Annotated in this window: 54 protein-coding genes (2 of these 54 only partly in view); 33 read left to right on the top strand and 21 right to left on the bottom strand. The window is 68.2% G+C overall.

All coding sequences use genetic code 11. The features are described from left to right. Positions 1-699: the 3' end of a penicillin-binding protein 1A gene (locus ABSY19_RS13955; protein ID WP_382163609.1), read on the top strand. Its footprint begins 1590 nt before the window's first position; only the last 699 of its 2289 coding nucleotides appear in the window; its start codon lies beyond the left edge, outside the window; its stop codon occupies positions 697-699. A gap of 294 nt (positions 700-993) precedes the next feature. On the opposite strand, the gene minE is transcribed toward ABSY19_RS13955, so the two are convergent. The 6 genes from minE to ABSY19_RS13925 form a co-directional block, all read right to left on the bottom strand. After that, positions 994-1254, bottom strand: a complete 261-nt coding sequence (minE, locus tag ABSY19_RS13950) for a cell division topological specificity factor MinE (RefSeq protein WP_204735402.1) — start codon at positions 1252-1254, stop codon at positions 994-996. A gap of 3 nt (positions 1255-1257) precedes the next feature. After that, entirely contained in the window at positions 1258-2073 is an 816-nt protein-coding gene (gene minD, locus ABSY19_RS13945; RefSeq protein WP_291116397.1) for a septum site-determining protein MinD, read from the bottom strand. Positions 2074-2108: 35 nt separating this feature from the next. Then, positions 2109-2876, bottom strand: coding sequence for a septum site-determining protein MinC (gene minC, locus ABSY19_RS13940; RefSeq protein WP_382163607.1), 768 nt, complete (start codon positions 2874-2876; stop codon positions 2109-2111). Between the two features lie 410 nt (positions 2877-3286). Then, complete coding sequence (locus tag ABSY19_RS13935) at positions 3287-3898, bottom strand: Spy/CpxP family protein refolding chaperone (RefSeq protein WP_382163605.1); 612 nt, start codon at positions 3896-3898, stop codon at positions 3287-3289. Between the two features lie 64 nt (positions 3899-3962). Then, complete coding sequence (locus tag ABSY19_RS13930; protein ID WP_382163800.1) at positions 3963-4394, bottom strand: MerR family DNA-binding protein; 432 nt, start codon at positions 4392-4394, stop codon at positions 3963-3965. 127 nt (positions 4395-4521) lie between these two features. After that, positions 4522-4719 (bottom strand): heavy-metal-associated domain-containing protein, encoded by a 198-nt coding sequence (locus tag ABSY19_RS13925; RefSeq protein ID WP_382163603.1) that lies wholly within the window; start codon positions 4717-4719, stop codon positions 4522-4524. A 141-nt stretch (positions 4720-4860) separates the two neighbouring features. Between ABSY19_RS13925 and ABSY19_RS13920 the strand changes: the two genes are divergently transcribed. Then, positions 4861-7185 carry a heavy metal translocating P-type ATPase gene (locus tag ABSY19_RS13920; RefSeq protein ID WP_382163601.1) on the top strand — a complete coding sequence of 775 codons (2325 nt, stop codon included), beginning with the start codon at positions 4861-4863 and terminating at the stop codon, positions 7183-7185. A gap of 87 nt (positions 7186-7272) precedes the next feature. After that, positions 7273-7875: a hemerythrin domain-containing protein gene (locus ABSY19_RS13915; RefSeq protein ID WP_382163599.1), complete on the top strand. Its 603-nt coding sequence runs from the start codon at positions 7273-7275 to the stop codon at positions 7873-7875. Here the strand turns inward: ABSY19_RS13915 and ABSY19_RS13910 are convergent. Next, positions 7872-9224, bottom strand: a complete 1353-nt coding sequence (locus ABSY19_RS13910) for a transaminase (protein ID WP_382163598.1) — start codon at positions 9222-9224, stop codon at positions 7872-7874. The two genes, ABSY19_RS13915 and ABSY19_RS13910, sit on opposite strands and share 4 nt — an antisense overlap. Before the next feature lie 118 nt (positions 9225-9342). Between ABSY19_RS13910 and ABSY19_RS13905 the strand changes: the two genes are divergently transcribed. Then, positions 9343-10566: a YbfB/YjiJ family MFS transporter gene (locus ABSY19_RS13905; RefSeq protein WP_382163596.1), complete on the top strand. Its 1224-nt coding sequence runs from the start codon at positions 9343-9345 to the stop codon at positions 10564-10566. A gap of 98 nt (positions 10567-10664) precedes the next feature. Here the strand turns inward: ABSY19_RS13905 and gstA are convergent, their stop codons facing one another. The 4 genes from gstA to ABSY19_RS13885 form a co-directional block, all read right to left on the bottom strand. Then, complete coding sequence (gstA, locus tag ABSY19_RS13900) at positions 10665-11270, bottom strand: glutathione transferase GstA (RefSeq protein ID WP_382163594.1); 606 nt, start codon at positions 11268-11270, stop codon at positions 10665-10667. 86 nt (positions 11271-11356) lie between these two features. Further along, a complete protein-coding gene (locus ABSY19_RS13895; RefSeq protein WP_382163592.1) occupies positions 11357-13834 on the bottom strand; it encodes a hypothetical protein in 2478 nt (825 codons plus the stop codon). 76 nt (positions 13835-13910) lie between these two features. Then, a complete protein-coding gene (locus ABSY19_RS13890; RefSeq protein WP_382163590.1) occupies positions 13911-15695 on the bottom strand; it encodes a hybrid sensor histidine kinase/response regulator in 1785 nt (594 codons plus the stop codon). Beyond that, on the bottom strand, positions 15692-16384 hold the full coding sequence (locus tag ABSY19_RS13885; protein WP_382163588.1) for a DNA-binding response regulator: 693 nt from the start codon (positions 16382-16384) through the stop codon (positions 15692-15694). Before ABSY19_RS13885 ends, ABSY19_RS13890 begins: the two co-directional genes overlap by 4 nt. Positions 16385-16532: 148 nt before the next feature. Here ABSY19_RS13885 and speB point away from each other — a divergent pair, with 148 nt between their 5' ends. Together speB and ABSY19_RS13875 are read left to right on the top strand one after the other, a co-directional pair. Continuing rightward, a complete protein-coding gene (gene speB / locus ABSY19_RS13880) occupies positions 16533-17465 on the top strand; it encodes an agmatinase (protein WP_382163586.1) in 933 nt (310 codons plus the stop codon). After that, positions 17465-18766: an NAD(P)/FAD-dependent oxidoreductase gene (locus tag ABSY19_RS13875; protein WP_382163584.1), complete on the top strand. Its 1302-nt coding sequence runs from the start codon at positions 17465-17467 to the stop codon at positions 18764-18766. The genes speB and ABSY19_RS13875 overlap by 1 nt, the downstream gene beginning before the upstream one ends. A 1-nt stretch (position 18767) precedes the next feature. On the opposite strand, the gene ABSY19_RS13870 is transcribed toward ABSY19_RS13875, so the two are convergent. After that, the gene (locus ABSY19_RS13870) at positions 18768-20264 is read right to left on the bottom strand and encodes a PLP-dependent aminotransferase family protein (RefSeq protein ID WP_382163582.1); all 1497 of its coding nucleotides are present in this window, start codon (positions 20262-20264) and stop codon (positions 18768-18770) included. A gap of 213 nt (positions 20265-20477) precedes the next feature. On the opposite strand from ABSY19_RS13870, the gene ABSY19_RS13865 reads away from it, so the two are divergent. From ABSY19_RS13865 to ABSY19_RS13805, 13 genes are all read left to right on the top strand, one after another. Beyond that, positions 20478-21287 (top strand): gamma-glutamyl-gamma-aminobutyrate hydrolase family protein, encoded by an 810-nt coding sequence (locus ABSY19_RS13865; RefSeq protein ID WP_382163580.1) that lies wholly within the window; start codon positions 20478-20480, stop codon positions 21285-21287. Positions 21288-21435: 148 nt separating this feature from the next. After that, entirely contained in the window at positions 21436-22803 is a 1368-nt protein-coding gene (locus ABSY19_RS13860; RefSeq protein ID WP_382163578.1) for a glutamine synthetase family protein, read from the top strand. Between the two features lie 20 nt (positions 22804-22823). After that, complete coding sequence (locus ABSY19_RS13855) at positions 22824-24263, top strand: aspartate aminotransferase family protein (RefSeq protein ID WP_382163576.1); 1440 nt, start codon at positions 22824-22826, stop codon at positions 24261-24263. Positions 24264-24450: 187 nt separating this feature from the next. Beyond that, positions 24451-25620, top strand: a complete 1170-nt coding sequence (locus ABSY19_RS13850; protein WP_382163574.1) for an extracellular solute-binding protein — start codon at positions 24451-24453, stop codon at positions 25618-25620. 97 nt (positions 25621-25717) lie between these two features. Further along, entirely contained in the window at positions 25718-26812 is a 1095-nt protein-coding gene (locus tag ABSY19_RS13845) for an ABC transporter ATP-binding protein (RefSeq protein ID WP_382163572.1), read from the top strand. Positions 26813-26938: 126 nt separating this feature from the next. Next, positions 26939-27847 (top strand): ABC transporter permease, encoded by a 909-nt coding sequence (locus tag ABSY19_RS13840; protein WP_382163570.1) that lies wholly within the window; start codon positions 26939-26941, stop codon positions 27845-27847. Between the two features lie 11 nt (positions 27848-27858). Beyond that, positions 27859-28695 carry an ABC transporter permease gene (locus tag ABSY19_RS13835; protein WP_382163568.1) on the top strand — a complete coding sequence of 279 codons (837 nt, stop codon included), beginning with the start codon at positions 27859-27861 and terminating at the stop codon, positions 28693-28695. Positions 28696-28744: 49 nt separating this feature from the next. Continuing rightward, positions 28745-29281 carry a CesT family type III secretion system chaperone gene (locus ABSY19_RS13830; protein ID WP_382163566.1) on the top strand — a complete coding sequence of 179 codons (537 nt, stop codon included), beginning with the start codon at positions 28745-28747 and terminating at the stop codon, positions 29279-29281. Positions 29282-29325: 44 nt separating this feature from the next. After that, positions 29326-29958, top strand: a complete 633-nt coding sequence (locus ABSY19_RS13825) for a hypothetical protein (RefSeq protein ID WP_382163564.1) — start codon at positions 29326-29328, stop codon at positions 29956-29958. A gap of 107 nt (positions 29959-30065) precedes the next feature. Beyond that, entirely contained in the window at positions 30066-31535 is a 1470-nt protein-coding gene (locus ABSY19_RS13820) for an aldehyde dehydrogenase (RefSeq protein WP_382163563.1), read from the top strand. A gap of 11 nt (positions 31536-31546) precedes the next feature. Then, positions 31547-32857: a 4-aminobutyrate--2-oxoglutarate transaminase gene (gabT, locus tag ABSY19_RS13815; protein WP_382163561.1), complete on the top strand. Its 1311-nt coding sequence runs from the start codon at positions 31547-31549 to the stop codon at positions 32855-32857. A gap of 5 nt (positions 32858-32862) precedes the next feature. Continuing rightward, positions 32863-34197 carry a type III glutamate--ammonia ligase gene (locus ABSY19_RS13810; RefSeq protein ID WP_382163798.1) on the top strand — a complete coding sequence of 445 codons (1335 nt, stop codon included), beginning with the start codon at positions 32863-32865 and terminating at the stop codon, positions 34195-34197. Positions 34198-34231: 34 nt separating this feature from the next. After that, complete coding sequence (locus tag ABSY19_RS13805; RefSeq protein WP_382163560.1) at positions 34232-34987, top strand: hypothetical protein; 756 nt, start codon at positions 34232-34234, stop codon at positions 34985-34987. Here ABSY19_RS13805 and ABSY19_RS13800 read toward each other — a convergent pair. From ABSY19_RS13800 to ABSY19_RS13765, 8 genes are all read right to left on the bottom strand, one after another. Further along, positions 34968-35579 (bottom strand): hypothetical protein, encoded by a 612-nt coding sequence (locus ABSY19_RS13800; protein WP_382163558.1) that lies wholly within the window; start codon positions 35577-35579, stop codon positions 34968-34970. The two genes, ABSY19_RS13805 and ABSY19_RS13800, sit on opposite strands and share 20 nt — an antisense overlap. A gap of 81 nt (positions 35580-35660) precedes the next feature. After that, positions 35661-35918 (bottom strand): NYN domain-containing protein, encoded by a 258-nt coding sequence (locus tag ABSY19_RS13795; RefSeq protein ID WP_382163556.1) that lies wholly within the window; start codon positions 35916-35918, stop codon positions 35661-35663. 15 nt (positions 35919-35933) lie between these two features. Further along, the gene (locus ABSY19_RS13790; RefSeq protein ID WP_382163554.1) at positions 35934-36107 is read right to left on the bottom strand and encodes a hypothetical protein; all 174 of its coding nucleotides are present in this window, start codon (positions 36105-36107) and stop codon (positions 35934-35936) included. Positions 36108-36376: 269 nt separating this feature from the next. Next, positions 36377-37147, bottom strand: coding sequence for a class II aldolase/adducin family protein (locus tag ABSY19_RS13785; protein WP_382163552.1), 771 nt, complete (start codon positions 37145-37147; stop codon positions 36377-36379). Between the two features lie 97 nt (positions 37148-37244). Continuing rightward, on the bottom strand, positions 37245-39116 hold the full coding sequence (locus ABSY19_RS13780) for a hypothetical protein (RefSeq protein ID WP_382163550.1): 1872 nt from the start codon (positions 39114-39116) through the stop codon (positions 37245-37247). Continuing rightward, the gene (locus ABSY19_RS13775) at positions 39109-39558 is read right to left on the bottom strand and encodes a CesT family type III secretion system chaperone (protein WP_382163549.1); all 450 of its coding nucleotides are present in this window, start codon (positions 39556-39558) and stop codon (positions 39109-39111) included. The genes ABSY19_RS13780 and ABSY19_RS13775 overlap by 8 nt, the downstream gene beginning before the upstream one ends. Before the next feature lie 175 nt (positions 39559-39733). Next, a complete protein-coding gene (locus tag ABSY19_RS13770) occupies positions 39734-40015 on the bottom strand; it encodes a YkgJ family cysteine cluster protein (protein ID WP_382163547.1) in 282 nt (93 codons plus the stop codon). Positions 40016-40065: 50 nt separating this feature from the next. Continuing rightward, positions 40066-41286, bottom strand: a complete 1221-nt coding sequence (locus ABSY19_RS13765; protein WP_382163545.1) for a hypothetical protein — start codon at positions 41284-41286, stop codon at positions 40066-40068. A gap of 166 nt (positions 41287-41452) precedes the next feature. On the opposite strand from ABSY19_RS13765, the gene mprF reads away from it, so the two are divergent. The 4 genes from mprF to ABSY19_RS13745 all read left to right on the top strand — a co-directional run bounded on the left by mprF (position 41453) and on the right by ABSY19_RS13745 (position 46612). Beyond that, positions 41453-44044 (top strand): bifunctional lysylphosphatidylglycerol flippase/synthetase MprF, encoded by a 2592-nt coding sequence (gene mprF / locus ABSY19_RS13760; protein WP_382163543.1) that lies wholly within the window; start codon positions 41453-41455, stop codon positions 44042-44044. Then, on the top strand, positions 44041-45429 hold the full coding sequence (locus ABSY19_RS13755; protein ID WP_382163541.1) for a virulence factor family protein: 1389 nt from the start codon (positions 44041-44043) through the stop codon (positions 45427-45429). Before mprF ends, ABSY19_RS13755 begins: the two co-directional genes overlap by 4 nt. A gap of 143 nt (positions 45430-45572) precedes the next feature. Beyond that, positions 45573-45905, top strand: a complete 333-nt coding sequence (locus tag ABSY19_RS13750; RefSeq protein WP_382163540.1) for a hypothetical protein — start codon at positions 45573-45575, stop codon at positions 45903-45905. After that, positions 45902-46612: a hypothetical protein gene (locus tag ABSY19_RS13745; protein ID WP_382163538.1), complete on the top strand. Its 711-nt coding sequence runs from the start codon at positions 45902-45904 to the stop codon at positions 46610-46612. The genes ABSY19_RS13750 and ABSY19_RS13745 overlap by 4 nt, the downstream gene beginning before the upstream one ends. Positions 46613-46636: 24 nt before the next feature. Here the strand turns inward: ABSY19_RS13745 and ABSY19_RS13740 are convergent, their stop codons facing one another. Further along, on the bottom strand, positions 46637-47224 hold the full coding sequence (locus ABSY19_RS13740) for an NADPH-dependent FMN reductase (RefSeq protein WP_382163537.1): 588 nt from the start codon (positions 47222-47224) through the stop codon (positions 46637-46639). A 137-nt stretch (positions 47225-47361) separates the two neighbouring features. On the opposite strand from ABSY19_RS13740, the gene mnmG reads away from it, so the two are divergent. The 10 genes from mnmG to ABSY19_RS13690 all read left to right on the top strand — a co-directional run. Then, entirely contained in the window at positions 47362-49329 is a 1968-nt protein-coding gene (mnmG, locus tag ABSY19_RS13735) for a tRNA uridine-5-carboxymethylaminomethyl(34) synthesis enzyme MnmG (RefSeq protein ID WP_382163535.1), read from the top strand. Continuing rightward, positions 49326-50000, top strand: a complete 675-nt coding sequence (gene rsmG / locus ABSY19_RS13730) for a 16S rRNA (guanine(527)-N(7))-methyltransferase RsmG (RefSeq protein WP_382163534.1) — start codon at positions 49326-49328, stop codon at positions 49998-50000. The genes mnmG and rsmG overlap by 4 nt, the downstream gene beginning before the upstream one ends. A gap of 61 nt (positions 50001-50061) precedes the next feature. Continuing rightward, positions 50062-50676, top strand: coding sequence for a LysE family transporter (locus ABSY19_RS13725; protein ID WP_382163532.1), 615 nt, complete (start codon positions 50062-50064; stop codon positions 50674-50676). Between the two features lie 11 nt (positions 50677-50687). Further along, positions 50688-51458, top strand: a complete 771-nt coding sequence (locus ABSY19_RS13720) for a ParA family protein (protein WP_297399002.1) — start codon at positions 50688-50690, stop codon at positions 51456-51458. A 16-nt stretch (positions 51459-51474) separates the two neighbouring features. After that, positions 51475-52014, top strand: coding sequence for an RBBP9/YdeN family alpha/beta hydrolase (locus ABSY19_RS13715; RefSeq protein WP_382163530.1), 540 nt, complete (start codon positions 51475-51477; stop codon positions 52012-52014). A gap of 20 nt (positions 52015-52034) precedes the next feature. Next, on the top strand, positions 52035-52961 hold the full coding sequence (locus tag ABSY19_RS13710) for a ParB/RepB/Spo0J family partition protein (RefSeq protein ID WP_382163528.1): 927 nt from the start codon (positions 52035-52037) through the stop codon (positions 52959-52961). 156 nt (positions 52962-53117) lie between these two features. Further along, complete coding sequence (locus ABSY19_RS13705; protein ID WP_382163526.1) at positions 53118-54674, top strand: methyl-accepting chemotaxis protein; 1557 nt, start codon at positions 53118-53120, stop codon at positions 54672-54674. A 93-nt stretch (positions 54675-54767) separates the two neighbouring features. Next, positions 54768-55577, top strand: a complete 810-nt coding sequence (locus tag ABSY19_RS13700) for a YbaY family lipoprotein (protein WP_382163524.1) — start codon at positions 54768-54770, stop codon at positions 55575-55577. A gap of 256 nt (positions 55578-55833) precedes the next feature. Then, positions 55834-56496 (top strand): response regulator, encoded by a 663-nt coding sequence (locus ABSY19_RS13695; RefSeq protein ID WP_382163522.1) that lies wholly within the window; start codon positions 55834-55836, stop codon positions 56494-56496. After that, positions 56480-56594, top strand: the beginning of a protein-coding gene (locus tag ABSY19_RS13690) for an ATP-binding protein (RefSeq protein ID WP_382163520.1). Its footprint extends 1760 nt past the window's final position; only the first 115 of its 1875 coding nucleotides appear in the window; its start codon is at positions 56480-56482; its stop codon lies off the right edge, out of view. The genes ABSY19_RS13695 and ABSY19_RS13690 overlap by 17 nt, the downstream gene beginning before the upstream one ends.

Genomic DNA, 56594 nt, shown 5'->3' with positions numbered 1-56594 from the left:
GTGGCGGTCAACCTCATGGACGCCGCCGGCACGGAATATGTGCAGCAGTTCGCCACCCGTTTCGGTTTCGCGGCCGAGCTCAATCCCCCGATCCTGCCGCTGGCGCTGGGCGCGGGTGCGGTGACCCCGCTGCAGCTCACCGAGGCCTACGCGGTGTTCGCCAACGAAGGAGAGCGGGTCGAGTCCCGCCTGGTGCTCAAGGTCAGCGAGCGCGGCGGTGCGGTGCTCTACGAAGCGCCGCTGGTGTCGCCCCGCGGCCAGGTGATCTCCCCACGCAATGCCTACGTGATGGACAGCATGCTGCGCGACGTGGTGCGGCACGGCACGGGGCGGCGCGCGAGCGCACTCGGGCGCGAAGACACGGCCGGCAAGACCGGCACGTCCAACGACGCGCGCGATGCCTGGTTCGCCGGTTATTCATCGGGCGTCGCTTCGGTGGTGTGGATCGGGTACGACCAGTCGCGCAGCCTGGGCAACGCGACCGGGGGAAGCCTGGCATTGCCCGTCTGGACGGATTACATGAAGGTCGCCGTCGCCCAGCGGCCCGAGCAGGAGCGCCGCATGCCGGCGGACCTGGTGCCATGGGGCAACGACTACGTCTACCCGGAATCCCTGGAAGGACCCTGCACCGTCGAGCCCCACACCTTCATCCAGGGCCCGTTCGAATGCCGCAGCGGCATCCCGGCCCCGGGGGAATGAAAAAGCGGCGTTGCTCGGCCCCGATTTGCCCCACAAACAGGCCCAGAGGAGAAGCCAGACAAGCTGGAAACCGCGTCCTTGCACCCTTCCAGCAAGAACATAGCAGCGCCGCGAAACCCGGGATGGGTGCGGCTCTTCCACCGCATCACGCCGACAAGCCGGCGCCACCCCCAAGACTTGGAGTCTAGGAACCGGTGGATGTTCCACACACCGGCGGCATAGAGCAGGTGAAAAACGGCCCGAGATGAGGCATCGAAGGCACGAACTGCAGAGGCGGGCCCAGCCCGCCACCGATCACTTGCGGTCGGGCAACTCGATCTTGACCTCGAGCACGTCCAGGTTGTCCTGGCGGTCGAGCTGGACCTTGATGTCGTCCGGGTTGATCTTGATGTACTTGCCGATCACCGCGACCAGCTCACGCTGCAGCGCGGGCAGGTAGTCGGGCTCGGAAGCGCTGCGCCCGCTGCGCTCGTGCGCCAGGATGATCTGCAGGCGCTCCTTGGCGACGCTGGCGGTTTTCTTCTTTTCACCCAGCAGGAAAGACAGGATCGACATGCCTTACTTCCCTCCGAACAGGCGCTTGAAGAAGCCCACTTTTTCGGCCTCGATGAAGCGCAGCGGTTTGTCGGCACCGAGGAAACGGTCGATCACGTCGCTGTAGGCCTCGGCCACGTCCGTGCCCTTGAGGTGGATGGCCGGCATGCCCTGGTTGGAGGCGGTCAGCACGCTTTCGCTTTCCGGAATCACGCCGATCAGCTTGATGCGCAGGATGTCCTGGATGTCGCTGAGCGAGAGCATCTGGCCATCGGCCACGCGGCCCGGGTTATAGCGCGTGATCAGCAGGTGTTCCTTGATCGGTTCCTTGCCCTCGATGGCGCGCTGCGTCTTGCTGCCCAGCATGCCCAGGATGCGGTCGGAGTCGCGCACGCTGGAGACCTCGGGGTTGGTCACCACCAGCGCCTCATCGGCGTAGTGCATGGCCATGAGCGCACCGGTCTCGATGCCGGCGGGCGAGTCGCAAATGATGTACTCGAAGCCCATGGCCGACAGGTCGGTCAGCACCTTGTGCACGCCTTCCTGGCTCAGGGCGTCCTTGTCGCGTGTCTGGCTGGCGGCCAGCACGAACAGGTTGTCGCACTGCTTGTCCTTGATGAGGGCCTGGTTCAGGTTGGCCTCGCCCTGGATGACATTGATCAGGTCGTACACCACGCGGCGTTCGCAGCCCATGATCAGGTCCAGGTTGCGCAGGCCCACGTCGAAATCGATGACGGCGGTCTTGTGGCCGCGCAGGGCCAGGCCCGAGGCGAAGCTGGCGCTGGTGGTGGTCTTGCCCACGCCGCCCTTGCCGGAGGTGACGACAACAATCTTGGTCATGGTGAAAGTCCTTCGATTCGAATAAGGGGTGAGACTCAGACGCCGATGGCGTCGATCACGAGTTTGTCGCCATCGGGACCGGGCACCAGGCGCACCTGCGCGGTCTTGCCCTGGACCGATTCGGGCAGGGCCACTTCGCTGGTGCGGTAGATGCCGGCGATGGAAATGAGTTCGGGCGCCATGGACAGCGCGAAGATGCGCGCCTCCCCGTAGCCGCGCGCACCGGCGATGGCCTTGCCACGCAGCGGCGCGTACACGTGGATGTTGCCGTCGGCGATCACCTCGGCACCCGGGTTGACCATGGCCATGACCACCAGGTCACGGCCGCGCGCATAAACCTGCTGGCCCGAGCGCAGGGGCTTGTCGATCACCAGCGCACCGGGCATGGGCATCGGCTGGGGCGCGGCCACGGGCTCCGGCGAGGTGGTCTCGGTCGGTGCCGCCGACGGGGCGGCCCGTTGCACGGTGGCATCGGGCGCGGGCGTGAGGCCGGCGGCCACGGCCAGCGCGGTCTGTTCGATGGTGCCGCCGCGCACGGCCAGGGGCGTGAGGCGGTGCTGGCGCAGCAAGGTCTGGAGCGCGCCGAAGTCGGGCAGGGCATGGGCCTCGGCCACGTTCAACGGGTGCAGGTCGATGACCACCGGATCGTGGTCGAAGAAATCGGGCATGTCGCCAAAACGCTGGGCGAACTCCTGCGCCAGGAGATCCAGGTTGGACGACTTGAGCATCAGAGCCACCAAAGGCAGGTGGGCGCTCTTGATTTCGAAGGTGGCGGGCGCGTTTCCTGCGAGGGCGACAGACATGGGCGAAACAGATCCAAAAACGGGCCAGCCGCAGGAACGCCGGGTCGGCAGGTCTGGCTGTGAAGCGGCGCATCTTACCAGCCGGGTTGACGGGTTTTGGCTCGGGAAGGTGTGCAGGTGTCAGGGCATGTTTCAGCAACCGACGAGCGGGTTTTGCACAAACCTGTGAATAATTTTTTAACAACGCATGAGTTATCCACAGAAAAGTGGGTGACTGCCTTGTTATCCCCGTTTCGAGCGCCAAGGAACCGCGCCCTTCACACAGGCTTCTGAGCGAGCCAAGTCCTTGATCCAGCAAGAAAAAGGGCGCTTGTCCACACCGGACAGCGCCCTCTACTACTACTGCTATTTTGTATTTAAAGATTTAGAAGAATAGTGAAACGGGAACCTGGCGCGGTCCGGGCGCTTGTTCAGGCCGGCTTTTTCACGCCCGGTTGCTCGCCGTGGTGCCGGTGTTCACCCCGGTGGCCGCGGTGCATGCCGGCGCGCTGGAAGCCACCCAGGTGTTTTGAATCAAAGACTTTTTGTTGATCGGCGTTCAACACCGCGTAGAAGCTCTTGATCGCGTCGACGCGTTTGGCCATCGCGGCATCGCGCTCGGCTTTCAGGGCCTGCATCTTGTCCAGGCGCTGCGGCGTGGTCAGCTTGGACCAGTCTTCCCGGGTGCTCTGGCGCGGCATGGCGCCGGCTTGAGGCTGGGTGCGGGCAATAAAAGCGTTCCATGCCGGTTCCTGTTCAGGGGTGAGCTTGAGTTCGGCCTTGAAGGCCGCCTGGCGCTCGGCCATGCGCTTCTGCATCTGGGCGTGGCGTTCGGCGCGTTTCTGGTCGCGCTGCTCGGCGGTGGGGGTGGCGGGTTTGACGGCCGGCTTGGCCGCCGTGTCGGCCTGGGCCACGACGGTGACGGTGTCGGCCGTGCCGGCGGCCAGGGCCGTGGGATGCAGGGCCGAGGCCTGCACCAGGGCGGTGGCGAAGGTGCCCACCAGGGCGGTGGCGATCAGCGCGCGTTTCGGAAGCGATTTCATGAGGACTCCTGGTGTCTGTTGAGGATGGATCTCCACAGGACAGGTGTCGGGCTGCGGAGTGGTTTCAGTGTCTGGCTCGCGTGTTTCCACCCCGTGCCGCCGACGTGGCGGGTTTGTAAAGTTTTGTGCTGCTTTTTGCAGCAACTGTGCAAGCGGGGTGGCTCAGGTCGTCGAGGATGGGGCAGTCGGGTCGGTCGTCGCCGGGGCACAGGTGCAGCAGCTGGTCCAGGGTGCGCTGCATGGCCTGCAGGGCTTCGATGCGCTGGGCCAGTTCGTCCAGGTGTTTCTGCGTGATGCGCTTGACGCTGGCGCTGCTGCGCCGGCGGTTGTGCCAGAGGCTCACGAGTTCGGTGATGGCGTCCAGGCCGAAACCCATGTCGCGCGCACGGCGGATGAAGCGCAGCGTGTGCACGTCGGCCAGGCTGTACTGGCGGTAGTTGCTGTCGGTGCGGGGCACGGGCGTGAGCAGGCCCAGGCTTTCGTAGTGGCGCAGCATCTTGGGCGAGATGCCGCTGAGCTGCGCCGCCTTGCCGATGCTGACCGGCCAGTGGATCAGCGCGTCGCCCGGGTCTTGCTCGCCGGTGGGGGCCAGCGCATGCAGAAGGCGGTCGGTGGCCATGGGGTCAGGCCGCCACTTGGTAGCCTTCTTCGCGGATCGCTTCGACCAGGGCTTCGCGCGTCTGCGTGCTGTTCACCTCGACGCGGTTCTGGCCGCGGTCGATGCGGACTTCGGCCTGGGGATCGAGCAGCTTGATGGCGGTGGTCACGGACTTTTCGCAGTGGCCGCAGGTCATGCCGTGCACATCGAGGACTTGTTTCATGGTGTCTTTCTTCAAAGGTGGATGGAACATGAAGCCATTGTGATCCTTGACATGGTGTCAAGGTCAAGCGGTGGCCGCGCTGTCACAGTTCGCTACAAGCGCGTTTGACCTTCCCATGGTGGTAAAGCTTATGCTGACCCCATGAACACGATCGCTGCCTCTTCCGACGCCGGTGCCACCTTCTCGACCTATCCACTGACCCAGATCGATCTGGGTGTGGGCGGCATGACCTGCGCCTCGTGTGTGACGCGGGTCGAGAAGGCCTTGCGCAAGCAACCGGGCGTGAGCGACGCCACCGTGAACCTGGCCACCGAGTCGGCGCGCGTCACGCTCAGTGGCGTGGACGAGGCCGAATCGCTGGCGCGCATCAAGCGCGCGGTGCGCGACGCGGGTTACGAGCCGCGCACGCTGGAAGCCCTGGACGAGGAGGACACCGAGCGCGTGATGGGCGTGCCGCGCGACCTGCTGCCGGTGCTGATCGGTGTGCTGCTCTCGGCGCCGCTGGTGCTGCCCATGGTGGGGGACCTGTTTGGCCAGCACTGGATGCTGCCGGCCTGGATCCAGTTCCTGCTGGCCACGCCGGTGCAGTTCGTGTTGGGCGCGCGTTTCTACCGAACCGGCTGGCACGCGCTCAAGGCGCGCACCGGCAACATGGAACTGCTGGTGGCGATCGGCACCACGGCCGGTTGGGCGCTGTCGACCTGGCTGTGGTGGCGCGCCGAAGCGGGCGAGGTGCCGCACCTGTACTACGAGGCCTCGGCGGTGGTGATCACGCTGGTGCTGCTGGGCAAGTGGCTGGAGGCGCGTGCCAAGCGCCAGACCACCACGGCCATCCGCGCTCTGCATGCGCTGCGGCCCGAGCGGGCCCACCTGTTGCCCGATGGCATCCGCCGCACGGACACGACGGATGTAGCGGTGGACGAGCTGCTGCCGGGCGATGTGATCCGCGTGTTGCCGGGTGAGCGCTTCGCGGCCGACGGCATGGTGGTGCAGGGGCACACCCAGGCCGACGAGTCCATGCTGACCGGCGAATCCCTGCCGGTGTCCAAGGACGTGGGCGATGGCGTGACCGGGGGCTCGCTCAACGGCGAGGGCGCGGTGGACGTGCGGGTGCGCGCGGTCGGCGCGCAAAGCGTGCTGGCCCAGATCATCGGCCTGGTGCAGGACGCGCAGGCCGGCAAGGCACCGGTGCAGCGCATGGTGGACCAGGTGGCGGCCGTGTTCGTGCCGGTGGTGCTGGTGATCGCGCTGGTCACGCTGCTGGGCTGGCTGGGGACCGGCGCACCGATGGAAGAGGCCTTGCTGCACGCGGTGGCGGTGCTGGTGATCGCCTGCCCCTGTGCCTTGGGCCTGGCCACACCCGCGGCCATCATGGCTGGCACCGGCGTGGCGGCGCAGCACGGCATCCTGATCAAGGACGCGCAGGCGCTGGAGATCGCGCACAAGGTCGACACGGTGGCCTTCGACAAGACGGGCACGCTGACCGAGGGCCACCCGCGCCTGACGGTGATCGAGGCCGCACCGGGCGTGGACGAGATCGCCGTGCTGCAGGTGGCGGCGGCGCTGCAGGCGCAGAGCGCGCACCCGCTGGCGCGCGCGGTGCTGGAGGCCGCGGCCTCCAGGTCCATCGAGGTGGCGCCGGACGCCGCGCAGGACGTGCAGGCGGTCTCGGGCCGGGGCAGCCAGGGGCGCGTCAACGGCGCGCTGCTGGCCCTGGGCAGCCTGCGCTGGATGGGTGAGCTCGGCGCGAAGCTGGGCCCGCTGGACGAGCGCGCCAAGGCCTTGCAGGCCGAGGGTGCGACGGTGTCGGTGCTGGCCAGCCAGACGCCGGGTGATGCGGCCTCGGCCGCCACCTGGGCGCCCCTGGCCCTGCTGGCCTTCGGCGACGAGCCCAAGGCCGGCGCGGCCGAGGCCATCGCCGGCCTGCGGGCGCAGGGCATGCGGCTGTTCATGGTCTCGGGGGACAACCGCGGTGCGGCCTTGGCCATGGGCTCGCGGCTGGGCCTGCGCGCGGACCACGACGAGGTGATCGCCGAAGTGCTGCCGGGCGACAAGGCGACCGTGGTGCGCAAGCTGCGCGCGGCCGTGGTGGGTGATCGCCTGCACACCGTGGCCATGGTGGGCGATGGCGTGAACGACGCACCCGCGCTGGCCGCCGCCGACGTGGGCATGGCCATGAGCCACAGCCAGGGCGCGAGCGCCGACGTGGCCATGCACGCCGCCGGCATCACGCTCATGCGCGGCGACCCGCTGCTGGTGGCGGCCGCGCTGGACATCTCGCGCCGCACAGTGCGCAAGATCCGGCAGAACCTGTTCTGGGCCTTTGCCTACAACGTGGCCGGCATCCCGCTGGCGGCACTGGGCTTTCTCAGCCCGGTGGTGGCGGGCGCGGCCATGGCCCTGAGCTCGGTGAGCGTGGTCGGCAACGCGCTGCTGCTCAAGCGCTGGAAGCCGCCGCAGCGCTGAGCCCGCGCTCAAGGCTTGATGCACGTCAAGGCGCGCGCGCGGCCGCCGCGCGATGCTCGGGGCTCCTGCAGGAGGAGGAGACTTCCCATGACGACGACACACGACGCCGTGCGCGTGATCCTTGACGAGCACGCCAGCCTGAGCGCGATGCTGACCACGCTGTCGCAGATGGTGCGGATCGGCCCCGATGCGTCCGGCGAGGGCGGCCCCGAGCGTTACTTCGACGTGCTGCGCGCGATGCTGTTCTACATCGACGCCTTCCCCGAGAAGAACCACCATCCCAAGGAATCCAACCTGCTGTTCCCGCGCCTGGCGCGCGCGGCGCCGCAGCTGATGCCCACCATCGAACAGCTCGAGCGCGACCACATGAGCGGCGAGATGCGGGTGCGCGAACTGATGCACCTGCTGATGGCCTGGGAGTACATGGGCGACCTGCACCGCCCGGCCTTCGTGGCCGAGGCGCAGCGCTACGTGGCGTTTTATCTGGACCACATGCGGCTGGAAGAAACCGCCCTGCTGCCGGTGGCCGAGAAGGTGCTGACCGAGGCGGACTGGGCCGTGCTGGACGAGGCCTTCACCCGGCACACCGACCCCTTGAACCCGCGCAGGCCGCGCGACCCGCAGTTCGACCGGCTGTTCACCCGCATCGTGCTGCGCGCGCCCGCGCCGCTGGGACTGGGCGAGGCCTAGGCCGCGAGCGCGGTCAGCAGCGCGTCGAAGACCTGCAGCAACTGCGCCACGTCCTGCGCGGTGGTGGTGGGCGAGACCAGCATCATGCTGTGGAAAGGCGTGAGCAGCACGCCCCGGTTGAGCATGAAGAGGTGGGTGAGGGCTTCGAGTCCGGCCTGGGCGTGGTCGCGCACGTCCTGCGCGTCGCGCGGGGTGTGCGGCATGAACTGCAGCTCCAGGCGCGCGCCCAGGCGCGTCACCGTCCAGGGTTTGGCGGCGCGGGCGATGCGCTCGCGCAAACCGGTTTCGAGCCGCTCGGCCAGCGCCAGCATGGGGGTGTAGCTGGCGTCGGTGTGCAGGTGGGTGAGCGCGGCCTGCAGCGCGGCGAGCGTGAGCGGATTGCCCGAGAGCGTGGTGCCGATGCCGCTGTGGCCTTCGGGCGCGGCGTCCTTGGCGCGGGCCATGCGGTCGGCCATCTCGGCGGTGAAGCCATAGACCGCGCAGGGCAGGCCGCCGGCCACCGCCTTGCCGACCACCAGGAAATCGGGCTCCAGCGCGTGGGCCCGCGCGTAGCCGCCCAGCGCGGTGGAGATGGTGTGGGTTTCGTCGCACACGAACAGCGCGCCGTGCCGGCGGCACAGGTCGCGCGCCGCGTCCCAGAAGCCGGGCGCGGGTGGCACTAGGCCGAAGTTGGTGAGCGCGGGCTCGGCCAGCAGGCAGGCCACATCGCCCTGCGCCAGCGCGGCCTCGAGCGCGGGCAGGTCGTTGAAGGGCACGACGCGCGTGAAGGCCGCGTGGTTGTGGACCTGGCCGAGCACCGAGGGGCGCGGCAGCGTGCGGCCGGTCGCGGGGTCCAGGTCCACCAGGGTGTCGTCCACCGCGCCGTGGTAACAGCCGTCGAACACCAGCAGTTGCGGCCGCCGGGTGATCGCGCGCGCCCAGCGCAGCACGAAGCGGTTGGCGTCGCTGGCGGTCAGCGCCAGCTGCCACATCGGCAGGCCGAACACGCGCGCGAGCCCTTCGCCCACCGCCACCGCGTTGGCCGCCGGCAGCATGCAGGTGAGGCCTTGCGCGGCCTGCAGCGCGATGGCCTGGGCCAGCGGTGCCGGGCTGTGGCCGAACATGGCGCCGGTGTCGCCGAGGCAGAAGTCGGTGTGCCGCAGGCCGTCCACGCAGGTGAGCGAGGCGCCCTGCGCTTCGCGCACGAACAGCGCGGCGGGGCTGGGCCAGTCGCGCATCCAGTGCAGGGGCACGCCGAACAGGTAGTGGACCTGCGCGGCCTGGGCGAGTGCCAGGGATTGCGGGTGCGTGGCGATGAAACGTTCGCGCTCGGCTTGCTGGAGCGCGGCGATGTGTCGAGGGTCGGGCATGGCGCCAGCTTAAGCGCGGTGGTGCGGTGTGGGGCCGCTGCGTGGCAGTGGACATTTCGTTGCGCGCCGAATTGGCACCGGTACCGTGGGGCACCGCTTGAACCACAATGGCCCAGCCATGAACCCACGCACCGAACCCGCCCCCCTCACCGATGTGCCCGATACCACGCCCTACGTGCGGCTCGCGCTGGCGCTCTCGCTCGGCGCGGCGGTGTCGCTGGGCATCACGCGCTTCGCCTACGGCCTGCTGCTGCCGCCGATGCGCGAGGACCTGGGCTGGAGCTACACGCTGGCGGGCGCGATGAACACCTTCAACGCGCTGGGCTACCTGATCGGCGCGCTGGCCACGCCCTGGCTGATGCGGCGTTTTTCGCCCACCGGCCTGCTGCTGTCGGGCTCGCTGCTGGCCTCGCTGTTCATGGGCCTGAGCGGTTTCTTCACGGCCGCCGCGCCGCTGCTCGCGCAGCGCCTGCTGGCGGGCGTGGCGAGTGCGGTGGTGTTCATCGTGGGCGGTCTGCTGGCCGCGCGGCTGGGCGCGCGCCAGTCGCGGCGCAGTGGCTTCCTGCTGGGCCTGTACTACGGCGGCACGGGGCTGGGCATCGTGGTCTCGGCGCTGGGCGTGCCACCGGTGCTGGCGGCGGCGGCGTCCCAGCCGCACGGATGGGCCTGGGCCTGGTGGGGGCTGGCGCTGGTCTGCCTGCTGGCCACCGCGCTCATGGCCTGGCCGGCGCGCGTGCTGGCCGCTCACGCCGCGCCATCGGCCAGCGCACAGGCGGGCGGCGGGCGTGTGTTCCAGGTGCGCGACTTCGTGTTCTCGCTCGCGGGTTACGCGGGCTTTGGCGTGGGCTACATCGGCTACATGACCTTCGTGATCGCGCTGCTGCGCGAGCAGGGCGGTTCGTCCGGCTCGATCACGCTGTTCTATGCCCTGCTCGGGGTGGCGGTGGTGGCCTCGTCGCGCATCTGGGCCGGCCTGCTGGACCGGCACCGCGACGGCCGGGCGCTGGCGCGGCTCAACGCCTTGCTGGGCGTGGCGGCCATCGTGCCGGCGCTCACCAGCAGCTGGCCGCTGGTGCTGGCCTCGGGCCTGGTGTTCGGGGGGGTGTTCCTGTCGGTGGTGGCCTCGACCACCGCGCTGGTGCGGCACAACCTGCCGCCCGCGCAGTGGGCCGCGGGCATCAGCGCCTTCACCATCGTGTTCGCGGCCGGCCAGATCGTCGGCCCCACGGTGGTGGGCTTCATCGCCGACGGCCCGGGCGGCCTGGCGCGGGGCCTGGTGTTCTCGGCCGTCGCGCTCTGGGTGGGCGCGGTGTTCGCGATGAAGCAAAAGGCGCTGGTGTGAGACAACGCCCTCCAGAGTGCCCTCGGAACCGGCTTTGCCGGGCCGCCAGGCACGCCCCCTGGAGGGGGTGACGCCGCAGGCGGCGCGGGGGTGCTTCTCTAGATCAGGCCTTCGGCTTTCATCGCCGCCTGCACGGCGGGGCGGGCCGCGATGCGGGCGCGGTAGGCGTTCAGGTTGGCCAGGTCGGTGATGTCCACGCCCACGCGCGGCGCCCAGTTGGTGACGGTGAAGAGGTAACCGTCGGCGACGCTGAAGTCGTTGCCCATGAGGTACTGCTTGCCGGCGAGTTCACCGTCGACCCACTTCAGGCGCTGGGCCAGCCGGGCCTTGGTGGCGGTCTTCACCTCGTCGGGCGTGGCCGGGTTGAACAGGGGCGAGAAGCCCTTGTGCACCTCGGTGCCGATGAAGTTCAGCCAGGATTGCATCTGGTAGCGCGCCAGCGTGCCGTTGGCCGGGGCCAGGTTCTTCTGCGGCACCTGGTCGGCGATGTATTGCACGATGGCCGGGCCTTCGCGCAGGCGCTCGCCGCCTGCGAGTTCGAGCAGGGGCACGTAGCCCAGCGGGTTGATGGTGTAGTAGTCGGTGCCGTCGGGCAGCTGGTGTGTCTTGGTCGGCGCAGGAATCGCCTCGAAGGCCAGACCGGCTTCGTGCAGGGCGATGTGCGGGGAGAGCGAGCAGGCGCCCGGCGAGTAGTAGAGCTTCATGTGTGGTCGTCCTCAGGAAGGCGACGCCGGATGGCGGCGCCGGGCCCGATGCTATACCGGCGCCCGGTTCCGCCTGCTGCGAGGGTTTACCGGAACACGTTGGCCCAGATGTCCAGGCGCGCGTTGACGGTGTCCTGGTCCCAGACCACGATGGCGTTGCCGTTGGCGTCCATGGCCACCGAGCAGCGGTTGACGCCCCCGGTGTTCACCGCGTCGAGCAGCGCGGGCGCGCTCCAGCTGCCGGTGGCCACGCGGTGATGGCTGCCGTAGAGGTCGCGGTGGTTGCCGCCGGCGAGGGTGTGGCTCCAGACCACGGTGGCGTTGCCAGCGGGGTCCATGGCCACCTGGGGCTCGCCTTCGCTGTCGCTCGCGCCCAGCGGGGTGTCCAGCCGCACCGCCGCGCCCCAGGCGCCCGCGCCCACGCGGCGGCGCGCCCAGGTCTGCAGGCCGTCGGCCAACGATTCCTGCCAGACCGCCGTGGCCGTGCCATTGGCGTTCATCGCGACCCGTGCCCGGGCGCTGTTGTCCGTGCCGCCGCCCGACAAGACCTCGGCCGCGCCCCAGGTGCCGCCAGCGTAGCGCCGTGCGTACACGGTGGACGAGGTGGTGGCCGTGCCCTGCGACCAGACGGCGAGGGTGTTGCCGGTGGCGTCGGCCGCGAGAGCCGGTGCGCCCAGGCTGAAGCTGGTGTTGTTGTCGTCCAGCAGGTCGGCGGTGGACCAGCCGACGCCGTTGAACCGGTTGTGCCAGACCCGCGGAACCCCGGCGCTGATCTGCGTCCAGACCGCCAGGGCGCTGCCGTTGGCGAACACCTGGATCTGCGCGTCGGAGGCGTCGCCCGTGCCGCCGTCGATGGACGAGCCCGTCGAGTCCCAGGAGCCGCCTTGCAGGCGGGCGCTGCGCACGCGCTCGAAGTTGCCGTCGTGCTGGATCCAGATCGCGCGGGCCGCGCCGCTGGCGTCCATGCCGATCTGCGGCGCGCGCGCGTGGCCGGCATTGCCTTCCACGTCCTGCGGCGCGCCCCAGGTGCCGGCGGTGTAGCTCGCCGCGACCAGGCCCCGGCGGGAGACGATGTTCTCGCGCACCCAGATGGCGACGGCGTTGCCCGCGCTGTCCACCGCGATCTGGGGCTCGGTCGCGTTGCCCGAGTGGTCGTCGATGACCTGCGGGGCGCCCCAGCCGCCACCGGGCGTGTAGCGCGCGGCCCAGATGTTGTCGAAGCTGCCGTTGCCCTGCGCCCAGACCGCGAAGGCGTTGCCCTGGCTGTCGGTGGCGACCACGGGGTTGAAAGCGCGGGCGAGGTCGTTCGTCTCGATCAATGTCGCGCCCTGCCAGGCCTGGGCCGAGCCGGCCGAGCAGTTCACGGCGACGTTGTTCACGTCGGCGTTGGCCGTGCCGCTGCCGTTTTGCACGGTGCAGGTCTGGCCGGCGGGCTGGGTGCCGACGGTGACGTTGAAGGGCACGCCGGTGGCCAGGGGCGTGGGGAAGGTGAACGGGCCGTCGGCGCTCACGGCGAGGTCGTCCGCGCCGTTGTTGCGCAGCACCACCGTGCCGGCGAGGCCGCTGACGTTGCCGCCGATGGTCTGCGTGGTGGTGGGCACCGGGACGGCCACGTTGATGACCGTGGCGTCGTAGTAGCGCGCCTGGAAGCCATCGCCGCGCTGGCAGGCGACGTAGGTGGCGACCACGTGGCGGCCCTGGTCGAGGTGGCTGAGCGAGAGCACCGGCAGCACGGTGGTGCCACCCGCGCCGCGCCCGCCGTGGGCGCCCTGGGTCAGGCCGATGTTCGCCTGGTCGTACAGCGTTTCCACCACCTGCGGGTGGCGGTCGAGCTGGCGGCGGACCATGGTCACGCGCACGCTCGCGCAGCTGGGCCAGAGGTTGTAGACCGCGGTGAAGGTCAGCGTGGCGGCGGCGTCGAGCCGGTAGGAGCCGCCCGAGCTGGTGTGGGCGTTGGAGTAGCCGGTGAGCGTCAGGGCGTTGCCGGGGTTGGCCACCACGCTGGTGTGCCCGCGTGGGGAGAAGCAGCGGTCCGGGTTGGGTGGCGCGTTGGCGGGGGTCGAACAGGCCCCGATCACCATGCCCCACGAGAAGGTGTTGCGCCGCACGCTGGCGAAACCGCCGGCGAGGGTGGCCTCGCTCTCCTGCCAGTCGGCGTCGGTGGAGGCCATCCACGCCGTCGGGCCGGTGGTGCCGGCGGGCACCGGCAGGCGGATCGTGACCGGGGTTTCGAAAGCGATGCCGTGCGGCGTGAATTCGTAGGTGGCGGCGGGCGCGGGCCAGAAGGCGTCGCGCACCGGCGCGCCCGCGCTGGAGCGCGCGATGCCGATGGTGGTGTTGCCGCGCAGCGCGCCGGGCGGGATGACCACCTGCGCGCCATCGGGTCCGGTGACGGTGCCGCCGGCCGGGCCGATCACCGCCGTCACGCGCTCGGGCTCGGCCGGCGCCTCGGGCGGGTTGCTGCTGCCGCCGCAGGCGCCGAGCAGCGCGGGCAGCAGCACACAGGCGATGAGCCACAGCGGCAGGGACAGGCGTGGGCGCGGGGATGGTGTGACAGCGAACATGAAGACCTCCGGGCGGTGGGGCTGCCCTTGGGTCCGCACGATAGGCAAAGCCCGGTGCGCGCGACAGTGCCGAAAGTCACGACGTGAAGGCGGCGGGGGCGGTGCCCGGCGGGGCGAGGCGGGCCAGGGCCTGCAGCAGGCGGTCGGGATCGACCGGCTTGAACAGCACCGGCACGCCCGAGTCGCGCACGCGCTGCAGGCGATCGGGCGCGGTCTCGCCGGTGATCAGCAGCACCGGCAGCGCCAGGCCGAAGCGCGCGCGCAGGCGCTGCGAGGCGGCCAGGCCGTCGGCACCCTCGGCCAGGCGGTAGTCGCAGAGCATCGCGTCGAAGGGCTCTTGCCGCGCGGCGGCGGCCTGCAGGGCGAGTGCCGCGCCGTCTTCGTCGCGCGCGGTCTCCGAGTCCACGCCCCAGGTCTGGAGGAAGGCACTCAGCGCATCGGTGATGTCGGCCTCATCGTCGACCAGCAGCACGCGGCGCGGCAGCGCCTGGCTGGCTGCCAGGGTGGCCGGCCGGCTGTAGAGGGCGGGCTCCGGCGTGGGCTTGGCGCGGGGCACCGTGACGCGAAAGCGCGTGCCATGGCCGGGCCAGGAGCGCAGGCGCACCGGGTGGTTCAACAGCAGGGAGAGCCGGCGCACGATGGACAGGCCGATGCCCAGGCCGCGCGTGCGGTCGCGGCCCGGGTTGTCAACCTGGTAGAACTCGTCGAACACGCGGTCGGCGTGCTCGGGCGCGATGCCGATGCCGGTGTCCACCACGTCGATCCAGACCTGCGCGCCGCGCGGCCGCGCCACCACCAGCACGCCGCCGCGCGCGGTGTACTTGATGGCGTTCTCGATCAGGTTGCCCAGCAGGCGCTGCAGCAGGTGCGGGTCGGTGCGCACCCACACCGGCGTGGCGCGCAGGCGCAGCTGCAGTTCGCGCTCTTCCGCGCGGGAGGCGAACGAGGGGTGCAGGGCCTGCAGCACGGTGTTGAGCGGCACGTCCCGCACATCGGCTTCGATCACGCCGGCGTCGAGCCGCGAGACGTCGAGCATGGTGTCCAGCGAGGTGCCCAGCGAATGCACCGCGCCCATGAGGCGCTGTGCGTGGGCGTGCGTGGGCTGGCCTTGCAGTTCCTTGTCGAGCACGGCGCCGAAGAGCGCGATGGCGTGCAGCGGCTGGCGCAGGTCGTGGCTGGCGGCGGCGAAGAAGCGCGTCTTCTCCTCGCTGGCGCGCTGGGTGGCGGCCATCTGCCCGGCGAGCTGCTCGGCCAGCGCCTCTTTCTCGAAGCGCATCTGCAGCGAGGCGGTGAGCAGCAGGTGCTGGCGGCGCGCGAAGTGCAGCATGGCGCCGGTGTAGATGCCGACGCAGGCGGCCAGGAAGAGGTGCGTGGTGTCGCCGCGCCAGAGCAGGGCGGAGATCAGGCCGGCCATCATGGGCAGCACGAAGGCCAGCACCGAGGCCCAGCGCGGCGCCACCGACGGCACGCCGCCGCTGATGAGGCCGAGCATGATGAGCATGAGCAGCGTGGTCATGGGCAGGTCGTCGGCTGGCATGAACAGCCAGGGCGCCAGGCCCCAGGTGGCGCTGTAGTACAGCAGCTCGCGCCACTGTCGCCGGGCCCAGAACGCGCTGCGCGCGGCGGCCTGGCGGTCGCGGAAGTAGGCGTGGATGAGCGGGTAGCGCAGCACCTGGATGGTGTGCAGGCCCAGCCACACGAAGACCAGGGGGTCGCGCAGCTGCCACCAGAACAGCGCGCACAGGGCCCAGGCCAGCACCGCGTCGGCGATGGTGGAACTCAGCGAAGTGGCGTACAGCGCGGCGACCTGCTCGCGCAGCACGCGCTGCTGGGTCAGGTCGCCGGTGTCGGCTTCGCTCACCGCAACAGGCTGATGAGTTGCGCGCGCGACCTCACGCCAAAGAGCAGCAGCAGCGCCGAGACATGGTTCTTCACCGTGCCTTCGCTGAGGTGGGCGCGTTCGGCGATGTCGCGGTTGGACTGCCCGGCCAGCACCCATTCCAGCACCTGCACCTGGCGGTCGGTGAGCTGCAGCGATTCGCCGTTGGCGTTGTTGCGCACGCTGCGCAGCACCGGCTCGGCGGGCGCGGCGGGCGCGGCGGGTGCGGGCACGGGCCCGAACAGGCCCAGCGAGCGGATGTAGCCGATGACCTCCTTGAGGTCGCCCGACTTGGCGAGGTAGGCGCGCGCGCCGCGCGAGAGGGCGTGGCGCATCAGGCCGGGGTCGTTCACGCCCGAGAGCACCACCACCGGCGCCTCGGGGAAGGCCTTGACGAAGGCGGTCAGGCCCGAGAGGCCGTGGGCGTCGGGCAGGTGCAGGTCCAGCAGCACCAGGCCGATGCGCTGCCGGTAGCGGCCGTACAGCTCCATCGCCTCCTGCAGGGTGCGCGATTCCAGCACCTTGATCTGGCGCCCGCTGTCGGTGGCGTGGGCCTGCACCAGGGTGAGCAGGCCCAGGCGCAGCAGGTCGTGGTCGTCCACCACCAGCAAGCCGGTGGCGCCGTGCGGGTCGGGCGCGGCGTGGGCGGGTGGGGCAACCAGGGCATGCATGGTGCGGGCATGTTAGGTGCTGGGGGCGCATCGCGGAAGTGACGAAAGTCATCCCGGCCGGTGGACACCGGCGCCGCCGGTCAATTGGACTCATGGGCGGTACCGGCGGGGGGTATCTTCTGGCACCCTGTTCACCGAGGACGTTTTCATGGCCATGGGTCAGTTCGCCTACGCCAGCAACACCAACCGCTTTCTCGCCTGCGCACCGCTGGCCGACCAGCCTTTTGCCGTCGCGGGCGTGCCTTTCGACGGCGTGGTGACCAACCGGCCGGGCGCGCGCTTCGGCCCGCAGGCGATCCGCGCGGCCAGCCTGATGCTGTGCGACGGCATCCACCCGGTGTTCGACGTCTCGCCCCTGGCGCACCTGGGCGACGCGCTCGACCTGCGCCTGCCCAACGCCTCGCCGCTGCCCGAGGTGCGCCGCCACATCGAGGAACAGGCGGCGGCGCTGATGGCGAAGCACCATTGTGTGTTCCTGGGCGGTGACCACTCCGTGACGCTCTCGCTGCTGCGCGCCGCAAAGGCCCGGCACGGCGGCGAGCCGCTGGCGCTGGTGCACTTCGACGCGCATTGCGACACCTGGGCCGACCACTTCGGCGAACCGGCCGGCCACGGCACCTGGACCTATGAGGCCCTGCAGGAAGGGCTGGCGAGCCCGGCGCACACGGTGCAGATCGGCATCCGCTCCAGCGGCGAGCGCGCGGCGCGCGAGTACGTGACCGACCAGGGTGGCCAGATCTTCACGGCGCGCGCGCTGCGCGGGCTGGACGGCGCGGGCCTGCAACCCGCCATCGAGGCGATCCGCGCGCGCATCGGCCAACGCCCCTGTTACCTCACGCTGGACATCGACTGCCTGGACCCGGCCTTCGCGCCCGGCACCGGCACGCCCGAGCCCGGCGGCATGACGAGCTCGCAGGTGCTCACCTTCCTGGAAGCCTTGGCCGACCTGAACTGGATCGGCATGGACTGCGTGGAGGTGGCCCCGGCCTACGACCACGCCGAGCTCACCACCAACGCGGCGGCCACCTTCGTCTGGACCTACCTCAGTGGCCAGGTGGCCAAGCGGCAGAGGGGTCTCTGATGTCCCTCATCGGTTCGGACACCCAGCTCAACCAGAAGAGCTACTACGAAGCCAGCGTGCAGCGATCCGAGGCGCTGCCGCCGCTGGAAGGAGCCGTCGAGGCCGACGTGGTGGTGGTCGGCGCCGGTTTCTCGGGCCTGAGCGCGGCGCTGGAACTCGCGCAGCGTGGCCTTTCGGTGGTGGTGCTGGAGGCCGATCGCATCGGCAGCGGCGCGAGCGGGCGCAACGGCGGTCAGGCCATCGTGGGTTACGCGAGCGGGCAGGGCCCGTTCGAGCAGCAGCTCGGCGCCGAGGACGCCAGGCGCGCCTGGGACATGTCGCTGGAGGCGCTGGACCTGATCGACGCGCGCATCGCCGAACACGGCATCGAGTGCGACCGCGTGAATGGTTATGTGTACGTGGCCGACTCGGCGCGCAAGGCGCAGGAGCTGCACGAGGAGATGGAGGGCCTCAAGCGGCGCGGCCTCGCGGTGGACTGGGCCGAGGGCGCCGACCTGCCGCGCCTGATCAACAGCCCGCGCTACGTGGCGGCCGCGCGCGAGCAGCGCTCGGGCCACCTGCACCCGCTGAAGTACGCGCTGGGCCTGGCGCGTGCCGCGCAGGCCGCGGGCGCGCGCCTGTTCGAGCACTCGCCGGTGACCGGCCTGCAGCGCGGCGCCACGCTGGTGGCGAGCACCGCGCGCGGCCAGGTGAAGGCGCGTTTCGGCGTGCTCGCGGGCAACTGCATGCTGCCCGAGTACGGCCCGCGCGTGGCGCCCGAGATCGCGCCGCGCATCATGCCGGTGGGCACCTACATCCTGGCCACGGCGCCGCTGGACCCCGAGCTGTGCGCGCGCCTGATCCCGCGCAACGCGGCCGTGTGCGACAACAACTTCGTGCTCGACTACTTCCGCTTCAGCGCCGATCACCGCATGCTGTTCGGCGGGCGCGTGAGCTACACCACCCGCACGCCGGTGAACCTCGAGGCCCTGATGCGCCAGCGCATGGGCGAGGTGTTTCCCGCGCTGCGCGAGGTGCCGATCGAGCACCTGTGGGGTGGCTTCGTGGACATCAGCATGAACCGCGCGCCCGACTTCGGCCGCCTGGGCGACAACCTGTATTACCTGCAGGGCTTCAGCGGCCACGGTGTGGCGCTCACCGGTCTGGCCGGCCGCCTGGTGGCCGAGGCCGTGGCCGGGCAGGCGGCGCGTTTCGACGTGTACGCGCGCCTCAAGCACCGCCGCTTCCCCGGCGGCGCGCTGCTGCGCACCCCCAGCCTGGCGCTGGGCATGTTGTGGCACCGCCTGCGCGACGTGATCTGAGTCAGCCGGCGAGGACCTGCCGCACGGCGTTGGCCAGCAGCGGCCCGCAGCGCTCGATCTCGGCCAGCGGCGCGTAACCGTACCCGATCACCAGGCCGCGCAGGTCCTTGCGCTGCAGGCAGTAGGCCGAGAGCGGGCGCACCGTGAGGCCGTGCTGCGCGATGCGCTGCGCCAGCGCCCGGTCGTCCACCTCGGGTGGCAGGCGCAGGCACAGGTGCAGGCCCTGCTCGGCGCCGCTGATGCTGGGGCCGTCGGGCAGGTCGTCGCGCAGCACCGGTTTCAGGGCTTCGAGCAGGCACTGGCGGCGCTCGCCGTAGTTCTGGCGCGCGCGGCGCAGCGCGCTGGCGAAGTGGCCCATCTCGATGAACTCGGCCAGCGCGGCCTGCACCGGCATCTGGCCCGGGCGGTTGAGGTCGTAGTGGGCCTGCTTGAAGGCCGCCACCAGCGGCTTGGGCACCACCAGGTAGCCGATCTTCAGGCCCGGGTAGAGCACCTTGGAGAAGGTGCCCATGTAGAACACGCGGCCATCCGTGTCCAGGCCTTCCAGGCTGGAGATCGGCGGGCCGCTGAAGCGGTATTCGCTGTCGTAGTCGTCTTCCAGCACCCAGGCGTCGTGCGCGCGCGCGGTGGCCAGCAGCTGGTGGCGCCGGGGCAGCGACATCACCGCGCCGGTGGGGTACTGGTGCGAGGGCGTGACGTAGATCAGGCGCGGCGGGCGCGCGTTGTCGGCCGTGCTGGGGTTGATGCCCTGCTCGTCCACCGCCACCGGGTGCAGGGCGAGGCCGGTGGCCATGAAGGCCTTCACCGCGCCCCAGTAGGCCGGGTCTTCCACCCACACCGTGTCGCCGTGGTCGGCCAGCAGGCGGGCGCAGAGCTCGAGCGACTGCTGGGTGCCGCTGGTGATGACGACCTGGTCGGCCTCCAGGTGCACGCTGCGGAACACGCGCAGGTAATCGGCCACGGCGCGGCGCAGCGGCGCGTAGCCGCCCGAGTCGTTGTAGTCCAGCATGTCCGGGTAGGTCATGCGCCAGTGCTTGTTCTGCAGGCGCTGCCAGAGCGTGAGCGGAAAAGCGCTGAAGTCGGCGATGCCGGGCGTGAAGGGCTGCACCTCCAGCTCGGTGGCGCAGAAGGTGCTGGACAGCGCCAGGCCGCGTGTGGACAGGCGGGCGGCTTGCACCGTGGCGGCCGCCCGGCCCGGCCCCGGGCGCGTCGAGCGCCCTGGCGTGGTGCGCGGCACGTTGTCGTTGACGAAGGTGCCACTGCCCACGCGGCTGGCGAGGTAGCCCTCCACGCTGAGCTGGTTGATCGCGGCCACCACCGTGTTGCGCGAGAGGCGCAGGTCCTGCGCCAGATCGCGGCTGGAGGGCAGGCGCTCGCCCGCGCCCAGCTTGCCGTCGAGCATGGCGCGGCGCAGCGCCTCGTAGAGCTGCCGGTGCAGGGGCAGGGCGTCCTGCGAGCCCAGGCGGCTCATTTCAGCCAACAGAAATTCAGACAACATAAGGAGAATTCCAAAGCAGCAGCCGGCGCGAAATGGCCCCATCCAGACGCACCGTGGAACCGGCTTCGCCGGGCCACAGGTGCGGTCCCCCTCCGGGGGGGAAGCCGCGTGAGCGGCGCAGGGGGGCGCCATTGGCACCATAACATGGGGCCAAATGGCTCTCGTTCCAATCCAATTGGCCCCCCACAATGAATGCCATTGTCTGGAGTCTTCATGAACAAGCCACCTTGCATGGTCTGGCTGCCTGCCGACCACCGCCTGATGGGCGATCACGGGCATCAGATGCCCTTTCTGTTGCTGGGTGACAAATACGCCCGGGCCGTCAAGGTCGGGGCGGACGCCCAGCCGGTGATGTTCCCGCTGGCCGACACCGGCCAGATCAGCGAACTGCTGGCCCTGGTGGACGGCGTGATGCTGACCGGCTCACCCTCCAACGTGCACCCCTCCCATTTCGACGAGGACGTGGCCGACCCCAGCCTGCCGCTGGATGCCGACCGCGACCTGCTCACGCTGGCGCTGGTGAAGGCCTGCGTGCACGAGGGCGTGCCGCTGCTGGGCATCTGCCGCGGTTTCCAGGAGATCAACGTGGCCCTGGGCGGCACGCTGCACCAGCGCGTGCACGAGGTGCCCGGCATGATGGACCACCGCGAACCCAAGACCGCGCCGCCCGACGAGCAGTACGCGCCGCGCCACGCCATCCGCTTCGCGCCGGGCAGCGTGTTCGAGGAATGGGCCGGCGGCCCCGAGACGCAGGTCAACTCGCTGCACGGCCAGGGCATCAACCGCCTGGCCGCCGGGCTCGACGCCCTGGCGCACGCGCCCGACGGCCTGGTGGAGGCCTTCGGTGTGCGCGGCGCGCGCACCTTCGCCTACGCCGTGCAGTTCCACCCCGAGTGGCGCTGCTGGGAAACCCCTTTCTACGCCGCGATCTTCGAGGCCTTCGGCCGTGCCTGCCGCCAGCGCATGAACCTGCGCCTGCAGCACGCCGACCTCGCGCGCAGCGCCGCCAGCGCCAGCGCCTGACGGACATGAACACCCCCCTGCGCCGCTGCGCGGCTTCCCCCCTCTCTGGCGCGCCTTCGGCGCTGGGAGCGGGGACGGCATCTCGGGCCGGCGGAGCCGGACCCTTGATGCCTCTGGACATTCCCCATAACCACAACGGAGATGGCACATGACAGCCCCCCAAAAGATGAGCTTCAACGATCTGGAGAACTGGCTCAACCAGAACCGCGTGACCGAAGTCGAGTGCCTGGTGCCCGACCTGACCGGCGTGGCGCGCGGCAAGATCCTGCCGCGTGAGAAGTTCACCGAGGACCGGGGCATGCGACTGCCCCAGGGCATCGTGGCCATGGGGGTGACGGGGGAGTTTCCGGCCAGCGGGCCGTACTACGACGTGATCGAGCCGACCGACCGCGACATGCAGCTGCGCCCGGACCCGACCACCGCGCGCATCGTGCCCTGGGCCACCGACCCGACGGCGCAGGTGATCCATGACTGCTTCGACCACGCCGGCAAGCTGGTGCCGTTCGCGCCGCGCAGCGTGCTGCGCCACGTGTGCGACCTGTTCGACGCCGAGGGCCTGGACCCGGTGGTCGCGCCCGAGCTGGAGTTCTACCTGACCGCGCGCAACACCGACCCGAACACGCTGCTCAAGGCCCCCATCGGGCGCAGCGGCCGCGCCGAGACCTCGCGCCAGTCGTACAGCATCGACGCGGTCAACGAGTTCGACCCGCTGTTCGAGGAGATCTACGACTACTGCGACAAGATGAAGCTCAACGTGGACACGCTGATCCACGAGGCCGGCGCGGGGCAGATGGAGATCAACTTCTTCCACGCCCATCCGCTGGGCCTGGCCGACGAGGTGTTCTTCTTCAAGCGCACGGTGCGCGAGTCGGCGCTGCGGCACGACATGTACGCCACCTTCATGGCCAAGCCGATCGCGGGCGAGCCCGGCTCGGCCATGCACGTGCACCAGAGCATCCTGAACAAGGCCACCGGCAAGAACATCTTCAGCAACGACGACGGCACGCCCTCCGAGGCCTTCTACCACTACATCGGCGGCCTGCAGCGCTACATCCCGGCGGCGATGGTGCTGGTGGCGCCCTACGTGAACAGCTACCGCCGCCTCTCGCGCCACACCGCCGCGCCGATCAACATCGAGTGGGGCCACGACAACCGCACGGTGGGCATTCGCTCGCCGATCTCCAGCCCCGAGGCGCGGCGCGTGGAGAACCGCGTGATCGGCGCCGACGCCAACCCGTACGTGGCGATGGCCATGACGCTGGCCTGCGGCTACCTGGGCCTGAAGAACAAGATCAAGCCCAAGCCCGAGATGAAGGGCGACGCCTACCTCTCGCCCTACTCGCTGCCGCGCAGCCTGGGCGAGGCGCTGGACTGGCTGCGCCGCGAGACCGACCTGCACGACGTGCTGGGCAAGGAATTCATCACCATCTACACCGAGATCAAGGAGCTGGAGTTCGACGAGTTCATGAAGGTGATCTCGCCCTGGGAACGCGAACACCTGTTGCTGCACGTCTGAGTTTGAAAGAAGAGCCCCGCATGAACACCTCCACCCTCATCGCCCCACCCGCGCTGGTCCGCCGCGCCGAGCAGCAGGACACCAAGGCCATCCAGGCGCTGGACAGCGCGCACTTCATCCACCCCTTCACCGACCACGGCGACCTGGCCACGCGCGGCTCGCGCGTGATCACGCGCGCCGACAACATCTACATCTGGGATTCCGAGGGCGCGAAGATCCTCGACGCCATGAGCGGCCTGTGGTGCGTCAACGCCGGCTACGGCCGCAAGGAGCTGGCCGATGCCGGTTACCAGCAGACCATGACGCTGCCGTTCTACAACGCCTTCTTCCAGACCACCAACGTGCCGGCGGTGCAGCTGGCGACCAAGCTGGCGCAGCTCGCGCCGCAGTTGGGCGGGCGCAAGTTCGAGCACGTGTTCTTCAGCTCCAGCGGCAGCGAGAGCAACGACACCAACGTGCGCATGGTGCGCCGCTACTGGGACCTGCTGGGCCAGCCGCAGCGCAAGGTCATCATCAGCCGCCACAACGCGTACCACGGCAGCACCATGGCGGGTGCCTCGCTCGGGGGCATGAGCGGCATGCACGCCCAGGGCGACCTGCCGATCCCCGACATCGTGCACATCGAGCAGCCGCACTTCTTCGAGAACGCCAACCCCGGCGAGAACGAGGCCGACTTCGGCCTGCGCGCGGCGCGCTGGCTGGAGGAGAAGATCCTCTCCATCGGCGCCGACAAGGTGGCGGCCTTCATTGCCGAGCCGGTGCAGGGCGCGGGGGGCGTGATCATCCCGCCGGAGACCTACTGGCCGGAGGTCCAGCGCATCGTGGACAAGCACGGCATCCTGCTGATCTCCGACGAAGTCATCTGCGCCTTCGGCCGCCTGGGCCACTGGTTCGCCTACGAGAAGTTCGGCATCCGGCCCGACCTGGTGACCTTCGCCAAGGGCGTGACCAGCGGCTACATCCCGCTGGGCGGCGTGATGGTGGGCGACCGCGTGGCCAAGGTGCTGATCGAGAAGGGCGGCGAGTTCAACCACGGCTACACCTACAGCGGCCACCCCGTGGCCTGCGCGGTGGCACTGGCCAACATCGAGCTGATGGAGCGCGAGAAGCTGGTCGAGCGCGTGAGGGACGACACCGGCCCCTACCTGGCCGAGCGCTTCGAGGCGCTGGAGGATCACCCGCTGGTGGGCGCGGCCCAGACCTGCGGCTTCGTCGCCGGCCTGGTGCTGGTGAAGGACAAGGCCAAGAAGCAGATGTTCGACGAGGCCCTGGGCGTGGGCATGCGCTGCCGCGCGCACTGCTTCAGGAACGGCCTGATCATGCGCGCCGTGGGCGACCGCATGATCATCGCGCCGCCGCTGGTGATGACGCGCGCCCAGGTCGACGAAATGATGGACCTCATCCACCGCTGCCTGGATGCGACTCTGGAAGAGTTGCGCGCCGAGGGCCTGCTGGCCTGACCAGGGCCCGTCCGCACCTGGAAAAGTCGTGTGAACAGGCCCTAGAATGTTTTCCGGATATTCCACCAGCCCCGTGCCTGGTGGCGCTGTCCGGCGCTGGGTCTGAATATTGCTAGCACGTTCAGGCATGTCGGCCCCGCCCGGTTGAGTTCTTTCGGTCAATTACCTCCCTGGAGTGAGCAACACCATGAAAAAGCAAGTCCTGGTTCTGGCGATGTCGGCGATCCTGCTGGCCGCCTGTGGCAAGAAAGAGGAGCCCGTGGCCGCGCCCGCGGCACCGGCGCCTGTGGCGGCCGCCCCCGCCGCACCGGCCGGCCCGGTGCTGGACGATGAAAAGGTCGTCAACGTCTACAACTGGCCCGACTACATCACCGAGTCCCTGATCGCCGACTTCGAGAAGGAATACGGCGTCAAGGTGAACTACGACACCTTCGAGAACAACGAAGCGCTGCACGCCAAGCTGGTGGCCGGCAACTCGGGCTACGACATCGTGGTGCCCACCGCCGACTTCGGCAAGCGCCAGATCGAGGGCGGCCTGTACCAGCCCATCGACAAGAGCAAGCTCAAGAACTACGGCAACCTTGACCCCGACTTCATGAGCAAGATCGCTGGCGTGGATCCCGAGAACAAGTACCTGGTGCCCTGGGCCTGGGGCTTCACCACCGTGGGCATCAACAAGCAGAAGGTCGAGAAGGCGCTGGGCGGCATGCCCATGCCCGAGAACGCCTGGGACCTGGTTTTCAAGCCCGAGTACTCCAGCAAGCTCAAATCCTGCGGCATCGCCTACCTGGACTCGCCCAGCGAGATCCTGCCGGTCGCGCTGCACTACGTCGGCAAGCCGGCCTACAGCGAGAAGCCGGAAGACTTCAAGCTCGCGGGTGAGATGCTCAAGAAGGTGCGCAAGGACGTGCGCCTGTTCTCCAGCACCATGATCGACGACATCGCCGGCGGCAAGGCCTGCGCCTTCATCGGCTGGTCCGGCGACATCAACATCGCCGCCGGCCGCGTGAAGGAAACCGGTGGCAAGGACGAGATCGTGCCGCTGCTGCCCACCGGCGGCGGCCGCGTGTTCATCGACACCATGGCCATCCCCAAGGACGCCAAGCACGTGAACAACGCGCACGCCTTCATCGACTTCTACCTGCGCGCGACCAACGCCGCGGCCATGGCCAACGAGATGAACTACCCCACCGGCAACAAGGCCGCGCTGGCCGACATCAAGGACGAGGTGAAGAACAACAACACCATCTTCCTGAGTCCGGAAGACACGGCACGCCTGATCCCCACCGGTGGCTTCTCCAACGACTCCCTGGGCGTGGTCAACGAAACCTACAACGCCTTCAAACGCGGCAAGTAAGCACCACCGTTCCCTTACTCGGTAGAAGGGCCGCTCATCCTCCCCGGTTGAGCGGCTCTTTTTTTGTTGGTCCAGCGAAGAAGAAACGGACATCCACATGGCAGACACAACGGGTTTTCTGGTGACCGAGAAACTGGTCAAACGCTTCGATGAAGCGGTCGCGGTCGACGAGGTGTCGCTATCGATCGGCAAGGGCGAGATCTTCGCGCTGCTGGGCAGCTCGGGCTGTGGCAAGTCCACCCTGCTGCGCATGCTCGCGGGCTTCGAGAAGCCCACCTCCGGGCGCATCCTGCTCGGCGGCCAGGACGTGGCGGCGATGCCGCCCTACGACCGCCCGGTCAACATGATGTTCCAGTCTTACGCGCTGTTCCCGCACCTGGACATCTGGGAGAACGTGGCCTTCGGCCTCAAGCGCGAAGGTCTGCCCAAGGCCGAGATCCAGCAGCGCACCGACGAGATGCTGGCCCTGGTGCAGCTCACGCCGTATGCCAAGCGCAAGCCGCACCAGCTCTCGGGTGGCCAGCAGCAGCGCGTCGCGCTGGCGCGCAGCCTGGCCAAGCGGCCCAAGATGCTGCTGCTCGACGAACCGCTGGGCGCGCTGGACAAGAAGCTGCGCGAGCAGACGCAGTTCGAGCTGGTCAACATCATCGAGAAGGTGGGCGTGACGGTGGTGATGGTCACGCACGACCAGGAAGAGGCCATGACCATGGCCAGCCGCATCGCCATCATGAGCAAGGGCCGCGTGCTGCAGGTGGGCACGCCCGAAGAGATCTACGAGCACCCGAGCAACCGCTTCGTGGCCGACTTCATCGGCAACGTCAACCTGTTCGAGGGCCGGCTCAGCGTGGACGAGACCGACCGCTGCGCGGCCACCACCGGCATCGGGGAAATCCACGTCGGCCATGGCGTGAGCGGCACGCTCAACATGCCTGTGGCGATCGCGGTGCGGCCCGAGAAGATCGAGATCGGCAAGCGACGACCGGACGGCTCCGGCCCCAACCTGTTCACCGGCAAGGTCAAGGAGATCGCCTACTTCGGCTCCTACAACACCTACATCGTGCTGGCCACCGACGGCAGCAAGGTCAAGATCACCGAGGCCAACACCTCGCGCCACGACCTCTCCGACATCACCTGGGAAGACGACGTGTACTTCTGGTGGGACGACCGCGCCGGCGTGGTCTTGCGGGATTGACCCCCCTGCGCCGCTGCGCGGCTTCCCCCTGGAAGGGGGGACGGCGCGAGAGGCCCGGCGAAGCCGGTTCCTCCGCACCCCTGGATTTAGCGTGTTTGGCGAACCTACATAACCGCAGGACTCGATATGGCCTCAATACCCGTCCCCGGCAAGCGCTTCGTGATCGGCGTGCCCTATGGCTGGCTGATCCTGTTCTTCTTCCTGCCCTTCCTGATCCTGCTGTACATCAGCTTCGTGGACATGAGCGGCGACATCAGCCCGTTCAAGCCCATCTGGGACCCGGTGAGCGGCATCCTGAGCCTGAAGTACGAGAACTACCTCTCGATCTTCCGCACCGAAGAGGGCGCGCCGCTGTTCCGCACGCTCTACATCGACGCCTACCTGCGCTCGATCTGGTACGCGCTGTGCACCGCCATCCTGTGCCTGATCATCGGCTACCCCTTCGCGTACTTCATCGCGCGCTCGCCCGCCAGCGTGCGCCCGGCGCTGCTGCTGATGGTGATGCTGCCGTTCTGGACCTCGTTCCTGCTGCGCGTCTACGCCTGGAAGGGCATCCTGGCCGACCAGGGCGTGCTCAACCGGCTGCTGATGTCGATCGGCCTGACCAGCGAGCCCATCCCCATGCTGTACACCAACGTGTCGATGCTGATCGGCATGACCTACGTGTACCTGCCGTTCATGATCCTGCCGCTCTACGCCAACCTGGTGAAGATGGACTTCCGCCTGCTGGAGGCCGCCTACGACCTGGGTACCTCGCCGTTCAAGGCCTTCTGGCTGATCACGGTGCCGCTGTCCAAGGCCGGCATCGTGGCCGGCTTCATGCTGGTCTTCATCCCCTGCGTGGGCGAGTTCGTGATCCCCTCGCTGCTGGGCGGTCCGGAGAACCTCATGATCGGGCGCGTGGTGTGGGACGAGATGTTCACCGCCAACGACTGGCCGCGCGCGACCGCGCTGGCCGTGGTGATGATCGCGCTGATCGTGATTCCGCTGGCGCTGTACTACCACTACAGCAGCGATCCCGCCGAGAAGCGCTGAGGAGCCGGACCATGAAACAAGTCCTTGAAAAACACTTCGGCAAGTTCTGGCTGGCGCTGGTGTTCGCCTTTCTCTACCTGCCGCTGGTCTTCATGATCGTGTTCTCGTTCAACAGCACGCGGCAGGACGCGCGCTTCACCGGCTTCTCGCTGCGCTGGTACGAGGCGCTCACGCGCGACACCAAGATCGTCGAAGGCTTCTGGCTCTCGCTCAAGGTGGCGGCCATCACCGGCGTGCTTTCGGCGGTGCTGGCCACCTTCGCGGCCTTCGTGCTGGTGCGCTACCGGCGCTTCCTGGGCCGCACCGTCTTCAGCGGCATGGTGAACGCGCCGCTGGTGATGCCCGAGGTGATCATCGGCCTGTCGCTGCTGCTGCTGGCCGTGGGTGCGCAGAACCTGTTCGGCTGGCCGCAGCGCGGCATGCTCACCATCATCCTGGGCCACACCCTGCTGGGCATGGCCTATGGCGTGGTGGTGATCCAGTCGCGCCTGCTGGAGATGGACCGCTCGATCGAGGACGCCGCCATGGACCTGGGCGCCCGGCCGCACCAGGTGTTCTTCCTGATCACGCTGCCCAACATCTTCCAGGCCCTGCTCGCGGCCTTCCTGTTGGCCTTCACGCTGTCGTTCGACGACGTGGTGATCTCCGAATTCCTCTCCGGCCCGGGCGTGAACACGCTGCCGCAGGTGATCTTCGGTTACGCGCGGCGCGGCATCAACCCGACCATCTACGCCGCGGCCACGCTGCTGATCGTGACGGTGACCATCGTGATCGTGAGCTATGCGATCTGGGTGGCGCGCGCCACGCGGCGTCGCGAGCGGGAAATCGCGGCGGCGCTGAAGAGCTGAGCAGTTTTGCTTTGATGGCGAAAAGGCCCACCTTCGGGTGGCCTTTTTCATGGGCGGTCGCGATGGCGATGGGGCAACGCTCATGAACTTCTGCCCGATCGGTACCACTCAGCTGTCTTTTGCGCAGGAGGCCTGGATGGCCAGCACGGAGCATTATCGAAAAATCATTCACGAATTCTGCGAAATCGTGGGCCTTCAGGATCCGGTGGGCTTGTTTGAAAAGGGACAACTCCATGTCGATGGATTCGACATGCTGTTGTTCTACGACGAGCAGTTTGATTCCGAGCGACTGCAGATCCGGATGGACTTTCGCGAGCTGCCGACATCGGAGCATCCGCCGGCCGTCCTGCTGACAGCGCTTCTGGTCAACAACTACATCGCAGGCATGGGTGGACTGTTTGTTTTTGGCCTGAACCCTGAAGACGGCCATGTTGTACTCACCATGCAGGTGAGCATCGATGCGGAAACCACAGGCCGGGAGTTGCTGGATGCCTTGAGAGACACCACCGCCCGCGCCAAAACCCTTTGGCAAGGCATCTGCGATGAATTCGTGCGGGCGAATCAAAAGCCCCTTGCGCGAAAATAATTTCAAACCTTCTTTTTCAATATCCTTTTGGGAAGAGTTCTGTCATGAATCCTGCCTTGAAAATCGATGCCACAACGCGTGTGCAAAATGTATCCACTCCAATCAATTCCGATGAGATTCATCTCAAGCTATCTCAAATCAACAACAAACTGGAAAACCCCAATCAGTCCGTCGCGTCCGGTTCCGACGCAAATAAGGTCAACAAAATTGAGGTGCCCAGTTCTGAAAACAAGGCAAGGGCAACGTTGAGGGAATCCACCCGGAACTGGTGGGGAAAGTTGAAGGCCTGGCTGTCGGATTGCGCCGCCATCTCCCCGTCCGGCTCCTTGAGCCGGAGAGGACGCGTGGGGGTGACCAAACTGTTCTTGGGTTTGGTGGGTTTCGCGGTGGCTGTGGCGTTGTCGCCCATTTTTGTCGCGACGGCCGTGATCGGCATCGGGACCGCTCTCGTTGGTGGAGCGATTGGTTTTGTGGGGGACCTGGCGGGCAGCGACAAAATGCGGAAGGTCGGCTTAGCGGTAGGCGTGGCGGGTGTCCTGACGGCCTTAGGGCCTGCGGCGGCTTTTGGCTTCGGGGCCGTCACTTTCGTGGCAGGCCTCTTGACCCTTTTCAGCGCCGCCCGCGACGCCTTGTGCGGCAAGCCGGCTTCGCCAGAGGCGGCCTCCAATCCCGCCTGAACGTCTCACTGGATCGCCGCCGGCCTGGGAAAGTGGATACGCGCCTCAGCGGGTTTCGGGCGTAGCATGGGGCCAATCCTTGGCCCAGCAACCCCGGAACCCGCTTCATGACCGACCTTTCCTTCGACGGCCGCGCCTTCATCAACGGCGAGCGCATCGCCGCGCGCGATGGTCAGACCTTTGACTGCCTCTCGCCGGTGGATGGCCGCCTGCTCACCGCCGTGGCGCGCTGCGGCGAGGCCGACATCGACGCGGCCGTGGCCGCCGCCCGCGCGGCCTTCGAGGACCGGCGCTGGAGCGGCATGGCGCCCGCGCAGCGCAAGCGCGTGATGATCAAGTTCGCCGAGCAGCTGATCGCCCACGCCGACGAACTGGCGCTGACCGAAACGCTGGACATGGGCAAGCCCGTGAAGTACGCGCGCAGCGTGGATGTGAATAGCGCGGCCAACTGCATCCGCTGGTACGGCGAGGCGGTGGACAAGGTGTACGACGAGATCGCGCCCACGCCCAGCACCGCGCTGGCGCTGATCACGCGCGAGCCGGTGGGCGTGGTGGGGGTGATCGTGCCCTGGAACTACCCCATGATCATGGCGGCCTGGAAGATCGCGCCCGCGCTCGCGGCCGGCAACTCGGTGGTGCTCAAGCCGAGCGAGAAATCGCCCCTCACCGCGCTGCGCCTGGCCGAACTCGCGCTGGCCGCCGGCATCCCGCCCGGCGTGTTCAACGTGGTGCCCGGTTACGGCGCCGAGGCTGGCAGCCCGCTGGCGCTGCACATGGACGTGGACTGCATCGCCTTCACCGGCAGCACGCGCGTGGGCAAGCAGATCCACGTGATGGCCGGGCAGAGCAACCTCAAGCGCGCCTGGACCGAGCTGGGCGGCAAGTCGCCCAACATCGTGTTCGCCGACTGCCCCGACCTCGACAAGGCGGTGGAGGCCGCGGTGGGCAGCATCTTCTTCAACCAGGGCGAGAGCTGCAACGCGCCTTCTCGGCTCTTCGTCGAGGCCTCGATCAAGGAGGCCTTCCTGGAGAAAGCCCTGAAGCTGGTGCCGCAGTACCAGCCGGGCAACCCGCTGGAGAAAAGCACCGTGATGGGCGCCATCGTGGACCGCACGCAGCTCGACACCGTGCTGCGCTACATCGACAGCGGCCAGCAGGAGGGCGCGAAGCTGCTCGCCGGTGGCGCGGCGGTCGAGCCCGTGAAGGGCGGCCTGTACGTGCAGCCCACCATCTTCGACGGTGTGACGAACACCATGACCATCGCGCGCGAGGAAATCTTCGGCCCGGTGCTTTCGGTGCTCTCGTTCACCGACACGGCCGACGTGGTCAAGCAGGCCAACAGCAACATCTACGGCCTGCAGGCCGCGGTGTGGACGCGCGACATCAACAAGGCGCACGGCGTGGCGCGCGCGCTGCGCGCGGGCACGGTGCACGTGAACTCCTACGACGAGGACGACATCACCGTGCCCTTCGGCGGCTTCAAGCAGAGCGGCGTGGGCCGCGACAAGTCGCTGCATGCCTTCGACAAGTACACCGAAACCAAGACGACCTGGATCCGGATCGACAGCCCCCTCTGAGGAGACCTGACATGAACGCCCCGCAGAAAGCCGCCAACCTGAACGCCCCGCACACCAACGCCAGCTGGCACGCGCGCCGCCAGGCCGCCACGCCGCGCGGCGTGGGCGTGTTCGGCGACTTCTTCATCGAGCGCGCGAAGAACGCCGAGTTCTGGGACATCGAGGGGCGGCGCTTCATCGATTTCGCCGGCGGCATCGCCGTGCTCAACACCGGCCACGTGCACCCCAAGGTGCAGGCGGCGATCGCCGCGCAGTTGCAGCGCTTCACGCACAGTTGCTACCAGGTGGTGCCCTACACCGAGTACGTGGCGCTGGCCGAGCGCATCAACGCGCTGGTGCCGATTGACGGGCCGGTGAAGACGGCCTTCTTCTCCACCGGTGCCGAGGCGATCGAGAACGCAATGAAGATCGCGCGCTCGGCCACCGGGCGAACCGGCGTCATCGCTTTCGGCGGCGCGTTCCATGGCCGCACCATGTTCTCGGTCGCGCTCACCGGCAAGGTGCAGCCGTACAAGGCCGGCTTCGGCCCGTTCCCGCCCGAGATCTACCACGTGCCCTTTCCGGCCCAGGGCGCCTCGCTCGACGAGACGAAACACGCGATGGAGCAGCTCTTCAAGTGCGACATCGAGCCCTCGCGCGTGGCGGCCATCGTGTTCGAGCCGGTGCAGGGCGAGGGCGGTTTCAACGTGATCCAGAAAGAGGCCGTGCAGTGGCTGCGCGCGCTGTGCGACCAGCACGGCATCCTGCTGGTGGCCGACGAAGTGCAGACCGGCTTCGCGCGCACCGGCAAGATGTTCGCCATGGAGCACTTCGGTGTGAGCCCCGACCTCATGACCATGGCCAAGAGCATGGCCGGGGGCACCACGCTGTCGGCCGTGAGCGGCAAGGCCGCCATCATGGACGGCCCGGCCCCCGGCGGCCTGGGCGGTACCTACGCGGGCAACCCGCTGGCGATCGCGGCCTCGCTCGCGGTGCTCGAGGTGATGGAAGAAGAGCAGCTGCCCGCGCGCGCGCAGAAGCTGGGCGACCAGCTCATCGCCCACCTGATCTCGCGGCGCGCGCAATACAAGACGCGCATGGGCGACGTGCGCGGCCTGGGCGCCATGGTGGCCTGCGAGTTCATCGACCCCGCCACCGGCGCGCCCGATGCCGACACGACCAAGCGCGTGCAGATGGCGGCCTTGAAGCGCGGCCTGCTGTTGCTCACCTGCGGTGTGTACGGCAACGTGATCCGTTTCCTGTTCCCGCTCACCATCGAGGACAGTGTGTTCGCCGAAGGCCTGGCCGCGTTCGATGCCGCGCTGGCCGAGGTGCTCGCTTGAGCCTCGTGGCCACGCTGGAGGAACGCGTCGCGGTCCTGCGCGCGCAGGGCATCCACTCGGTGCTGGCCACCTTCACCGACCTGCTGGGCGCGCCCAAGGGCAAGCTCGTGCCGCTGGAGCGCCTGGCGCAGGCGGTGGAGCAGGGCGCCGGTTTCTCCGGCCCCAGCATCGCGGGCACCGGCCTGCCGCGCATGGGCGCGCGCAGCGAGTACATGGGCCGGGTGCGGCCCGAGAGCCTGCGGCCGTTGCCCTTCATGCCGGGCGTGGCGCACGCGGTGTGCGACGGTTACGCCGGCGGCGAGCCGCTGGACACCTGCCCGCGCCAAGTGCTGCAGCGCCAGGTGGCGCGCCTGAAAGCCGAACGGGGCTGGACGCTGTGGGTCGGCATCGAGCCCGAGTTCTTTCTGCTGCAGCGCGAGGCGCAAGGCCAGTGGCGCGTGGCCGATGGGGAAGACCGGCTCGCCAAACCGTCCTACGACCTGCAGGCCATCGGCCGCAACTTCGGTTTTCTCGACGAGATGCGCCGCACGCTGGACGCGCTGGGCTTCCAGCTGGAGCAGATCGACCACGAGGACGCGAGCGGGCAGTACGAGATCAACTACCGGCACGCCGACGCGCTGGCCGCCGCCGACCGCTACCAGCTCTTCAAGCTCGCCGCGCAGGCGGTGGCGCGTCAGCACGGCCTGGTGTTCTCCACCATGCCCAAGCCGCTGGCGCACGCGCCGGGCAGCGGCTTGCATTTCCACCTGAGCCTGACGGACGAGCAAGGCCGGCCCGTGATGGCCGATCCGGCGGGCGTGCTGGGCCTGAGCGAGACCGGCCAGCGCTTCGCCGCCGGCCTGCTGCACCACGCCGACGCGCTGGCCGCGCTGTGCGCGCCCACGGTCAACAGCTACAAGCGCCTGGCCGCGAGCCGCAGCGCCTCGGGCACCACCTGGTCGCCGGTGTGGAAGGCACTGGGCGACAACAACCGCACCTGCCTCGTGCGCGGCGTGGCCGGGCGCATGGAATGGCGCCTGCCCGACCCGGCGTGCAACGTCTACGTGGCCATCGCCGCCACGCTGGCGGCGGGCCTCTCGGGCATCGACCAGGCGCTGCCAGCGGTGGCGCCCTGCGAGGACGACCTGTACGAGCGCCACGCCATGGGCGATGCCCTGCCCGCGCGCCTGCCGCGCGACCTGCTCGCCGCGCTCGACGCCCTGGCGGCGGACGCGGCCTTGCGCGAGGCCGTCGGCCCCGCCTTCTGCGCGCAGTTCCTGGCGCTCAAGCACGACGAATGGGCGGCCTGGAGCCAGCAGGTCAGCGAGTGGGAGCTGCGGCGCTACGCCGACGCGCCCTAGCCGGCGCGGCCGGTTTCGGGATAATCGCGCCCTTGTGAGCCTGCCCGAACCGACCATTCCCCCTGCCAAGACCTGGACCAAGACCGCCGACCGGCCGCTGCGCAGCTGGTCCAAGTCGCTGGGCATCTGGGTGTTCGCGCATTTCGTGGACGTGCCCGTGCCCTGGCGCGCCGTGCGCCAGACCGACGCCCGGGCCTTGCTGGCGTATGAACACGAGCGCCTCGTGGCCCTGGCGGCCGCTGGGGAGCACGTGCCCCCGGTGCTGGCCTTCGACGGGTTCACGCTCACCACCGGCGACATCGGCGAGACGGTGGACCTGCAGCTGCACCGCCTGCCCGAGGGCGAGCGCCTGCCGCTGATGGTGGCGGCCAGTGCCGACCTCGCGGCCTTCCACGCGCGCGGCCAGTGGCACGGTGGGGCCCAGTTGCGGAACACCACCTGGGACGGCCGGCGCTTCGCGCGGCTGGACTTCGAGGAGCGCCTGCGCCCGGGCATGGCGCTGGAGACCGTGCAGGTCTACGACGTGCTGCAGATGCTGCTCTCGCTGGCGCGCTACCTGCAACCGCTGGGGCCCGACGCGGTGCTCGCTGTGCTGCAGGCCTATGAGCAGGGCGGCACGGGCGGGCCGGCGCTGCGCGCCTTCATCGCCCACCTGCTGCCGCGCTTGCAGCGCGTCTCGCGCATCGCGGCGTGGTCGAAGCGGCTGGATGGCTCGCGCGAGCTGATGCGTCTGCGCACGGTGCTGGACGGCATGGCGGCGTTTGTTTCGATCAGGCGTCGTCCCGGATGAATCTTTCCAGCTCCTGTATGCAGAGAAAGTACTTCTTGCCGCCCACGGACACAATGTGACATTGTTCGTCGGGGAGGTGCTCCACGAACAGGGCGATTCTGTCGTGCAGCCACATCAGATGGTTTTGCATGCGCTGTCTGACACCGATGTAGTCGTCCGGGCAGGCTGCTTCCGCTCTCTGCAATGCCTTCTTGTAGTGACCCTGGAACGTGTTGTCGAGCAGTTCAACCAGGTCATGGCGAACCTGGTCATTGAAGTCTTGATTCGACAGGAATAGAAGGCACTGCTCTTTGGACCGTTCGATGCCCTGCGCCACTTTGTAAGCGCCTGGAGACGACGGAGATGCGCCCCCCCAGGCAAAGATCAGGACCTCATACAGTTCGGGCCAGGGCCGGATCATCGCCTGCACTGTGGTCTCGTAGGATTTCACCGGAGCCTGCTTGCCGCGGTTTCTTTGCAGGACAACCTCCAGGGTGGCCAAGGCGTCCTGGAACGGTCGCCAGGCTTCCTGGACGTCGCTTTCCGACAGGCTCATGTCCTGGTCGAAGTACCCAATGCTGTTGGCCAGTGTGGAGTTGATGGAGCTGTTCATGTGTCGTCTTTGTTCGGGAACGCGGCGACGCCCGCCGCACATCAGCAGTGAGCGGGGCGCGGCGTTGGGTTCGAACGGGCGTTACAGAAACACGAAGTGGTCGCAAGCGCACACGAAGGCCGGTGAGGCATCGGGCCGGCCGAAGCCGTAGACCGCGATGTCGGCCTCGCGGATGCGCCCGGCAGTGCCGGTGAAGTCGCTGTCGCACGAGGCGATGCAGATGCCGTCGAGCCGGGGGCTTTGGCTCTTGAGTTCCATGGCGTCCATGATGAGCGCGGCGTCCGAGGCGTTCTTGTGGTGGGCGTAGTGGAACTGCTGGATGGGGCGGATGGCCTGCACGTGCAGGATCTTGCGCTAGGTCAGTTGCCGGGGGCTGGTCCAGTCCGCGTAGGCGCGGCGGACGATGGCGTCGCTCCGGTCGGCGACGTGGGACATGAGCCGCAAGGCCTTGCGGGCGCTGAAGTTCTCGGCGTCGATGAGCAGGGCCAGGCGGGGTCGCCGCGTGGCCACGAAGGGAGCGTGTTGCATGTGCCTTCCTGTTGCTGTGCTGGTGATGCCACCGCCACCCTTGTGAGGTGGCGGTGGCCCAAGCAGGTTGGCGTACCGGGTTGAACAAGCAAGACCGACGAGACTCGCGTCTCCCCGCCTGGGCCACCAAAAACGGGGGCGCGCAGACGAAGAAGGCGGCTGCAACACGAATGTGCTGCAGCCACCTCTTCAATTTTCAGGGTTTCAGGACGCCAATCCTGGTCGCACAGATTTGTGCAACGAAAGCAGTATGGGCGAGCTTGACGGCCTCAGGTCTTGTAACCCGGATCGAGTTTGTCCACCTTGCGCAGCAGCGCCGGCCACGCGAGCTGCGCGCCCTGGCCGGCGGTGGCGATGCGCATCACGTCGGCCATGCCGGCGAGGATGCGGGGATCGACTTGCGTGAGTTCACCGCCGCCGGCCAGCGCATCGATCTGGATGCGGCAGGTGTTCTCGAAGGTGTACATGGACAGGAAGGCGTCGGCGATGGTGCGGCCCACGGTGAGCAGGCCGTGGTTGCGCAGCACGAGGTAGTTGGCCTGGCCCAGGTCGGCCTGCAGGCGCGGCTTCTCCTCGGGGCGGAAGGCCACGCCCTCGTAGCCGTGGTACGCCAGCGAGGCCAGCACGAAGGTGCTCTGCTGACTGATGGGCAGGATGCCGGCCTTCTGCGCGCTCACGCCCACGCCCGCGCGCGTGTGGGTGTGCAGCACGCAGCCGGCCTCGGGCCGCGCCTCGTGCACGGCGCTGTGGATCACGAAGCCGGCCGGGTTCACCGGGAAGGGCGAGTTGTGCAGCTTGTTGCAGGCCATGTCGACCTTGACCAGGCTGCTGGCCGTGATCTCGTCGAACATGAGGCCGTAGGGGTTGATGAGGAACTGGTGCTCGCCCCCGCTCACGCTGTCGGGCAGCTTGGCGCTGATGTGGGTGAAGACCAGGTCGCTCCAGCCGTAGGCGGCGACGAGGCGGTAGCAGGCGGCGAGGTCGCAGCGCAGCGCCCATTCTTCGGCGCTGACGACTTCTTTCAGGGACGGGATGTGCATGCGAAGCGCTCCGTGGGGCAGGACGGCCATGCTATCGCGCGCCCCGCGGGGCCGCTGTCACCTGTGCATGGGGTGCCTGCGCGATGGGCTGGGGGTGCTAGTCGTCCTTCGGATGTGGCCCTTTGCCATTTCCTCCGTTGCGGTGATTCGTAAACTCGATGTGGGTGTTTTGCCCGCTCGTCGGCGTGATTCGTTCATGTGCGCCGCGGCCTCGCCCGTTGAGGGGATTCACGTCTTCAGGCCCGCCGGTGTCAACTGGCAGGTTCGATCGCGTTTGCTCGGTAGAAACTCCGAGGCTGACCTGCCCGAGTTCTTGTGCCGAATCCGATGGATTCGAAACTCGCGACCTCCCATTTTCCAGGCGCGGAGCGGACCTCTCAATCCGTTCAAAGTGATCGCCGGCCTCGCCCTGCGGCGACACAGCGTGCCGGATGTGAACCGGCTCTGCAAAGGGCCCGTCTCCCTCGGGGTTGTAGAGGGTGTAGGTGGTTCCCTCGCCCTCGTGCAGGGCGAGGGGGCGCCCCAGTGCCCGGGCCAGGCACGGCAGCGCGAGCGTGGGCAGGTACCGCCCGGGTTCGGCGTAGAAGTCGGCGACGCTGTTCAGCAGCGCTTGCCGTTGCGATGCGTCGGCCAACCACCTTCCCGCCACCGCCTCGCGATCTTCGATCGTTGCCCCCTCTTCCAGCTGCATCAGCAGCGGCTCAGGGAGGGTGGACAGCAGATCGGCGCCATTCAGCACAGGCACAAACCCCGGGACATGTGCGTTCGCCAGGGACTGCTGGGCCGCTTGCTGCAAGTGGTGATCCACCAGGGCGTGTCCCTCCGCCCTGCGGTCGCCCTCGGTGCTGCCCGCCAAGTCACGGATCGCTCGGCACAACGCGTCTCGACGCATCTGCACACGGGTGCAGGTCCAGCGGTGGTTGTGGACTGCGCCGTCGGCGGCGTGCAGAAGGCAGTCGCCGTCGTCCTTCGTCGGGCAGCTCTGGGCGAGCTGCCATGGTCTCCATTTGAGGTTGAGCAGAGGAGCGCGCAGCAGTGTGAGCCCCTGCAGCACGGGGATGGCCCCGGTGGGCAGGTGCGTATGGAGGGCGTTGACGAGCAGGTTCATGGACGTGCGGGAGCTGCCGCCGGTGGCCACCTCCGTGAGTGGGGGGCCCTGATTGCTGAACCAGGGACGGCCCCGCCGAATGTCCTCGCGGAAGAAGAGGGCGAGCAGCAGGATGCTGACGAGGGCCTCGCTCGATTCATTGAGGGCGCGAACCCCGAAGACTTGCGATGACTCCCTGGCGAACAGCCCGAGGTCCTGGTTCATGTCGCTGAAGTTCGCGCTCAGGATGCTGTTCAGGGCGACCGCCGGGCTCAGACCAATGCTGGTCAGCGTATAGATCGTCATGGAAATCACCAGCCGCGCGATGTGCTTGCAGGTGTTGCGGCCTCCTTCAAAGTGGAGGCTGCAACTCGGATCAAGCTCCACTTCGGGGAAAATGCGGCGGCTCTGGCTTTGCAGGAGGTCGCGCGCGAAGCTGTAGGCGACCGCACCGCACCAACTCGTCGCCAGCCGCTCGCGTGTGCCCTGATTTTGTTCGGCGTAAATGGTGTAGAGGAGGAGGGCCGTGCAGGCCACAGCGGCCGCACTCCCGATCCACCTTCGATGCGGATGCCATCCCTGGGTGCCCAGGCCCGATCCAAAGGCATAGGTCGTTGCGCCGACGGCGAGGGCATCCAAACCCGAAAACACGTGAACCGCATTCGGTGCCGACCGGGTCACCTGGCGGGCGAACAAGGTCGTGGCGAAACCCACCCAGCTGGCACCGTAGGTGGCAACGGCATCGCGCAAGCACGTCCAGGCCGTGATCGCCACGATCTGGCAGTTGCTTGTCAACGAGTGAGACACCCCGGTGGGCGGCAACCCCTCCGACACCAGGGTGATCGGCGCACTGCGGTCGACGTTCAGTTTGCCGTTATTCATGCGCCAACCAGACCTTTTTCCAGGCGATGGCCTGCATGGCCAGGTTTTCCAGCGTCTGAGCGAGTGCTGCGGCCTGCAGGCCCTGCACACGTTCTTCCATGCACAGCAGCAGGTTGCGCTCCGTGTCCGCGCCAAAGCTGGGCGAACCGCCGCCGTACAGGGTCAGGTTCAACTGGAGCAGCGCCAGCAGAGCGTCGGCGCTGCGCACCTCGGGCACTGGCCCGAACACGCAGTGGATGAACAAGGCCTCGGGGTCGATCGAGCGGTGGCTCACGAGGCACTCGACGCCGTCCACCTGGAAGGTGGCGCATCGGTAATCTTTCGTGGGCAGATCCAGCCACGCGGTGGCGGGCGCCACGCCCACCAGTTCGCAAGTGGCGTTGATGAGGGGGCCGAAGGCATCGGGGCCTTGTGGGGTTGCAAGGGGGGATTCGAATTTCATCGCGACGAGGGGTCTGTCGAAGCTGCGGGTGCGCAGCGGGCTTGCGCACGGGTGGCCTGGGTGCGCACTCAGCGCACCACGGCCGGGCACGAAGGCTTGAGTGCGGGGGCTATCCCGGTGGTTCGCGATGCGGGCCGTTTTTTGCGCGTCCAGCGCAGGGCGCGCGAAGCGCGCTTCAGCGCGCGGGCTGCGTCAGCCGTTCGAGTTCGCCGAGCCAATGCATCGCGTGCTCCCGGCTGTTGCCGCACATGGCGGCCTGCGGCTGCAGCGAGCCGCACACGGCCGGGCGCTCGGGCCGGCCGAACAGGCGGCAGCGCAGCGCGGCGTCGAGGTGCGGGCAAGGCACGCCCGCCGGCTTGCCATGGGGCAGGCCGGGCAGGGGGCTGCTGATGGACGGCGCGGTGCAGCAGGCGGCGCAGCCGGGCCGGCATACCTGGGCCATGGAGGCAATGGACATCGGCCGATTGTCTCGCGCGAGGCCGCGGCATGCCCGTCCCCATGGCGCCTTCACTTTCGCGCCGCGAGGGCTTTTTTCAGCTTTTCCATGTAGCTGAAAAGCAGGTCCTTGGAGGGAGATGCCTGCAATTCTTCGTGGAACCGTTCCAGCACGGACATCCATTCCTCGGGCGGGTAGAGCGCCAGGTAGTGCCTGCCGGATTCCGCCAGCCGGTCAAAGTCTTGGGAGGCAATGCCCTTCAATGCCATCTTCTGCAGAAAGAGGGCGCGGTCTTTCACGATCTTTCTGACGTCAGGCAGCAGGGATTGAAGGAAGCCCTGCGCGGATGGATTTTTCTCCATCAGTTTCTTGACAAGCGACTCCGCAGAGTAGGGGATGGCAATGGAAGTGGAGCAGCAGTCAAGAAGACCGGCGCTGTCCTGGCGTTGAGCACATTGGGTGGCAAGGTGGAACAGAAGATCCAGGGCCTTCTCCTGCCTGTGCACAACCCTGAGGCATTTGCCGGTGGCCTGGTGTGCCAGATCTGCGTTCATGCCTGGAATGCGCTGCATCAGCGCTTTCAGCGAATCCTTGCATTGATCAGACGGCAGCTTGTCGAATGCGGTCAGGATGCAGTCCCAGTATCCCTGCGGAGGATTCTTGTTCGGGATGGCCTGCATCAACGAGTGGAGGACCTCCTGTTTGTGCAGGGGTGACCAGCCGTTGTCCTGGGTGAGCGCCGGGAGGAGGTGCTCCAGCGCTGCCTTGATGGATTGAGGAGGTAGGCGACGGGTCAACGATGTCAGAAGTTTCCACAGGCTCTTCTCCTGGGGAAGCGAGGTCGTGACGAGAAAAGCCATCTTTTTGAACTGCGCAGGCGCCAGATCGCGCTGGACAGGCCAAAAACCGTTGCTGTGCCAGGTCGTGTATTTCTTCATCAAGGCCAGCAGCGGCTGCAGTTGCTGGGATGGCGGCAGTTGCTCGATGGCTTGCAACACCCGATCCGTGTTGGCGCTGTTCTCGTGCCCCCAATCCTTCTCGGCGTCGCGGGTGATTTGAAGCCGTTGTTGGCGATGCCGGTGCAGGATGTCGCCAAATCCTGCGCCTTTCTCCAGGCGTTCCCGGATGGTCGAGCATCTGGTGTTGGTCCAGTGCTCGAGTCTTTCCGTGTCGGAGAAATGTTGGAAAACGCTCTTGAAAAGGTCTCTGCTCAACGCCGGCTGGGTGGGTGCGTTGTCCGGTGCCTCTTCAGGAAAAATGTTGCTCTGGCGAAGAAGGGGCGAAACGTTCATGAATGGGCAAGATGGGTTTTGATGCTCGGGAAGGTCCCACGGTGGTGAACCATCGCGGGGCAAAACCTAGTGGCCTTGTTCGGGCAAGGGTTCAGCGACGTGTTGAAGCCACTTGGCCGGGCGAGGCACGGCTTACACTGGTTCTTCACTGGCTTTGCACCTCGGCATGCAGCAACGGAACCCTCTCGAGTCCCTGACCGTCAACCACCCCGAGACGCTGGTCTCCCGTCTGAGCCAGTGGCGCCTGTGGGTGTATGCGGCGCTGGCCGTGCTGCTGGGTGCGCTGCTTCTGCAGGCCGGCCACAAGCTCATGACCGAGCTGAGCTACGGCGAGATCGTGGACGCGGTGCGCGCCACACCGGCCACGGCGCTCGCCTTGTCGGTGCTGGCCACCGTGGCGAGTTACTTCGCGCTCACGTTCTACGACCGCACGGCCCTGGCCTATGCGGGCGCGCAGCTGCCGCAGCGCGTGGTGGCGAAGACCGCGTTCATCGCCTATGCGCTGTCCAACACCATCGGCCTGGGCGTGCTCACGGGCGGCGCGGTGCGCATGCGGCTGTACGGGGCGGCGGGGCTGGAAGCGGGCCTGGTCTCGCGCGCCATCGTGTTCAACGCCTTCGGGTTCGGCATCGGCATCGTGGTGGTGGGCGCGGGCGCGCTGGTGTGGGGCGCGGGCACGGTGCAGTCGGTGTTCGGCACGCCGCCGGGCCTGTTGCGTGGGCTGGCCGTGGCGGTGTTGCTGGCGGCGGGCGCGTTCATCGGGTTCTGCCGGCGCGGGGGCGAGACGGTGTTCCGGGGTGTGGTGCTGCGCCTGCCGAGCGCCTCGCTGGCGCTGCAGCAGTTGTTGATTTCCGCGGTCGATGTCGTGGCCGCCGCGGCCGCTTTGTGGTTTCTGCTGCCGGCCGGGGCCATTGCCTTTCCGGCCTTCGTGGGCTTCTTCGCGCTGGCGATCGCGCTGGGCGTGATCAGCCACGTGCCGGCCGGCCTGGGGGTGTTCGAGGCGGTGATGCTGTTGGCGCTGGGCCACCATGTGCCGGCCGAGCAGCTGGCCGCCGCGCTGGTGATGTTCCGCGTGGTCTACCACCTGCTGCCGCTGGCGTTGGCCGTGGCGATGCTGGCGGGCGCCGAATGGCAGCGCGGCGCGGCCACGCCGGTGGTGAAGGCGGCGGCGAGCCTCTCGCCCGTGTTGTTGTCGGCCTTCACCTGGGTGGTGGGCGTGGTGCTGCTGGTCTCGGGCGTGACGCCGGCCACCGAGGGCGCCACCGAACTGCTCTCGCGCCACATGCCGCTGCCGGTGGTGGAAGCGGCGCACTTCCTGGGCAGCATCGCGGGGCTGGCGCTGCTGTTCGTGGCGCGCGGCATGTTCCTGCGGCTGGACGCCTCGTGGTGGGCCGGGCTGGGCCTGGCGCTGGTGAGCCTGGTGCTGTGCCTGCCCAAGGGCATCGCGGTGTCGGAAGCGGCGCTGCTGCTGGTGCTGGCGGGCGCGCTGGCGCTCTCGCGCAAGCAGTTCAACCGCCGCGCGGCGCTGTTCTCGCAGGCTTTCACCTGGGGTTGGCTGGCCGCGGTGGCGGCGGTGGTGATGGCGGTCACGGCGCTGCTGTTCTTCGTGTACCGCGACGTGGACTACGTGAACCAGGTCTGGTGGCAGTTCGAGTTCGACGGCTACGCGCCGCGTTCGCTGCGCGCGCTGGTGGCCGTGTGCCTGATCACACTGGCCGTGGCGCTGAGCCGGCTGCTGCGCCGGCCTCAGGCGGTGCTGGTCAAGCCCGACAGTGGCGCGCTGGAGCAGGCCGCGCGCATCGTGCGCGCCCAGCCCTCGGCCGGTGCGGGACTCGTGATGATGGGCGACAAGAGCCTGATGGTGTCGGACACGCAGCGCGCCTTCATCATGTTCGGGCGGCGTGGTCGCTCGTGGGTGGCGCTGTACGACCCGGTGGGGCCGGTGAATGAATGGGCCGAGCTGGTGTGGCGCTTCGTGGAGCAGGCGCGCGAATCGGGTGGGCGCGCGGCCTTCTACCAGGTGCGCCCCGAGGGCCTGCCGGTGTACCTGGACGCGGGCCTGCGCGTGCACAAGCTCGGCGAATGCGCGCTGGTGGACCTGCCCACGTTCACCTTGCAGGGCAAGGCGCGCGCGAACCTGCGCCACGGCGTGGCGCGTGCGCAGCGCGATGGCCTGAGCTTCGAGGTGCTGATGCCGGAGCAGGCGGTGGCCGTGTTCGGCCAGCTGCAGTTGATTTCGGACGCCTGGTTGAACGAGCATCAGACGGCAGAGAAAGCCTTTTCGCTGGGCGCGTTCCGGCGCGACTACGTGCTGCGCCAGCCGGTGGCGGTGGTGCGACAGGGCGAACGCATCGTGGCCTTCGCCACGCTGCTGCGCACCGACCAGAAGCTGGAGGCCAGCGTGGACCTGATGCGCCAGCTGCCCGACGCGCCACGCAGCGCGATGGATTTTCTTTTCGCGCAGACCATCCTGCACTTCCAGGCGCAGGGTTACCAGCGCTTCAACCTGGGCATGGTGCCGCTCTCGGGCATGGCGCAGCACCCGCTGGCGCCCAACTGGCACCGCCTGGGCCGGCTGCTGTTCAACCACGGCGAGAACTTCTACAACTTCCAGGGCCTGCGCGCGTTCAAGGAAAAATTCGACCCGGTCTGGGAGCCGCGCTACCTGGCCTCGCCGGGTGGGTTCGCGCCGTTTTTCATCCTGGCCGACGTGGCCGCGCTGATCGCGGGTGGCCTGCGCAAGGTGATCGCCAAATGAAGGCCAGGACCTCGCTCATCGCGGCCTGTCTGCTGGTGGCCCTGGCGTTGCCCGGGGTGGCGCTCGCGCAGGCGAAGGCCGTTGCCACCACCGAAACGCTTTCGCACGGCAACTTCAAGAACCTGTCGCTGTACCGGCCGCCGGGTGAAGCCAAGTCCTTCGTGCTGTTCCTCTCGGGCGAGGGCGGCTGGACGCCCGCGCTGGCCGCCCAGGCGCAGGCCCTGGCCGCGCAGGGCGCGCTGGTGGCCGGCATCCACACACCGCGCCTGCTGGCCGCGCTGACCAAGGACGGCGGCGACTGCCTGCTGCCCGATGGCGACCTGGAAAACCTCTCGCACTTTCTGCAGGGGTACGCGCGCCTGCCGGCTTATTTCCCGCCGCTGCTGGTGGGGGAGGGGCAGGGCGGCACGCTGGCCTACGCGATGCTCGCGCAGGCGCCGGACCAGACCTTCGGCGGCGCGGTCTCGATGGGTTTTTGTCCCACGCTGTCGGTGAAGCGGCCGCTGTGCAAGGGCGAAGGCGTGCACTTCACGCGCCGGGCCGACAGGTCGGCCCTGACGCTGCTGCCGTCACCGCAACTGCACGCGCCCTGGACGGTGCTGCGGGACGGTGAAGACAAGGCCTGCGCGCTGGCGGCGGCACAGGATTTTGTGGCCCAGGTGCGCGGGGCCCAGCTGGTGAACGTGGCCGGCCCGGATGCCACGTCCTCGCTGCTCGATGCGCAGCGACAGCTCAGCCGCGCGCCCGCTGTCGCGGCGCTCCCGCCCGACACCGGCGTGGCCGACCTGCCCCTGGTGCCCGTGCCCTCCGCTGGCACCTCCGACACCTTTGCCGTGCTGCTTTCCGGCGACGGCGGCTGGGCCGGCATCGACAAGGAGCTGGCCGCGAAGTTCGCGGCGGCGGGCGTGCCGGTGGTGGGGCTGGACTCGCTGCGCTACTTCTGGTCGGCGCGCACGCCCGAGGGTCTGGCCCAGGATCTGGACCGGGTGCTGCGCAGCTTCGCCGTGCAGTGGAAGAAGAGCCGGGCGCTGCTGATCGGCTATTCGCAGGGCGCGGACGTGCTGCCCTTCGCGGTGTCGCGCCTGCCCGCGAGCTCGCGTGGGCTGGTGGCGCACACGGTGCTGATCGGTCCGGGCGAGAAAGCGTCGTTCGAGTTCCGCCTGAGCAACTGGGTCAAGCGCGACAGCGGTGGCCTGCCGCTCAAACCCGAATTGCAGAAGCTCTTGGCGGCCGATACCTTGTGCGTCTACGGCACCAACGATCGCGACACGGTCTGCCCGCGCGTGCCCACCACACAGGTGACGCCGGTGCCGCTGCCGGGCGACCACCATTTCAACGGCGAGTACCAGAGGCTGGCCGACGAGATCCTGCGGCGCACGCGCTGACTGCCGGGCGCTCGCGGTTCGCGCGGCCAGGCGAACCGTTTCAACCATCGACGCCACTTCGACGGGTTGGATCGCGTGCAGCGAGTCCATCTCGACGCGCCTGTGCGCGTTTTTTTATGACCCTTCAGAAAGTGTGTGCCTTCTTGAACTCGACCTCTCTCCAGAGCTTGCGCATTGAGTCGATGTCCCTGGATTTTTCACGCCCGGTTTTTCCTGGCAACGCAGTCCGGGCGCTGGCCGTGGACCACGGCCTCTTTCCCGAGGAATACCCACGGGGCAACGAGCGCTCGCTCGCCACGGTGTTGAATCACCTGGAGCTGACGCTCATGGTGGCACCCGAGCGGTGGCACGCATTGGAGCCGAGTCTGACGCGGCTGGCGGCAGATTTCCCCGCCCGGGAGCGGGAAATTACGCAGCAGTGGATGGCCGACATGTGGCCGCTGGTCATCCCCCCACGTTCGATGCAACATCCATGATGGATGTGGACTCTGATTTTTCGATCGGTGGACAGCCGATCGATGGGCTCAGGCCACCCCAGCCGATGGAAGACCTGCGGCGGGCGTGCACCCAGATGCTTGCTCTTCTGGATGACCTGGACAAGAGCGCCAAGACGCAGGCGCTCGGGCAATGGGTGCGCGAGGTGTGCGGGTCGGGCTTGCCGGCGCATGAGCGAGCCCTGTTGATCGGGGAGTTTGCGCTTCAGGTGCGTGATCTGGAGCCCTCCGAAGTGGCGGAGTCGGCCTGGCGCCTTTGCCTGGATGGATTGGCGGGAATTGCCCAAAGCCTTCCTCGCGATCCGGCACTCAACGGGCTATTGCAGCAAATCGCAGGCGCTTTCCCGGTGCTTCGGACGGTGCGCTACCCCAACAATCCCATGATCGCCATCGCGGAGTGCTGCCACCGGATGGGCCAGGCGGGATACCCGGGGGTGGTGTCGGCGCTTTACCTCACCGCGGCTTCTCAGATGGCCGCGAGTCTGGAACAGGGCGCGAAGGATTGCTCTCTTGCCTTCGGCAATTTGCTCCGGTACATCAAGCAGGGGGTCGAGGCGGGCGATGAGGTACCGATGCAGGTGATCGAGGTGCTCGACCCTGCGGTGGCCGGTTGGACGGAGCGCCATGGTGGCTCGGTGCAGGAGGCGTGGAGGGAGTTTCTCCGCCTGATCCCCGGGGCGGCACGCTGAACAGCGGCCCGTCCAAGCCAGGGCTTAAGGTGCAAAACGCTGCGCGGCCCAGAGCGCCTGATCGACCACGCCCTGCACGCCCTGGCGCGCGGGCTCGGCCAGTTGCCCGCTGGCATCGAAGGCCTCGCCCGCCCGCGCCAGCGCGAACTGGCGCGGGGTCAACCAGCACTGCAAATTCAATAGCAGTGGAGACAGGTGGGACAGGCTTCTCAGGCCACCCAGGCCGCCCGGTGAGGCGCTCAGCAGGCCCACCACCTTGCCGGCGAAGGGCTTGAGTCCGTCGCCCCACTCGGGGTCGCCCTTGACGGGGCTGGAGACCCAGTCGATGGTGTTCTTGAGCAGGCCGGTGTAGCTGCCGTTGTACTCGGGTGAGCAGATCACCCAGGCCGGGTGAGCGCAAAAGATTTCCTTGAGGCGGATCGCGGCGGCCGGCGTGCCGCGCGCTTCCAGGTCGGCGTTGTACATCGGCAGGTCGAAGTCGGCCAGTTCGAGGTGGGTCACCGGGGCGCCGGCGGCGCGAGCGAGGTCGGCCGCGACCTGGGCCAGGCGGCGGTTGTGGGATTGGGCGCGGGTGCTGCCCGCGAAGACGAGGAGGGGTGGAAAGGTGCTCATGGCCGGGATTCTGGCACCGCCGCCGCGCAGCATTCCTGCGTTCCGTGAGAGGGTGGAAGGGGCAGGAAATCCCCAACGGTGGGACAATCGCAGGTTGCCCGGGCGCACCGGGCCTGCATTTCCCCGGAAGAAGCACCATGTTGTACCCACAGGAATTCGATGTCATCGTCGTCGGCGGCGGGCACGCCGGCACCGAGGCCGCGCTGGCCGCCGCGCGCATGGGCTGCGCCACGCTGCTGCTCACGCACAACATCGAGACCCTGGGCCAGATGAGCTGCAACCCGTCGATCGGTGGCATCGGCAAGGGGCACCTGGTGAAAGAGGTGGATGCGCTGGGGGGCGCCATGGCGCTGGCCACCGACGAGGGAGGCATCCAGTTCCGCATTCTCAACAGCTCCAAGGGCCCTGCCGTGCGCGCCACGCGCGCCCAGGCCGACCGCGTGCTCTACAAGGCCGCGATCCGCCGCACGCTGGAAAACCAGCCCAACCTCTGGCTGTTTCAGCAGGCGGTGGACGACCTGATGGTCGAAGGTGACCGGGTGGTGGGGGCTGTGACGCAAGTGGGCATCCGCTTCCGTGGCCGCACCGTGGTGCTGACGGCGGGCACTTTCCTGGACGGCAAGATCCATGTGGGCCTGAACAACTACGCGGCCGGCCGCGCGGGCGACCCGCCGGCGGTGTCGCTCTCGGCCCGCCTGAAGGAGCTGCAGCTGCCGCAGGGCCGCCTGAAAACCGGCACGCCGCCGCGCCTGGACGGCCGCAGCATCGACTATTCCAAGTGCACCGAGCAGCCGGGCGATGGCGTGCCCGGCGGCATGAATCCGGACCGGCCGGTGCCGGTGTTCAGCTTCATGGGCAGCACGGCGATGCACCCGCAACAGGTGCCGTGCTGGATCACGCACACCAATCAGCGCACGCACGACATCATCCGCTCGGGCTTCGACCGCAGCCCCATGTTCACCGGCAAGATCGAGGGCGTGGGCCCGCGCTACTGCCCGAGCGTGGAAGACAAGATCAACCGCTTCGCCGACAAGGACAGCCACCAGATCTTCCTGGAGCCCGAGGGCCTGACCACGCACGAGGTCTACCCCAACGGCATCTCGACCAGCCTGCCGTTCGACATCCAGTACGCGCTGGTGCGCAGCATGCCGGGGCTGGAGAACGCGCACATCCTGCGCCCGGGCTACGCCATCGAGTACGACTACTTCGACCCGCGCTCGCTCAAGAACAGCTTCGAGACCAGGCAGATCCAGGGCCTGTTCTTCGCCGGCCAGATCAACGGCACCACGGGTTACGAAGAGGCGGCGGCGCAAGGCCTGTTCGCCGGGCTGAATGCCGCGCTGCAGTGCCGCGGCGAAGCGGCCTGGCTGCCGCGCCGCGACGAAGCCTACCTGGGCGTGCTGGTGGACGACCTCGTCACCCAGGGCGTGACCGAGCCCTACCGCATGTTCACCAGCCGCGCCGAGTTCCGCCTGCAGCTGCGCGAGGACAACGCGGACATGCGCCTGACCGAAGCCGGCCGCCGCCTGGGCCTGGTGGGCGATGCGCAATGGGACGCCTTCTGCCGCAAGCGCGACGCGGTTTCACGTGAAACAGAGCGCCTGAAGGCGACCTGGGTGAACCCGCGCAACCTGCCGGCGGAAGAGGGCGAGCGGGTGCTGGGCAAGGCGATCGAACACGAGCACAACCTGTTCGATCTGTTGCGCCGGCCCGGTGTGGCCTACGCGGACCTCGTGGGCATGGACGGCGGCAAGCACGCGGCGCCCGAGGTTTCACGTGAAACACTGGCCGAGTTGCTCGAACCGGTGGTGGAGCAGCTGGAGATCGCCGCCAAGTACTCGGGTTACATCGACCGCCAGAAGAACGAGGTGGAGCGCGCCGCCCACTACGAAGGCCTGAAACTGCCGGCCGACCTGGACTACCTGCAGGTGACGGCGCTGTCGTTCGAGGCGCGGCAGAAGCTGGCGAAGCACCGGCCCGAGACCCTGGGCCAGGCGTCCCGCATTTCGGGCATCACGCCGGCCAGCATTTCCCTGTTGTTGATCCACCTGAAGAAGGGTGGCTTCAAGGGCTTTGCCACCTTGCCTGCCGACGCCGCCGCATGAGCGATCTGCGCACCACCCTGCAGGCTGGGCTGCAGTCGCTTCGGCTCGACCTCGATGCCCGTCAAGTGGACCTGCTGCTGGACTACCTCGGCCTGCTCCAGAAATGGAACAAGGTCTACAACCTCACGGCCGTGCGCGATCCGGCCGAGATGATGACGCACCACCTGTTGGACAGCCTGGCCGCCATCGGCCCGCTGCTGCGGCAGACGCAGGGCAGGGCGCTGCACCTGCTGGATGTGGGGTCGGGCGGTGGACTGCCTGGCGTGGTCATCGCCATTGCCTGCCCGCAGATCCAGGTGAGCTGTGTGGACACGGTGGCCAAGAAGGCGGCCTTCATTCAGCAGGCGGCGGCCACCCTCAAGCTGCCCAACCTGCGGGGCCTGCACGCGCGGGTGGAAAGCCTCAACGCGCTTTCGGGCCAGGGCTACGACGTGGTGTGTTCGCGCGCCTTTGCCTCGCTGGTCGACTTCACCAACTGGTCGCGCGGCGCCCTGGCCGAGGGCGGCCTCTGGATGGCCATGAAAGGCAAACATCCGGCGGATGAACTCGATGCCCTGAACGCCGCCGCCCCCGGGGTGGATGTGTTTCACGTGGAACAGCTGCAGGTGCCCGCCCTGGAGGCCGAGCGCTGCATCGTCTGGATGCGCCCGGGCCCCCCCGCTGTTGCCTGAACATCACAGCCGGCGCGTGGCGGGCGCTTAAACTCGACCCTCCACTTCTCGGGGTTCCTCCATGTTCGGCATTGCAGATTACGGCGCTTTCGTGGCCGCCATCGTCCTCTTTTTGCTCATTCCCGGACCCGGGAATCTGGCGCTGATCACCTCCACCAGCAAGGGTGGGGTGAGCGGCGGCTTGGCCGCCACCTTCGGCGTGATCGCGGCGGACCAGGTGCTGATGTGGCTGGCCGTGGCCGGTGTGGCGGCTTTGCTCGCGGCTTACCCGGCGGCCTTCAGCGCGGTGCAGTGGCTGGGCGCGGCCTACCTGGCCTGGCTGGGCTGGAAGATGCTGACCGCCAAACCCGGCGACGCCCCGGTGCTCAACATCCGCCCGCGCCAGTACTTCCAGCAGGCGGCGGTCATCACCCTGCTCAACCCCAAGGCCATCGTGTTCTACATGGCCTTCTTCCCGCTGTTCGTGGACCCGGCCCGCCACCAGGGCCTGATCACCTTCGGCGCCATGGCCGTCACCGTGGCCGCTCTCACCTTCCTCTATGGCCTGGTGGCCGTGCTGCTCACCCACTTCCTGGCCGCGCGCCTGCGCGCCAACCCAGTCATCGGCCGCACGCTGGAGAAGCTGGCGGGGGTCTTCCTCATCGGCTTCGGCATCAAGCTGGCCCTCTCCAAATAAGAAGCAGCACCATGGCGAAAATCTTTTGTGTGGCGAACCAGAAGGGCGGGGTGGGCAAGACCACCACCACCGTCAACCTCGCCGCCGGCCTGGCCAAGGTGGGCCAGCGGGTGCTGATGGTGGACCTGGACCCCCAGGGCAACGCCACCATGGGCTCGGGCGTGGACAAGCGGCAGATGGCGCTGTCGGTGTACGACGTGCTGCTGGAGTCGGCCTCGGTGGCCGAGGCGGCGGTGTATTCGGAGAAGTGCGGTTACCACGTGCTCGGCGCCAACCGCGAGCTGGCCGGAGCCGAGGTCGAGCTGGTGGAGGTGGAGCGGCGCGAGAAGCGCCTGAAGACCGCCCTGGCCGAGGTGGGCGATGCCTACGACTTCGTGCTGATCGACTGCCCGCCCAGCCTGTCCATGCTCACCCTCAACGGCCTGTGCGCGGCGCACGGCGTGATCGTGCCGATGCAGTGCGAGTACTTCGCGCTCGAAGGCCTGACCGATCTGGTCAACACCATCAAGCAGGTGCACGCCAACCTGAACAAGGACCTGGCCATCATCGGCCTGCTGCGCGTGATGTTCGATCCCCGCATCACCTTGCAGCAGCAGGTGAGCGACCAGCTCAAGGCCCACTTCGGCGACAAGGTGTTCGACACCGTGATCCCGCGCAACGTGCGCCTGGCCGAAGCCCCGAGCTACGGCCTGCCCGGCGTGGTGTTCGACCCGGCGGCCCGTGGCAGCCAGGCCTTTGTGGCTTTCGCGCAGGAAATGGTCGCGCGCATCGGCAAGCTCTGAGCGGAGGGTGTTTCACGTGAAACCTCAGAACATCCTCATCCTCCCCGGCTGGCAGAACAGCGGCCCCGACCATTGGCAGAGCCGCTGGGAGGCCAGCCACGGCTACCGCCGGGTGGAGCAGCACGACTGGATGCGCCCCAAGCGCGGTGACTGGATCGCCCGCCTCGAGGAGGTGTTGCTGGACTGCGACGAGCCCGCCGTGCTGGTGGCGCACAGCCTGGGCTGCCTGCACACGGCGGCCTGGGCCTCGCACTCGAAGAACACCGATCGCGTGAAGGCCGCGCTGCTGGTGGCCCCGGGCGATGCCGAGCGGGAAGAGATGCGCCCCGTGTTGCCCAGCTGGTCGCCCATCGCCCTGCAGCGCCTGCCGTTCCCCAGCGTGCTGGTGGGCAGCCGCAACGACCCGTACTGCAGCTTCGAGCGGGCCCAGGCGTTTGCCATGGCCTGGGGCTCGCGCTTCGTCGACCTGGGCGAAGCCGGCCACATCAACGCCGAGTCCGGCCTGGGCGACTGGCCGACCGGCCATGCCGTGCTGGCCGAACTCATGAACCTCTGACAATCGAAAGAAGAAGATCCATGGTCACCAAGAAACCCAAGGGCCTCGGCCGCGGACTCGAAGCCCTGTTGGGCCCCAAGGTGGAAGAGGGCACCACCGCGCCGGCCGCCACCGAGGGCGCGCCCAGCAGCCTGCCCGTGACCGAGCTGGTGGCGGGCATGTACCAGCCGCGCACCCGCATGGACGAGGGCGCGCTGTACGAGCTGGCCGAGTCGATCAAGGTGCAGGGCGTGATGCAGCCCATCCTGGTGCGCCAGCTGGCCGACGGCCCGAACGCCGGCAAGTACGAGATCATCGCGGGCGAACGGCGCTTCCGCGCCTCCAAGCTGGCTGGCCTGGACAGCGTGCCGGTGCTGGTGCGCGACGTGCCCAACGAGTCCGCCGCCGCCATGGCGCTGATCGAGAACATCCAGCGCGAAGACCTCAACCCGCTGGAAGAGGCCTACGGCCTGCAACGCCTGGTGAAAGAGTTTGGACTCACTCACGAGCAGGCGGCCCAGGCCGTGGGGCGCTCGCGCAGCGCCGCGAGCAACCTGCTGCGCCTGCTGCAGCTGGCCGAGCCGGTGCAGACCATGTTGATGGCGGGCGACCTCGACATGGGCCATGCGCGCGCGCTGCTGGCCCTGGACAAGGCCCACCAGATCACCGCCGGCAACCAGATCGCGGCCAGGAAGATGTCGGTGCGCGAGGCCGAGGGCCTGGTGAAGAAGCTGGGCGCCGAATTCGCGCTGGCGCCGCAGAAGCTCAAGAAAGAGAAATCGCGCGACATCCGCCGGGTGGAAGAAGAGCTGGCCGACCTGCTGACGGCGGACGTCGAGGTGCGGGTCAAGAAGCGCGTGAAGCGCCACGGCCGCTTCGAGGACATGGGCGAGGTGGTGATCCAGTTCGGCTCGCTGGAGGCCCTCAACGGCATCATCGACCGGCTGCGCGGCACCGCTGCCCACTGACGGCCCCGCCTGCGCCGGAGAAACAAGCCTGTTTCTCCCGGCTTTTTCCCGCATTGCATCACTTGACAGCCGCATAACCTGAGCTGGCCCGGTCTTGCGGCGTTGTGCCTTGCTCTGAAAGTTGCCACTCGACTTGGGCCACCTGAGGAGGTACCCATGTCGCAACGCTTGAATCTGGGGCAGCGGCTGCTGCTCATCAATGCCACGCTCGTCGTGCTGCTGCTGGCCGTCGCGGCCACGGTCTGGATCATGATGGGCCGGGTGGTGGATGCCGCCAAACGCATCAACGAAACCAACGTGCCCCAGCTGCAGATCATTGCCGAGCTGGAGCTCAACGTCACCCGCACTTCGCTGCAGGTGCGCCACGCGATCCTCTCGCGCAACCCCCAGGAACTCGACGCCACGCTGGCGGACATCGGCGAGAAGAAACGCCTGCTGCTCGACGCGCTCAAGATGTTCGGCGAGGGCATGATCGACGACGCCGGGCGACAGGCCTTCGCGCCCCTGCCGGCCCTCATGACCGAGTTCTGGCGCATCGGCGAGGCCAACGTGAAGCTCATCCAGGAAGGCAAGAAGGACGAAGCCTTCGCCTACCTGGTGGACCACACCATCCCCGCGCGCAATGCCCTGTTGAAGCCCTTGGCCCAGGAGAAGAAGCGCCAGGGCGAGCGCCTGGCCTACCGCATCGACGAGATCGAGAGCCTCTCGAAGCTCGACCGCAACATCGTGGTGGTCTCCGTGGTGGTCGTTGCCCTGGGGCTGGCCGGGCTGGCGATCTACCTGCGCAAGGTGGTGCGCTCCCTCGGCGCCGACCCCGATGAACTCAAGCGCATCGCCGACGCGGTGGCGTCTGGCGACCTCGGCGTGTCCATGCGGGTGCGCGAGGGCGACACGCACAGCGCCCTGGCCAAGCTGCGCACCATGACCGAACGGCTGGCCACGTCCGTGCACGCCGTGCGGCAGGGCGCCGAGGCCGTCTCCAACGGCAGCGCGGAAATCGCCTCGGGCAACAGCGACCTCTCGCGGCGCACCGAAAGCCAGGCCAGCGCGCTCGAGCAGACCTCGGCATCGATGGAGCAGCTGGGCAGCACCGTGACCCAGAACGCGGAACACGCGCGCACCGCCAACCAGCTCGCGCAGGGCGCCTCCAGCGTGGCCCAGCAGGGCGGCGAGGTGGTGAACCAGGTGGTCGACACCATGAAGGGCATCGAGAACAGCTCGCGCAAGATCGCCGACATCATCGCGGTGATCGACGGCATTGCCTTCCAGACCAACATCCTGGCGCTCAACGCGGCGGTGGAAGCCGCGCGCGCCGGTGAGCAGGGCCGGGGCTTCGCGGTGGTGGCCGGCGAGGTGCGCAACCTCGCGCAGCGCTCGGGGCAGGCCGCGAAAGAAATCAAGGACCTGATCGGCGAGAGTGTGGAGCGCGTGGAACGCGGCGTCACCCTGGCCGACAAGGCCGGCACCACCATGCAGGAGGTGGTGGGCAGCATCCGCCGCGTCTCCGACCTGGTGGGCGAGATCACCAGCGCCAGCGCCGAGCAGAGCGCCGGGGTGTCTCAGGTGGGCGAGGCTGTTCTGCAGATGGACCAGACCACCCAGCAGAACGCCGCGCTGGTCGAGCAGATGTCCGCCTCGGCCACCAGCCTGCGGCAGCAGGCCGAAGACCTGGTCCGGGCGGTGGCGGTGTTCCGCCTGGGCGCGGCGGCCTGAGCCCGGTTGCAGGCTTTCACAGGCGGAGCGGGCACTTCTGAGCACAATGGGGTGGCTGTCCCGCACACCACCCCATTTTTCAGGAGCCTCCCGATGACGATGTCGAACCTCTCCAGCCAACGCGTGTCCCGCCGTCCCCTGCTGGGCGCCCTGGCCACCGGCCTGCTGCTCACGGCCTGCGGCACGCCCGTCACCAACCCGCCGTCCTACACCGTGACCGGCACGGCCCGCTTCGAGGGGACGATCGCCCTGCCGCCCAACGCGGTGCTTGACGTGTCGGTGGCCGACGTGTCCCGCGCCGATGGCGGCTCCGTCACGCTGGCCCACTTCGCCGGCCCCGCCAGCGGCCCGCAGCCGCTGCGCTTCAGCCTGCCGGTGGAGCAGCGGCGGGTGCAGGAGAAGGGCAGCTACTCGGTGCGCGCCGAGATCCTGGTGGATGGCAAGGCCTTGTACGTCACCGACAGCGCCTACCTCGTGCTCGGCCACTCGGGCACGACCCATGCCGACGTGCTGCTGCGCCCGGTCGACACCCGTGCGCAGCCCGCCGCGCCCAGGATCGAGAACGTGCGCTGGGTGCTGGTGTCGCTCGACGGCCAGCCCCTGCCCGCGCAGGACCCGGCCAAGGCGCCGCACTTCGTCTTGAACAGCGACGGCCGCCGTGTGACCGGCTCGGGTGGCTGCAACGAACTCATCGGCACCTACACCCTGAACGGCCAGGCCCTGCAGATGCTGCGCGGCCCACGCCGCGAACTGCAGACCTGTGTGGCCGACATGGAGCGCGAACGCGCCTTCATGTTCGCGCTGGCCACCACCGAACAGTGGGCCATGCAGGGCCCGCGCCTGCGCCTGCTGGACCGGCTGGGCGCACAGGTGGCGGTGCTGGAGGCGCGCCCGGCGCCCTGACGCCCACCGATCGAACCCCCCGGGGTACACGCATCGGGGTGCCGGTGCGTCGATTCGTTCCTTGAACAGAGTCCTTCAATGACTCATGACGCGAACTCGTGCGTCATGTGCGTTGTGGTGCGCGCGCCGAAATAGATTGCGCGGCTGAGCGTTCTTGAGCCCAGGCCCTCTTTCAGAAGGGCCCATACGAACAATTCAAGAACCGAGGGAGGGCATCCAACATGGGTTCGTTATTCCTGCGTTCATCTCCCGCGCGATGAGCCATTTCGACATCCTCATCGTCGAAGATCACCCGATGATGATCCGTTCGATCACGGCCAGCCTGGCGGTGCTGCACCCTCAGGCCCACGCGGACTGTGGCGTCGTGATCGTGGGCTCGCTGATGCAGGCGAAGAAGCGCCTGCTGCGGCGGCGCGAGCCGCCGGGCTTGGTCATTGCCGATCTCAATCTGCCGGATTCCCGGGGGTTGGCCACCTTGCGCGCCCTGCGGGAGGTGGCGCCGGGCATCGCCATCGTCGTCTTCAGCGCCAGCGACGACAAATCCACCGAGCAGGCCGCACTCGACCTGGGTGCGCAGGCCTTCATCTCCAAGTCGGCGCTGCCTCAGAACTTCGTCCAGAAGCTCCAGCCTTTCCTGCCAGGATCGGCAACGCCGTGCGCTCCGGGTCTGTCGGTGCCGGCCAGCGCGGGGGAGGCACCACATCACCCCGTTGACCTGCTCACGGAGCGCCAACGTGCGGTGCTGGCCGAGGTGGCCAGTGGCTATCGCAACCGGGAGATCGCGTTGCGCCTCAAGATTGGTGAGCAGACCGTCAGCACCCATCTGAACACCATCTTTCAACGTCTGGGCGTGCAGAACCGGACTCAGGCCTCCATGCAATACATGGCATGGGTCAAAGCGCATGGCTTGCTGGGTTAGACAGCTGCTCACGGCGGCCCTGCTGTTCGGGACTTGGGCCGGTGCGGCCGCGATGGCGCTGGACCCCGTCACGGACCGAGTGCCGCTGTGGTCGGCGC

The sequence above is a fragment of the Hydrogenophaga sp. ANAO-22 genome, assembly GCF_042466645.1.
In the GTDB taxonomy this organism is placed as follows: domain Bacteria; phylum Pseudomonadota; class Gammaproteobacteria; order Burkholderiales; family Burkholderiaceae_C; genus Hydrogenophaga.
This window is presented reverse-complemented; position numbering and strand designations above follow the sequence as displayed.

Bases quoted from the DNA above. Each gene is read 5' to 3' on its own strand.
- minE (WP_204735402.1), bottom strand. From the start codon at position 1,254: ATGTCGATCCTGTCTTTCCTGCTGGGTGAAAAGAAGAAAACCGCCAGC.
- minD (WP_291116397.1), bottom strand. From the start codon at position 2,073: ATGACCAAGATTGTTGTCGTCACCTCCGGCAAGGGCGGCGTGGGCAAG.
- minC (WP_382163607.1), bottom strand. From the start codon at position 2,876: ATGTCTGTCGCCCTCGCAGGAAACGCGCCCGCCACCTTCGAAATCAAG.
- ABSY19_RS13935 (WP_382163605.1), bottom strand. From the start codon at position 3,898: ATGAAATCGCTTCCGAAACGCGCGCTGATCGCCACCGCCCTGGTGGGC.
- ABSY19_RS13930 (WP_382163800.1), bottom strand. From the start codon at position 4,394: ATGCTGCGCCACTACGAAAGCCTGGGCCTGCTCACGCCCGTGCCCCGC.
- ABSY19_RS13925 (WP_382163603.1), bottom strand. From the start codon at position 4,719: ATGAAACAAGTCCTCGATGTGCACGGCATGACCTGCGGCCACTGCGAA.
- ABSY19_RS13920 (WP_382163601.1), top strand. From the start codon at position 4,861: ATGAACACGATCGCTGCCTCTTCCGACGCCGGTGCCACCTTCTCGACC.
- ABSY19_RS13915 (WP_382163599.1), top strand. From the start codon at position 7,273: ATGACGACGACACACGACGCCGTGCGCGTGATCCTTGACGAGCACGCC.
- ABSY19_RS13910 (WP_382163598.1), bottom strand. From the start codon at position 9,224: ATGCCCGACCCTCGACACATCGCCGCGCTCCAGCAAGCCGAGCGCGAA.
- ABSY19_RS13905 (WP_382163596.1), top strand. From the start codon at position 9,343: ATGAACCCACGCACCGAACCCGCCCCCCTCACCGATGTGCCCGATACC.
- gstA (WP_382163594.1), bottom strand. From the start codon at position 11,270: ATGAAGCTCTACTACTCGCCGGGCGCCTGCTCGCTCTCCCCGCACATC.
- ABSY19_RS13895 (WP_382163592.1), bottom strand. From the start codon at position 13,834: ATGTTCGCTGTCACACCATCCCCGCGCCCACGCCTGTCCCTGCCGCTG.
- ABSY19_RS13885 (WP_382163588.1), bottom strand. From the start codon at position 16,384: ATGCATGCCCTGGTTGCCCCACCCGCCCACGCCGCGCCCGACCCGCAC.
- speB (WP_382163586.1), top strand. From the start codon at position 16,533: ATGGCCATGGGTCAGTTCGCCTACGCCAGCAACACCAACCGCTTTCTC.
- ABSY19_RS13875 (WP_382163584.1), top strand. From the start codon at position 17,465: ATGTCCCTCATCGGTTCGGACACCCAGCTCAACCAGAAGAGCTACTAC.
- ABSY19_RS13870 (WP_382163582.1), bottom strand. From the start codon at position 20,264: ATGTTGTCTGAATTTCTGTTGGCTGAAATGAGCCGCCTGGGCTCGCAG.
- ABSY19_RS13865 (WP_382163580.1), top strand. From the start codon at position 20,478: ATGAACAAGCCACCTTGCATGGTCTGGCTGCCTGCCGACCACCGCCTG.
- ABSY19_RS13860 (WP_382163578.1), top strand. From the start codon at position 21,436: ATGACAGCCCCCCAAAAGATGAGCTTCAACGATCTGGAGAACTGGCTC.
- ABSY19_RS13855 (WP_382163576.1), top strand. From the start codon at position 22,824: ATGAACACCTCCACCCTCATCGCCCCACCCGCGCTGGTCCGCCGCGCC.
- ABSY19_RS13850 (WP_382163574.1), top strand. From the start codon at position 24,451: ATGAAAAAGCAAGTCCTGGTTCTGGCGATGTCGGCGATCCTGCTGGCC.
- ABSY19_RS13845 (WP_382163572.1), top strand. From the start codon at position 25,718: ATGGCAGACACAACGGGTTTTCTGGTGACCGAGAAACTGGTCAAACGC.
- ABSY19_RS13840 (WP_382163570.1), top strand. From the start codon at position 26,939: ATGGCCTCAATACCCGTCCCCGGCAAGCGCTTCGTGATCGGCGTGCCC.
- ABSY19_RS13835 (WP_382163568.1), top strand. From the start codon at position 27,859: ATGAAACAAGTCCTTGAAAAACACTTCGGCAAGTTCTGGCTGGCGCTG.
- ABSY19_RS13830 (WP_382163566.1), top strand. From the start codon at position 28,745: ATGGGCGGTCGCGATGGCGATGGGGCAACGCTCATGAACTTCTGCCCG.
- ABSY19_RS13825 (WP_382163564.1), top strand. From the start codon at position 29,326: ATGAATCCTGCCTTGAAAATCGATGCCACAACGCGTGTGCAAAATGTA.
- ABSY19_RS13820 (WP_382163563.1), top strand. From the start codon at position 30,066: ATGACCGACCTTTCCTTCGACGGCCGCGCCTTCATCAACGGCGAGCGC.
- gabT (WP_382163561.1), top strand. From the start codon at position 31,547: ATGAACGCCCCGCAGAAAGCCGCCAACCTGAACGCCCCGCACACCAAC.
- ABSY19_RS13800 (WP_382163558.1), bottom strand. From the start codon at position 35,579: ATGAACAGCTCCATCAACTCCACACTGGCCAACAGCATTGGGTACTTC.
- ABSY19_RS13790 (WP_382163554.1), bottom strand. From the start codon at position 36,107: ATGCAACACGCTCCCTTCGTGGCCACGCGGCGACCCCGCCTGGCCCTG.
- ABSY19_RS13785 (WP_382163552.1), bottom strand. From the start codon at position 37,147: ATGCACATCCCGTCCCTGAAAGAAGTCGTCAGCGCCGAAGAATGGGCG.
- ABSY19_RS13780 (WP_382163550.1), bottom strand. From the start codon at position 39,116: ATGAATAACGGCAAACTGAACGTCGACCGCAGTGCGCCGATCACCCTG.
- ABSY19_RS13775 (WP_382163549.1), bottom strand. From the start codon at position 39,558: ATGAAATTCGAATCCCCCCTTGCAACCCCACAAGGCCCCGATGCCTTC.
- ABSY19_RS13770 (WP_382163547.1), bottom strand. From the start codon at position 40,015: ATGTCCATTGCCTCCATGGCCCAGGTATGCCGGCCCGGCTGCGCCGCC.
- ABSY19_RS13765 (WP_382163545.1), bottom strand. From the start codon at position 41,286: ATGAACGTTTCGCCCCTTCTTCGCCAGAGCAACATTTTTCCTGAAGAG.
- mprF (WP_382163543.1), top strand. From the start codon at position 41,453: ATGCAGCAACGGAACCCTCTCGAGTCCCTGACCGTCAACCACCCCGAG.
- ABSY19_RS13755 (WP_382163541.1), top strand. From the start codon at position 44,041: ATGAAGGCCAGGACCTCGCTCATCGCGGCCTGTCTGCTGGTGGCCCTG.
- ABSY19_RS13745 (WP_382163538.1), top strand. From the start codon at position 45,902: ATGATGGATGTGGACTCTGATTTTTCGATCGGTGGACAGCCGATCGAT.
- ABSY19_RS13740 (WP_382163537.1), bottom strand. From the start codon at position 47,224: ATGAGCACCTTTCCACCCCTCCTCGTCTTCGCGGGCAGCACCCGCGCC.
- mnmG (WP_382163535.1), top strand. From the start codon at position 47,362: ATGTTGTACCCACAGGAATTCGATGTCATCGTCGTCGGCGGCGGGCAC.
- rsmG (WP_382163534.1), top strand. From the start codon at position 49,326: ATGAGCGATCTGCGCACCACCCTGCAGGCTGGGCTGCAGTCGCTTCGG.
- ABSY19_RS13725 (WP_382163532.1), top strand. From the start codon at position 50,062: ATGTTCGGCATTGCAGATTACGGCGCTTTCGTGGCCGCCATCGTCCTC.
- ABSY19_RS13720 (WP_297399002.1), top strand. From the start codon at position 50,688: ATGGCGAAAATCTTTTGTGTGGCGAACCAGAAGGGCGGGGTGGGCAAG.
- ABSY19_RS13710 (WP_382163528.1), top strand. From the start codon at position 52,035: ATGGTCACCAAGAAACCCAAGGGCCTCGGCCGCGGACTCGAAGCCCTG.
- ABSY19_RS13705 (WP_382163526.1), top strand. From the start codon at position 53,118: ATGTCGCAACGCTTGAATCTGGGGCAGCGGCTGCTGCTCATCAATGCC.
- ABSY19_RS13700 (WP_382163524.1), top strand. From the start codon at position 54,768: ATGACGATGTCGAACCTCTCCAGCCAACGCGTGTCCCGCCGTCCCCTG.
- ABSY19_RS13695 (WP_382163522.1), top strand. From the start codon at position 55,834: ATGAGCCATTTCGACATCCTCATCGTCGAAGATCACCCGATGATGATC.